Origin of the sequence: Micromonospora hortensis (assembly GCF_022230935.1) — a bacterium.
Lineage (GTDB): Bacteria > Actinomycetota > Actinomycetes > Mycobacteriales > Micromonosporaceae > Micromonospora > Micromonospora hortensis.
Genome location: NZ_JAKKFE010000027.1, coordinates 56724 through 114394, shown reverse-complemented (window position 1 = coordinate 114394; position 57671 = coordinate 56724). Strand labels below are relative to the sequence as shown.

The 57671-nt window shown below is 71.4% G+C and carries 46 protein-coding genes, 1 tRNA gene and 1 pseudogene (2 of these 48 cut by a window edge); 15 read left to right on the top strand and 33 right to left on the bottom strand.

Going from position 1 to position 57671, the window contains the following annotated elements:
- The 10 genes from NIE111_RS21305 to NIE111_RS21260 all read right to left on the bottom strand — a co-directional run.
- Positions 1-260, bottom strand: the start of a protein-coding gene (locus NIE111_RS21305; RefSeq protein ID WP_308193719.1) for an amino acid ABC transporter ATP-binding protein. 547 nt of this gene lie to the left of the window's left edge; only the first 260 of its 807 coding nucleotides appear in the window; the start codon lies at positions 258-260; its stop codon lies off the left edge, out of view.
- Positions 260-1237 (bottom strand): amino acid ABC transporter permease, encoded by a 978-nt coding sequence (locus tag NIE111_RS21300; RefSeq protein WP_112582677.1) that lies wholly within the window; start codon positions 1235-1237, stop codon positions 260-262. Before NIE111_RS21300 ends, NIE111_RS21305 begins: the two co-directional genes overlap by 1 nt.
- Before the next feature lie 3 nt (positions 1238-1240).
- The gene (locus NIE111_RS21295) at positions 1241-2152 is read right to left on the bottom strand and encodes an ABC transporter substrate-binding protein (protein ID WP_238686060.1); all 912 of its coding nucleotides are present in this window, start codon (positions 2150-2152) and stop codon (positions 1241-1243) included.
- Positions 2153-2189: 37 nt separating this feature from the next.
- Positions 2190-2900: an ABC transporter ATP-binding protein gene (locus NIE111_RS21290; protein WP_238686059.1), complete on the bottom strand. Its 711-nt coding sequence runs from the start codon at positions 2898-2900 to the stop codon at positions 2190-2192.
- Complete coding sequence (locus NIE111_RS21285; RefSeq protein ID WP_238686069.1) at positions 2890-3681, bottom strand: ABC transporter ATP-binding protein; 792 nt, start codon at positions 3679-3681, stop codon at positions 2890-2892. Before NIE111_RS21285 ends, NIE111_RS21290 begins: the two co-directional genes overlap by 11 nt.
- A 46-nt stretch (positions 3682-3727) precedes the next feature.
- Positions 3728-4837: a branched-chain amino acid ABC transporter permease gene (locus NIE111_RS21280; RefSeq protein WP_091407909.1), complete on the bottom strand. Its 1110-nt coding sequence runs from the start codon at positions 4835-4837 to the stop codon at positions 3728-3730.
- Positions 4834-5784: a branched-chain amino acid ABC transporter permease gene (locus NIE111_RS21275; RefSeq protein ID WP_124815745.1), complete on the bottom strand. Its 951-nt coding sequence runs from the start codon at positions 5782-5784 to the stop codon at positions 4834-4836. Before NIE111_RS21275 ends, NIE111_RS21280 begins: the two co-directional genes overlap by 4 nt.
- 109 nt (positions 5785-5893) lie before the next feature.
- The gene (locus NIE111_RS21270; RefSeq protein WP_238686058.1) at positions 5894-7054 is read right to left on the bottom strand and encodes a branched-chain amino acid ABC transporter substrate-binding protein; all 1161 of its coding nucleotides are present in this window, start codon (positions 7052-7054) and stop codon (positions 5894-5896) included.
- Between the two features lie 257 nt (positions 7055-7311).
- Positions 7312-8481, bottom strand: a complete 1170-nt coding sequence (locus NIE111_RS21265; protein ID WP_238686057.1) for a hypothetical protein — start codon at positions 8479-8481, stop codon at positions 7312-7314.
- Between the two features lie 13 nt (positions 8482-8494).
- Entirely contained in the window at positions 8495-9115 is a 621-nt protein-coding gene (locus NIE111_RS21260; protein ID WP_112582684.1) for an ANTAR domain-containing response regulator, read from the bottom strand.
- A gap of 83 nt (positions 9116-9198) precedes the next feature.
- Here NIE111_RS21260 and NIE111_RS21255 point away from each other — a divergent pair.
- Positions 9199-9281 (top strand) — tRNA-Leu (locus NIE111_RS21255).
- A gap of 298 nt (positions 9282-9579) precedes the next feature.
- Positions 9580-10062 carry a hypothetical protein gene (locus NIE111_RS21250; protein ID WP_238686056.1) on the top strand — a complete coding sequence of 161 codons (483 nt, stop codon included), beginning with the start codon at positions 9580-9582 and terminating at the stop codon, positions 10060-10062.
- An 8-nt stretch (positions 10063-10070) separates the two neighbouring features.
- Here NIE111_RS21250 and NIE111_RS21245 read toward each other — a convergent pair whose 3' ends face one another.
- Positions 10071-10922 (bottom strand): alpha/beta fold hydrolase, encoded by an 852-nt coding sequence (locus tag NIE111_RS21245; RefSeq protein ID WP_238686055.1) that lies wholly within the window; start codon positions 10920-10922, stop codon positions 10071-10073.
- Positions 10923-11046: 124 nt separating this feature from the next.
- Here NIE111_RS21245 and NIE111_RS21240 point away from each other — a divergent pair, with 124 nt between their 5' ends.
- The gene (locus tag NIE111_RS21240) at positions 11047-11697 is read left to right on the top strand and encodes a Rossmann-fold NAD(P)-binding domain-containing protein (protein WP_238686054.1); all 651 of its coding nucleotides are present in this window, start codon (positions 11047-11049) and stop codon (positions 11695-11697) included.
- Positions 11698-11700: 3 nt separating this feature from the next.
- Here NIE111_RS21240 and NIE111_RS21235 read toward each other — a convergent pair whose 3' ends face one another.
- Positions 11701-12879, bottom strand: a complete 1179-nt coding sequence (locus NIE111_RS21235; RefSeq protein ID WP_238686053.1) for a trans-sulfuration enzyme family protein — start codon at positions 12877-12879, stop codon at positions 11701-11703.
- An 83-nt stretch (positions 12880-12962) separates the two neighbouring features.
- On the opposite strand from NIE111_RS21235, the gene NIE111_RS21230 reads away from it, so the two are divergent.
- Both NIE111_RS21230 and NIE111_RS21225 read left to right on the top strand, forming a co-directional pair.
- Complete coding sequence (locus NIE111_RS21230) at positions 12963-13442, top strand: Lrp/AsnC family transcriptional regulator (RefSeq protein ID WP_238686052.1); 480 nt, start codon at positions 12963-12965, stop codon at positions 13440-13442.
- Positions 13443-13514: 72 nt separating this feature from the next.
- On the top strand, positions 13515-14525 hold the full coding sequence (locus tag NIE111_RS21225; RefSeq protein WP_238686051.1) for an LLM class flavin-dependent oxidoreductase: 1011 nt from the start codon (positions 13515-13517) through the stop codon (positions 14523-14525).
- 200 nt (positions 14526-14725) lie between these two features.
- On the opposite strand, the gene NIE111_RS21220 is transcribed toward NIE111_RS21225, so the two are convergent.
- Positions 14726-16987 (bottom strand): rhamnogalacturonan lyase family protein, encoded by a 2262-nt coding sequence (locus tag NIE111_RS21220; RefSeq protein ID WP_274531441.1) that lies wholly within the window; start codon positions 16985-16987, stop codon positions 14726-14728.
- A 240-nt stretch (positions 16988-17227) separates the two neighbouring features.
- Here NIE111_RS21220 and NIE111_RS21215 point away from each other — a divergent pair, with 240 nt between their 5' ends.
- Positions 17228-18667: a pyridoxal-dependent decarboxylase gene (locus tag NIE111_RS21215; protein WP_238686050.1), complete on the top strand. Its 1440-nt coding sequence runs from the start codon at positions 17228-17230 to the stop codon at positions 18665-18667.
- 674 nt (positions 18668-19341) lie between these two features.
- Here the strand turns inward: NIE111_RS21215 and NIE111_RS21210 are convergent.
- Together NIE111_RS21210 and NIE111_RS21205 are read right to left on the bottom strand one after the other, a co-directional pair.
- A complete protein-coding gene (locus tag NIE111_RS21210) occupies positions 19342-20328 on the bottom strand; it encodes a sulfite exporter TauE/SafE family protein (RefSeq protein WP_238686067.1) in 987 nt (328 codons plus the stop codon).
- A 514-nt stretch (positions 20329-20842) separates the two neighbouring features.
- Complete coding sequence (locus tag NIE111_RS21205) at positions 20843-21307, bottom strand: RrF2 family transcriptional regulator (protein WP_091407884.1); 465 nt, start codon at positions 21305-21307, stop codon at positions 20843-20845.
- A gap of 291 nt (positions 21308-21598) precedes the next feature.
- Here NIE111_RS21205 and NIE111_RS21200 point away from each other — a divergent pair, with 291 nt between their 5' ends.
- Positions 21599-22267, top strand: a complete 669-nt coding sequence (locus NIE111_RS21200) for a YceI family protein (protein WP_238686049.1) — start codon at positions 21599-21601, stop codon at positions 22265-22267.
- 115 nt (positions 22268-22382) lie between these two features.
- On the opposite strand, the gene NIE111_RS21195 is transcribed toward NIE111_RS21200, so the two are convergent.
- From NIE111_RS21195 to NIE111_RS21180, 4 genes are all read right to left on the bottom strand, one after another.
- Positions 22383-23267, bottom strand: coding sequence for an acyl-CoA thioesterase (locus NIE111_RS21195; protein WP_112582692.1), 885 nt, complete (start codon positions 23265-23267; stop codon positions 22383-22385).
- The gene (gene pyk / locus NIE111_RS21190) at positions 23264-24712 is read right to left on the bottom strand and encodes a pyruvate kinase (RefSeq protein ID WP_210786217.1); all 1449 of its coding nucleotides are present in this window, start codon (positions 24710-24712) and stop codon (positions 23264-23266) included. The genes NIE111_RS21195 and pyk overlap by 4 nt, the downstream gene beginning before the upstream one ends.
- A 268-nt stretch (positions 24713-24980) precedes the next feature.
- Complete coding sequence (locus NIE111_RS21185) at positions 24981-26363, bottom strand: FAD-binding oxidoreductase (RefSeq protein ID WP_238686048.1); 1383 nt, start codon at positions 26361-26363, stop codon at positions 24981-24983.
- Between the two features lie 132 nt (positions 26364-26495).
- Positions 26496-26858, bottom strand: a complete 363-nt coding sequence (locus tag NIE111_RS21180) for a YciI family protein (protein WP_091407872.1) — start codon at positions 26856-26858, stop codon at positions 26496-26498.
- 242 nt (positions 26859-27100) lie between these two features.
- Here NIE111_RS21180 and NIE111_RS21175 point away from each other — a divergent pair, with 242 nt between their 5' ends.
- Positions 27101-27973, top strand: coding sequence for an aldo/keto reductase (locus NIE111_RS21175; RefSeq protein ID WP_091407870.1), 873 nt, complete (start codon positions 27101-27103; stop codon positions 27971-27973).
- Positions 27974-28040: 67 nt separating this feature from the next.
- Here the strand turns inward: NIE111_RS21175 and NIE111_RS21170 are convergent, their stop codons facing one another.
- The 3 genes from NIE111_RS21170 to NIE111_RS21160 all read right to left on the bottom strand — a co-directional run bounded on the left by NIE111_RS21170 (position 28041) and on the right by NIE111_RS21160 (position 31621).
- A complete protein-coding gene (locus NIE111_RS21170; protein WP_238686047.1) occupies positions 28041-28433 on the bottom strand; it encodes an effector-associated constant component EACC1 in 393 nt (130 codons plus the stop codon).
- Positions 28434-28447: 14 nt separating this feature from the next.
- Positions 28448-30652: a M48 family metalloprotease gene (locus NIE111_RS21165; RefSeq protein ID WP_238686046.1), complete on the bottom strand. Its 2205-nt coding sequence runs from the start codon at positions 30650-30652 to the stop codon at positions 28448-28450.
- A 174-nt stretch (positions 30653-30826) separates the two neighbouring features.
- The gene (locus NIE111_RS21160; protein ID WP_238686045.1) at positions 30827-31621 is read right to left on the bottom strand and encodes an esterase/lipase family protein; all 795 of its coding nucleotides are present in this window, start codon (positions 31619-31621) and stop codon (positions 30827-30829) included.
- A 204-nt stretch (positions 31622-31825) separates the two neighbouring features.
- On the opposite strand from NIE111_RS21160, the gene NIE111_RS32310 reads away from it, so the two are divergent.
- Positions 31826-33184 carry a pentapeptide repeat-containing protein gene (locus NIE111_RS32310; RefSeq protein ID WP_238686044.1) on the top strand — a complete coding sequence of 453 codons (1359 nt, stop codon included), beginning with the start codon at positions 31826-31828 and terminating at the stop codon, positions 33182-33184.
- 33 nt (positions 33185-33217) lie between these two features.
- Here NIE111_RS32310 and NIE111_RS21150 read toward each other — a convergent pair whose 3' ends face one another.
- A complete protein-coding gene (locus tag NIE111_RS21150) occupies positions 33218-33799 on the bottom strand; it encodes a TetR/AcrR family transcriptional regulator (protein WP_238686043.1) in 582 nt (193 codons plus the stop codon).
- A 221-nt stretch (positions 33800-34020) separates the two neighbouring features.
- Between NIE111_RS21150 and NIE111_RS21145 the strand changes: the two genes are divergently transcribed.
- The 4 genes from NIE111_RS21145 to NIE111_RS21130 all read left to right on the top strand — a co-directional run bounded on the left by NIE111_RS21145 (position 34021) and on the right by NIE111_RS21130 (position 37725).
- Positions 34021-35487 (top strand): MFS transporter, encoded by a 1467-nt coding sequence (locus NIE111_RS21145; protein WP_238686042.1) that lies wholly within the window; start codon positions 34021-34023, stop codon positions 35485-35487.
- A gap of 105 nt (positions 35488-35592) precedes the next feature.
- Positions 35593-36579, top strand: a complete 987-nt coding sequence (locus tag NIE111_RS21140; RefSeq protein WP_238686041.1) for an SEC-C domain-containing protein — start codon at positions 35593-35595, stop codon at positions 36577-36579.
- 202 nt (positions 36580-36781) lie between these two features.
- Entirely contained in the window at positions 36782-37249 is a 468-nt protein-coding gene (locus NIE111_RS21135) for a nitroreductase family deazaflavin-dependent oxidoreductase (protein WP_238686040.1), read from the top strand.
- A 68-nt stretch (positions 37250-37317) separates the two neighbouring features.
- Positions 37318-37725: a hypothetical protein gene (locus NIE111_RS21130; RefSeq protein ID WP_238686039.1), complete on the top strand. Its 408-nt coding sequence runs from the start codon at positions 37318-37320 to the stop codon at positions 37723-37725.
- Between the two features lie 192 nt (positions 37726-37917).
- Here the strand turns inward: NIE111_RS21130 and NIE111_RS21125 are convergent, their stop codons facing one another.
- The 5 genes and pseudogenes from NIE111_RS21125 to NIE111_RS21105 form a co-directional block, all read right to left on the bottom strand.
- Positions 37918-38181, bottom strand: coding sequence for a DUF6244 family protein (locus NIE111_RS21125; protein ID WP_030489032.1), 264 nt, complete (start codon positions 38179-38181; stop codon positions 37918-37920).
- A gap of 209 nt (positions 38182-38390) precedes the next feature.
- Positions 38391-38609, bottom strand: a pseudogene (locus NIE111_RS21120) (GntR family transcriptional regulator); the annotation flags it as partial.
- 517 nt (positions 38610-39126) lie between these two features.
- The gene (locus NIE111_RS21115; RefSeq protein WP_238686038.1) at positions 39127-40113 is read right to left on the bottom strand and encodes a hypothetical protein; all 987 of its coding nucleotides are present in this window, start codon (positions 40111-40113) and stop codon (positions 39127-39129) included.
- Positions 40110-42641, bottom strand: coding sequence for an FtsK/SpoIIIE domain-containing protein (locus tag NIE111_RS21110; protein ID WP_238686037.1), 2532 nt, complete (start codon positions 42639-42641; stop codon positions 40110-40112). Before NIE111_RS21110 ends, NIE111_RS21115 begins: the two co-directional genes overlap by 4 nt.
- 97 nt (positions 42642-42738) lie before the next feature.
- The gene (locus NIE111_RS21105) at positions 42739-45441 is read right to left on the bottom strand and encodes a type 1 periplasmic-binding domain-containing protein (RefSeq protein ID WP_238686036.1); all 2703 of its coding nucleotides are present in this window, start codon (positions 45439-45441) and stop codon (positions 42739-42741) included.
- 145 nt (positions 45442-45586) lie between these two features.
- On the opposite strand from NIE111_RS21105, the gene NIE111_RS21100 reads away from it, so the two are divergent.
- Positions 45587-47119 carry a M1 family metallopeptidase gene (locus tag NIE111_RS21100; protein ID WP_238686035.1) on the top strand — a complete coding sequence of 511 codons (1533 nt, stop codon included), beginning with the start codon at positions 45587-45589 and terminating at the stop codon, positions 47117-47119.
- A 79-nt stretch (positions 47120-47198) separates the two neighbouring features.
- Here the strand turns inward: NIE111_RS21100 and NIE111_RS21095 are convergent, their stop codons facing one another.
- The 4 genes from NIE111_RS21095 to gltB all read right to left on the bottom strand — a co-directional run bounded on the left by NIE111_RS21095 (position 47199) and on the right by gltB (position 55585).
- Positions 47199-47714 (bottom strand): hypothetical protein, encoded by a 516-nt coding sequence (locus NIE111_RS21095; protein ID WP_238686034.1) that lies wholly within the window; start codon positions 47712-47714, stop codon positions 47199-47201.
- Positions 47715-47772: 58 nt separating this feature from the next.
- The gene (locus NIE111_RS21090; protein ID WP_238686033.1) at positions 47773-49170 is read right to left on the bottom strand and encodes an MFS transporter; all 1398 of its coding nucleotides are present in this window, start codon (positions 49168-49170) and stop codon (positions 47773-47775) included.
- 174 nt (positions 49171-49344) lie between these two features.
- Positions 49345-50880: a glutamate synthase subunit beta gene (locus NIE111_RS21085; RefSeq protein ID WP_238686032.1), complete on the bottom strand. Its 1536-nt coding sequence runs from the start codon at positions 50878-50880 to the stop codon at positions 49345-49347.
- On the bottom strand, positions 50873-55585 hold the full coding sequence (gene gltB, locus NIE111_RS21080; protein ID WP_238686031.1) for a glutamate synthase large subunit: 4713 nt from the start codon (positions 55583-55585) through the stop codon (positions 50873-50875). Before gltB ends, NIE111_RS21085 begins: the two co-directional genes overlap by 8 nt.
- A gap of 144 nt (positions 55586-55729) precedes the next feature.
- Here gltB and NIE111_RS21075 point away from each other — a divergent pair, with 144 nt between their 5' ends.
- The gene (locus tag NIE111_RS21075; RefSeq protein WP_238686030.1) at positions 55730-56575 is read left to right on the top strand and encodes a GNAT family N-acetyltransferase; all 846 of its coding nucleotides are present in this window, start codon (positions 55730-55732) and stop codon (positions 56573-56575) included.
- 55 nt (positions 56576-56630) lie between these two features.
- On the opposite strand, the gene NIE111_RS21070 is transcribed toward NIE111_RS21075, so the two are convergent.
- A protein-coding gene (locus NIE111_RS21070) for an FAD-dependent oxidoreductase (RefSeq protein ID WP_238686029.1) crosses the window boundary here: on the bottom strand, positions 56631-57671 show its 3' portion. The gene runs 147 nt beyond the window's last position; 1041 of the gene's 1188 nt are visible here — the last part of the coding sequence; its start codon lies beyond the right edge, outside the window; its stop codon occupies positions 56631-56633.

The following is a 57671-nucleotide window of genomic DNA, read 5'->3' as shown; positions in this document are numbered from 1 at the left end:
TCCCGGTAGCCGATCAGGTCGCCGTCCACCCGGATCCGGCCGGCGTTGATCTTCTCCAGATGGTTGATGCAGCGCAGGAACGTCGACTTGCCCGAGCCGGAGGGCCCGAGCAGACAGCAGACCTCGCCGCTGCGGACCTCCAGGTCGATGCCCTTGAGCACCTCCACCGACCCGAACGACTTGTGCACCTGCTCAGCGCGGACCATCACGCCGTCGCCGGCCGTTCCCGCGGCATCCGCCGGTGTCGTCACCTGCTTCATCACCGACCCGCCTCGCTCGCGCTACCGCCGGCCTCCGCGGTGATCCCGCGCAGTCTGATCTTCGCTTGGGCGCTCTTGCCGAACCCCTTGGAGAAGTGCCGCTCCAGGTAGTACTGCCCGACGAGCAGCACGCTGGTCAGCAGCAAGTACCACAGGCAGGCCGCCACGTACATCGGGAAGACCTGGAAGGTCCGGTTACCCACGGCCTTGAGCTGGAAGAACAGCTCGGTGGAGACCGGTACGAAGGCCACCAGCGAGGTGTCCTTGAGCATCGCGATGGTCTCGTTGCCGGTCGGCGGGATGATCACCCGCATCGCCTGCGGCAGCACGATGCGGCGCAGGATCTGGGTACGGCTCAGGCCCAGCGCCTGTGCCGCCTCGGTCTGCCCCTCGTCCACCGACTGGATCCCGGCCCGAACGATCTCGGCCATGTACGCCGCCTCGGAGAGCCCGAGCGCCAGCATGCCGGCGACGAATCCCGTGAGGATCTCCAGCGCGGAGAAACCGAACAGACGTGCCTCGAAGTCGTCGACGCCGAAGAGCGCGCCGATCTGCCGATCGAACGGGAGCCCGAACTCGATCCGGGCCCAGAGGATGCCGAGGTTGCCGAAGAGGATCGCCAGCACCAGCCGGGGCACCGCTCGGAAGAACCAGGTGTACGCCCAGGAGACGCCCCGCAAGATCGGGTTCTCCGACAACCGCATGATGGCGACGACAACGCCGAGACTGACGCCGATCACCATCGCGAGCACTGTCAGCGCGAGCGTGCCGCGCAGACCCTCCATGATCGGCGGCCGGAACATCTCGTCGACCATGAACGCCCAGTTGAACGCCTTGTTCGTCACCAGCAGGTGGACGAACATGGCCACCAGCACCCCGATCACGGCGACCGCTACCCAACGCCCGGGATGCCGGACGGGCACGGCCTGGATGGGTTCCGGCCGTGCCCGTTCGGTTGTGTCCGTTTCCGACGACATGCGTCAGCTGGCGGGGTTCAGCGCCGAGGAGGTGATGGCGCCGCCCTCGACGCCCCACTTCTTCAACGCGGTCTGGTACGAGCCGTCAGCGATGACCGCCTGGACGGCCTCCTTGAGCACCTCGGCGAAGGCGGTCTGGTCCTTCTTGACGGCGTAGCCGTACGGGGCGGACTCGTAGATCTCGCCGACCAGCTCCAGCGAGCCGTTGCTCTGCTTCACCGCGTACGCCCCGACCGGCGAGTCGGCCAGCATGGCGTCGTTCTTGCCGCTGAACACGGCGGCAGTGGCGTCGCTCTGCGCCTGGTACTGGTCGATGGTGATCGCCGGCTTGCCGCCGGTGGTGCACTTCTTCGACCGGGCGGTGATGTCGTCGAGCTGCACGGTGCCGGTCTGCACGGCGATCTTCTTGCCGCAGGCGTTCTCGGTGTCGATCTTGGCCGCGTTGCCGGCCTTGGTCACCCACTGGGTACCGGCGGAGAAGTAGCTCACCATGTTGACGCTCTTGAGCCGCTCGGCGTTGATCGTGAACGACGACACGCCGATCTCGTACTTGGCGGAGTCGACACCGGGCAGGATCGCGTCGAAGGGCGCCGACTCGTACTCGGCCTTGAGACCGAGCTTCTGCGCCACCGCGTTGAACAGCTCGACGTCGAACCCGACCACCGTCTTGCCGTCCTGGTCCAGGAACTCCGCCGGGGCGTACGTCGAGTCGGTGCCGACCTTGATCACACCGTCGGACTTGATGGCGTCGGGCACCTTCCCGGCCAGCGCCGAGTCCGCCGCCGCCGTGACGGTCGGACCGGCACCGGGCGATCCGCTGTTCTCCTTCTCCCCACACCCCGTCAGCGAGAGGGCGAGCAGCGCCGCACTGGCGGCACCGAACGCCGCCCGGCGGGCACCGTTGGTATTGAACATGTCTGTGCACTCCTTGCGTGAGGGGTGTGACGGCCGCTCAGGCCACGCCGAGGTATGCCTCTTTGACCGCCGGGTCGTGCAGCAGCTCGGCGCCGGTTCCGGTCTTGACGATCTTGCCGGTCTCAAGCACGTACGCCCGGTGCGCGCGGGCCAGCGCCTGCTGCGCGTTCTGCTCCACCAGCAGGACTGTGGTGCCCTGCTCGTTGATCTCCTTGATGATGTCGAAGATCTGTTGGATCAGCATTGGCGCCAACCCCATCGAGGGCTCGTCGAGCAACAGCAGCTTGGGCCGGCTCATCAACGCCCTACCGACCGCCAGCATCTGCTGCTCGCCGCCGGAAAGGGTACCTCCGGCCTGCTTACGTCGCTCCGCGAGCCTGGGGAAGAGGTCGAGCACCCGGGCCAGGTCCTGGGCGATCCCGGCGCGGTCACGCCGGGTGTACGCCCCCATGTCCAGATTCTCGAGCACCGACATGCCGGGGAAGATCCCCCGGCCCTCGGGCGCCTGGCAGAGCCCTCGCCGGACCCGCAGGTCCGCCCGGAGCTTGGAGATGTCCTCGCCCTCGAAACGGATGCTGCCGGTGGCGATCGGCCGAATGCCGGAGATCGCCCGCATGGTGGTCGACTTCCCGGCGCCGTTGGCGCCGATCAGCGCGACGATCTCACCCTCGGCCACGGTCAGGCTGATGCCGTGCAACGCCTGGATCCGCCCGTAGAGCAGGCTCACATCCTCGATCTCAAGCAACATCGTCCGGCACCCCCAGGTACGCCGCGACCACCTTCGGGTTGTCCCGCACCTCGGCGGGCAGCCCTTCGGCGATCTTCTTTCCGAACTCCAGCACGACGATCCGGTCAGTGACGCCCATGACCAGGCGCATGTCGTGCTCGATCAGCAGCACGGTCACGCCGGTGTCCCGGACCTGCCGGATGAGCTGGAGCAGCTCCTCCTTCTCCGCCGGGTTGAAGCCGGCGGCCGGCTCGTCCAGGCAGAGCAGCACCGGATCGGTGGCCAGCGCCCGGGCGATCTCCAACCGCCGCTGCTCCCCGTAGGAGAGGTTGCGGGCGAACTCGTGCAGCCGGTGCCGGATGCCGACGAACTCCAGCAGCCGCTCGGCCTTCTCCCGTCCCTCACGCTCCTCGCGCCGGTGCCGAGGCAACCGGAACAGAGCGGAGAGCACGCTGGTCTTGTGGTGCGCGTCCGCGCCGACCTGGACGTTCTCCAGGGCGGTCATCTCCGGGAACAGGCGGATGTTCTGGAACGTCCGGGCCATACCCATCTGGGTGATCTGGTGGCGCTTCTTCCCACTGATCTTGCCGCCACGGAACCGGATCTCACCCTTGGTGGGCTGGTAGATGCCGGTCATCGCGTTGAAGCAGGTGGTCTTGCCAGCGCCGTTCGGGCCGATCAGCCCGAGGATCTCCCCCTTGTAGAGGGTGAAGTTGACGTTGTCGAGCGCGACCACGCCGCCGAAGCGCAGCGTGACGTTGTCGACCTCCAGCAGCGGCTCCCGGTTGGGGACCGCCTCCATCGCCGGCGCGCCGGCCTGCGCCGGAACAGCCGGCGTCTGATCGGTGTCACTCACCGACGATCACCTCCTTGCGACGGTCTTTGAACTCCGCCGCCCGTCGTCGGTTCGGAATCAGGCCCTCCGGCCGGAAGATCATCATCACCACGAGGACCAGACCGAAGATCAGGAACCGGTACTCGTACAGCTCCACGCCGAACAGCTCGATGCCGCGGAACCGCTCGATCATGTACGCCACCAGGCCACCACCGACGATCGCGCCGACGATGTTGCCCGAACCACCGAAGATCACCGCCGCCAGGATGATGATCGAGTTGAGCAGCTCGAAGTTCTGCGAGTTGACGAAGTTCTGCTTACCCGCGAAGAGCGCGCCGGCCAGACCGGCGATCGCGGCACCCGAGGCGAACGCCCAGAGCTTGAACTTGAACGTCGGCACACCCATCAGCTGCGCGGCGTCCTCGTCCTCCCGGATCGAGATCCAGGCCCGACCGACCCGACTGTGCGTCAGGTTCCGCACACCGATCACCACCAGGATGATCAGCGTGAGCACCAGCCAGTAGTACGGCCGGGCGTCCAGCACGCCGAAGAACGGCTTGCCGTCGGCGTACTTGCCGGGCGGGTGCGGGATCTGGTTGAAACCCCGCTGGCCCTTGAGGAACTCCGAGCTGACCGCGGCGATCCGGATCATCTCGGCGAAGCCGAGCGTCACGATCGCCAGGTAGTCACCGCGCAGACGCAGCGTCGGCGTACCGAGCATCACACCCGAGAGCATGGTCAACCCGATCGCCAGCGGCACCACGAGCAGCCACGGCCAGAGCGTCTTGAGGTTGCTGCTCGGCGAGGTCAGCACCGCGACCGTGTACGCCCCGACGGCGAAGAAGCCGAAGTAGCCCAGGTCGAGCAGGCCGGCGAAACCGACAACGATGTTCAACCCGACGGCCAGCAGCACGTAGATCGAGACGGTGAACAGCACCTGCGTGAAGTTCGCACCAGGGGTCGGGATCGGCCCGAGATACTGGTAGAACTCCCTGTTCGGCAGCGCGTAGAAGAACGCGATCACCGCGACCAGCAACGCCCAACGCACCCAGCGCGGCGCGCCGCGCCACCGTTCTCCGGCCGCCTCGCGGCCAGAGCGCACCCTCTCCAGGACGGTCGTCATGCTCGTGCCCTCCCCAGCGATTCGCCCAGCAGACCCGTCGGCCGGAACATCAGCAGCACCACCAACACCGCGAAGGCGGCGAAGTCCTTCCACTGACTGCCGAACAGACCAGCGGCGTAGTTCTCCACCACGCCCAGCAGCAGGCCACCGATCAGCGCGCCGCGCAGGTTGCCGATACCACCCAGCACCGCGGCGGTGAAGGCCTTGAGCCCCAGCAGGAAGCCGACGCTGTAGGTCAGGGTCTGGATCCGCACGTCGTAGAGCAGACCGGCCACGCCGGCCATCGCACCACCGGTGATGAAGACCATCAGGATGATCCGGTCCTTGTTCACGCCCATCAGCGCGGCGGTGTTGGCGTCCTGGGCCACGGCCCGGATGCCCCGGCCGGTACGGCTGCGGTTGATGAAGAGGTCCAGCAGGACCATCATCAGCAGCGCCGCGCCAATCGTCAGCAGCTGGATCGAGTCGATCGGCACGCCGAAGAGGTGGAACAGCGGTTTGCTGCTCACCAGACTGGGCGCGCCCTCCGGCAGTCGGCGGGTCCAGATGCCGAAGGCCTCGGAGATCGCGATCGAGGCACCGATCGCGGTGATCAGGAAGGCCAGCGGCGGGGCGTTGCGCTTACGCAACGGCCGGTACGCCACCCGCTCGATCACCGTCGCGGTGCCCGCCGAAGCGATGGCGGCGACGATCATCGCCACCAGCAGGTAGAACAGGATCGATCCAATTCCGCTGACCTGCGAGTTCTGGTCGAGTCCAAAGCCGTTCCAGGTCCAGATCGCCGCGAACGCGCCGGCGATGAAGACCTCGGAGTGAGCGAAGTTGATGAGTCTCAGCACGCCGTAGACCAGCGTGTAGCCGAGCGCGACCAGGGCGTAGATCGCGCCCTGGGTCAGGCCGGTCGTGGTGAGTTCCCCGAAGTTGGAGAACAGTCCATTGAAGTCCAAGGGAGGGACGCTCCATCACGTCTGGAGAGAAAATTGGGGTGCGGCCGGGAGCGAGCAGCTCCCGGCCGCACCCGCGATCACAACTCAATCGCCGAAGCAGCGACCAACATCAGGACTTCGGGATCTCCTGGTCCGGGACAACCTTGCCGCCGGTGACCTTGAAGGCCCAGACCTTGACCTGAGCCGGGTCCAGCTCGCCGGTCTCGGTGAACTTGTAGCTCGCCGCGACACCCTCGCCGCTGTAGCCCTTCACGAACTCCAGCAGGCCCTCACGGGTGGTCTTGCCAGCCTTGATACCGGCCAGCAGGATGTTCGCCGCGTCGTAGGCGGTGTCGCTGTAGGTGCCCGGGTCGGTGCCGTTGAGCGCCTTGAACTCCTGCACGAAGGTGCCACGGGCCTCAGCGGCCGGCTGGCACGGGCAGGTGAGGATGGTGCCCTCAGCCGCCGCCTGACCAGCGGAGGTGATGTACGCACCGTCGTTGACGCCGTCGCCGGCGACCAGCGGCGCGGTGACCCCGGCAGCGGTGAGCTGCTTACGGATCAGGCCGGCCTCCTGGTAGTAACCGCCGTAGAAGATCGCCTTCACGTTGGCGGCCTTGACCTTGGTGACCACGCCGGAGAACTCGGTCTGCTTGCCCTCGCCCTGGACCTTGTCCGAGCCGACAACCGCCGGGCCGAGCAGCTTCTTGACCTCGTCGGCCAGGCCGGCGCCGTACGCGGACTGGTCGTCGATGACGTAGACCTTGTCGGCCTTCATCACGTTCTTCATGTAGTTGCCGGCCGCCGGGCCCTGGCTGAAGTCGTTGCCAACCGCGCGGAAGAAGGTCTTCCACTTCTGGTCGGCCAGGCTCGGCCGGGTCGCGGACGGGGTGATGGTCACCAGGCCGGCCTCGTTGAACAGCGGGCCGGCGGCCTCGGACTCACCCGAGTAGGCCGGGCCGACGACGCCAAGGATCTTGGTGTCGTCGATCGCCTTCTGCGCCAGACCAGGTGCCTGGTCGGGGCTGCCCTGCGAGTCCAGGGAGGCCAGCTCGACCTTGCAGTCGGCGTTTTCCTTGTTGTACTTGTCGACGGCGAGCTTGACACCGTTGTTCTCGTTGATGCCGAGCGCGGCCGAGCTGCCGGTCAGCGCGCCGAAGAATGCGATCTTGCTGCCGCAGGCGTCACCGCCCCCGCCTGCCGCATCGTCGCCACTGGAGCATGCGGTTCCGCCGGCGACGAGCGCCACCATGGCGACCCCACCGATAACGCGCGCGAGCTTTTGCCTCAAGGCCCGAACCCTCCTCGTCCCATGGTCCGAACCACCCGCTGGCTATTGGCCCTTGCGGGGGCGGACGAACCAGACCGTCGTCGCCGGTCTGGGGCCGGACGTTATCCCACCGTGGAGCTGTGACGTAAGCCCCAAGCGAGCGGGTTGACCGAACCGTTACACGCCGTGGCGGATTGGAAACGATCCCTGTAAGAACCTTCGGTCGTGAAGCCTTTTCACCTTTGTTTCGTCGGCACCGGCCAGCGGGCTTCCGTCAACTACCGATCGAGGTCTGAAACCCCCGCCCACCAGGCACGCGACGTTTTCCCATCGTCCGCCACCAGCAACAGTCGATCTCCCGTCGAGGTCACCGCGACCGCAGTGTCTCCGCTGTCCGGCACCGGCTGCGGCAAGATCATCGGCCGCCATGACTCGCCCACATCGACCGAGAGCCACAGTGTGTGACGGTCCCCGCCCCTCGTCACCGCCACCAAACTCTGCCCGACGGCCACCAGCCCCGCCGCCGACGCCACACCCGGTCCGGCCGTCCCGAATCCGCCCGCCCGCCGCCAACCCTGTGCGGTCAGCCGCCAACTGCCGAACCCAGCCCGCACCGGCCCGACCGCCACCGGCACGTCGCCAACCACCGCCACCCGTTGCGCCTGCCCCCGCCCGTCCACCACCGGCAGGGCAGCCCGCCGCCAGCTCCGGCCGTCAGTCGAGGACCAGGCCAGCGGCGTCAGCGCGGTACCCCCAGGCGGCAGCAGCGCACCCACCACCAACCAACCCGACGGCACGGCGACCCCGTCGTACGCCGCCGTCCGCCCCCGCTCATCACCGGCCAAGTCTGGTGCGCCCTCCACCAGCGCGAACCCGGCCCCATCCGGGGAGATCCACACCGCCGCACCGTCGATCCGACTACCAGCGATCAACCAGCCCTGCGGCCCCGCCGCCAGCCGGGCCACATTGACAGCGCGCGGCCCGCCGTACCGCTCGAAAGGCGCGTCCACCTCGTGCAGCGTGCCGTCCGACGCCTGCCTCCAGGTGCCAGTACGGGGATTGCCGTGCGCGCCCCCACTCTTCGCCCCGACCGCCACCAGCCGCCCATCCCGGCAGGCCGCCGCGGAGAGCACATGCTGCCGGCCGTAGAACGTCACCGGCGCCGTCGGCAGCGGCACCCAGGAAGTGGCGTCCGGGCTGCTCCAGGCGGCCGGGCGGGTCTCCCCGGCCAGATCGACCACGCCGCCGACCACGTACCACCGGTCGGCACAGGCGGTGGCGTCGCGCAGCACCGATCGACCCGGCACACCCGGCGTGTCCGGCAGAACCACCGACTGCCAGGCCGGCCGGACCGGTAGCGGCCCCGCACAGTCGGAACAGGCCGAGGACTCACAGGCGGCCACCAGCACGGCGAGAACGCCGAGCACTGCCCCCATCCGCCTCGACACGGGTCGATGCCGATCAGGGTGCCGGCAGGGTCACCTCGCCGCCGGCGGTCTCCGCGAGGATCCGCTCGGCAACCTCTTTCATTGTCATCCGGTGGTCCATCGCCGTGCGCTGGATCCACTTGAACGCCTGCGGCTCGGTCATCCCGTACGTGGTCATCAGCGCACCCTTGGCGCGCTCCACCGACTTACGGATCTCCAGGCGGTCGGTGAGGCTCGCGACCTCCGCCTCCAGGGCCGCGACCTCCGAGTACCGCGACAGCGCGATCTCCACCGCCGGGACCAGGTCGCTCTTCTGGAAAGGCTTCACCAGGTACGCCATCGCGCCGGCCGCCCGCGCCCGCTCCACCAGATCACGCTGGCTGAACGCGGTCAGAATGATCACCGGGGCGATCCGGGCACCGGCGATGCGCTCGGCGGCGGCCAACCCATCCATGATCGGCATCTTGATGTCGAGGATGACGAGGTCGGGCTTCAGCTCCTCGGCGAGGCGTACGGCTGTCTCGCCGTCGCCGGCCTCCCCCACCACCTCGTAACCCTCTTCGACCAGCATCTCGGCGAGGTCCAGCCGGATCAGCGCCTCGTCCTCGGCGATCAGTACGCGCCTACGCTCGGCATCCGTCGGCATCTCAGCCACCAGCCCTACCCCCACCATCGATCACTGCACGGCTACCACCCATGCTCCCGCATGAGAGTAGTCGGGTACAGTAGGCGGCACCCGCCGGGATGGTGGAACGGCATACACGGAAGTCTCAAACACTTCTGCCCGAAAGGGCTTGCGGGTTCGAATCCCGCTCCCGGCACCCTGTCATACACCCGTTCGATGATGCGGGTGTGCATCCACCGCAGATGCGGGCACAGGCCCGCGCCCTCCGCGCTCGCGGACACAGCATTCACTCCGTAGCTCGCAGCCTCTTCCTGCCGTACGCGACGGTCTGGCACTGGTGCGTCGATCGGCCCGAACCGGTGAAGCGCGGCACGGAGCTACGGTGCTTCCGATGCCGGCCGGATGTCGAGAATCCGACGGACCCCGCTGCCTATGCCTACCTGCTCGGTCTCTACCTGGGCGATGGTCATTTGGCCGTCTCACCGAAGGTCCCGGTGCTTCGAATCGCTTGCACGGCCACCTATCCGGATCTCGCCGACGCGTGCGAGGCCGCCATGCTCGCGGTGCTCGCCGCGCGTGTGCAGAGGATTCCCAAGCAAGGCTGCTTCTCGATCGAGAGCAGTGGGACGCACTGGCCATGCCTGCTCCCTCAGCACGGCCCGGGTAAGAAGCACGACCGACCGATCGTCCTGGCCGACTGGCAGCGACCGATCCTCGAACGACATCCGGGCGACTTCCTGCGTGGACTGTTCCATTCCGACGGCTGCCGGTTCGCCAACCGGGTGACGGTGCGCGGCAAGGCGTACGTCTACCCGCGCTACATGTTCGTCAACGAGTCGGCCGACATCATGCGGCTCTGCCAGTGGAGCCTCGACCTGCTCGGCGTCGCCTGGCGGATGAACCGACGCAACTCGTTGTCGGTGGCGCGACGCGACGCCGTCGCCACACTGGACCGGCACGTCGGCCCCAAGTCCTGACCTGGCGCTCAGGCACGGGCCATGGCTGGCGCGCCGATGAAGTCCATGATCGCCTTGTTGACCTCGTCGGCGTGCGTCCACGGGATGCCGTGCGGGGCGCCCTTGAGGGTGATGAGCTTGCCGTTGGGCAGCATCGGGGCGAGCCGCTGGCCGGTGACCGGGTAGGGCAGCACCGCGTCTTGGTCGCCTTGGACGATGAGAATCGGCACGTCGATGCGGGGCACGTCGGCCCGGAAGTCGGTGGCGATGGCGTCGATGCACTGGTACATGGCACTGGCGGAGGCGAGTCGCCCGATGGCCCAGTGCGCCTGGAACGCTTCCTCGCTGACCTGTTTGCCCTTGGTCTTGTCGTAGTTGAAGAAGCTGGTGCAGAAGGCGGTGAGGTAGGCGAACCGGTCTGCCGCGACGGCCTGTTTGAAGCCGTCGAAGACGCTTCCGTCGACCCCCTCGGGGTTGTCCGAGGTCTTGCGCAGGAACGGCGCCAGTGGGCTGAGCAGTACGCCTTTGCTGACCCGCTCGGAGCCATACCTGCTGAGGTAGCGGGTCACCTCACCGGTGCCCATGGAGTGACCGGCGAGGATGGTGTCGCGCAGGTCCAACTCCGTCATGAGGGTGTCGAGGTCCGCGGCCAGGGTGTCGTAGTCGTACCCGGTGTCCGGTTGGCTGGAGGCGCCGAAGCCCCGGCGATCGTAGGTGATCACCCGGTGGCCGGCGTTCAGCAGTGGGTTGGTCAGCTTCTCCATGGTGGCGCCGTTGAACGGGAAGCCGTGGATGAGCACGACCGGCTGGCCGGAGCCGTGGTCCTCGTAGTAGATGTCGATGGCGGTGTTGTTCTCGGTGCCCACGGTGATGAACGGCACGTTCGTCCCCCTGCCGGTGTGGTGGATTCGGTCGGCGGGGCTTTCCCCAGCCGTCGCCGGTCATGCCGATCGTGGGAGCCTGCGAGGACGTGAGTGGCGAGGTCGACGACAGGGGTGCGATCTGATGCGGGTGGTTGTCTTCGGTGCGACCGGGATGGTCGGTCAGGGCGTGTTGCGCGAGTGCCTGCTGGCCGATGACGTGCGGGAGGTGCTGACTGTCGGTCGGCGGCCGACTGGTGTGCGGGATCCGAAGCTGCGGGAGCTGGCGGTCGCGGACGTGGGCGAGTTGGGCGCGGTGCGGGCCGAGTTGACCGGTGTGGATGCGTGTTTCTACTGCCTGGGGGTGTCCTCGTTGGGTCTGGACGAGGCCGCGTACACGCGGGTCAGCTACGACTACCCGATGGCGGCGGCGCGGTTGTTCGCGCAGGTGAGTCCGCAGGTCACCTTCGTCTACGTCTCGGGGCAGGGGACCGATTCGTCGGGTCGGGGTCGGGTGATGTGGGCGCGGGTCAAGGGGCGTGCCGAGAACGCGATCATGGATCTGCTGCCCAACGGTTACGCGGCGCGGCCGGGGTTCATCCAGCCGACGTACGGGGCGGTGTCGAAGACGCGGTGGTACCGGTTGGGGTACGCGGTCACCCGTCCGCTGTTTCCGGTGCTGAGTCGGTTGCTGCCGAATCAGGTCACCACTACCGACGGGATCGGCCGGGCGATGCTGCGGGTGGCTCGGCAGGGTTCGCCGGTGCGGGTGTTGGGCAACCGCGAGTTGCGCTGAGGGTCAGGCGATCGTGTCGAGGGCGTGGGCGAGGTCGGCGCGGAGGTCTTCGGGGTCTTCGAGGCCGACCGAGAGGCGCAGTAGGGCGGCGGCGGGTTTGGCGTCGCCCTGGACCGGCCGGTGGGTGAGTGAGGCGGGGTGCTGGATGAGGGTGTCGACGCCGCCGAGGGACACCGCGTGGGTGATGAGGCGGCAGGCGTCGGCGACGGTGGCCGCGGCGGGCGCGCCGCCGTGTACCTCGAAGGCGAGCAGGCTGCCGGGTCCGGACATCTGCCGTCCGACCAGCGCCGCCGGGTCGTGCACCGAGGGGTGGTGCACCCGGTGTACGGCGGGGTGGTCGGCGAGCCAGCCGGCGAGTTTCTCGGCGGTGGCCTGTTGGGCGCGGACCCGCAGCGGCAGGGTTTGCAGGCCGCGGTGCAGGAGGTAGCCGCCGAGGGGGTGCAGGATCGCGCCGGTGACCGCGCGGACCTGGCGTAGCCGTGCGGCCCAGGTGTCGTCGCAGGCGACGACGCCGGCGAGGACGTCGCCGTGTCCGCCGATGCTCTTGGTGGCGCTGTGCAGGACGAGGGTGGCGCCGTGGCGGGCGGGTTGTTGCAGTACGGGGGTGGCGACGGTGTTGTCGACCAGCAGTGGGGTGTCGCCGGCCGCGGCGGCGAGGGCGGCGATGTCGACCAGGTCGAGTGTGGGGTTGGCGGGTGTCTCGACGATGATCAGTGCGGTGTCGGGGCGGATGGCGGCGGCGACCTCGTCGGGGCGCGTCCAGGTGACTGTGGTGCCGAGCAGGCCGGTGGCGAGGATGTGGTCGGTGCCGCCGTAGAGGGGTCGGACGGCGACGACGTGCCGGCGGTCGTCGCGGGCGGCGGCGAGCAGGGTGGCGGTGAGGGCTGCCATTCCGCTGGCGAAGGCGACGGCTTGGGCGGTGCCTTCCAGTTCGGCGAGGGCGGTTTCGAAGCGGGCGACTGTGGGGTTCCAGAGCCGTTGGTAGACGGCGCCGCCGTCGGCGGGGAGGGTGCCGCCGGTGGCGAGTTGCTCGTACGCGGCGCCGCCGTCGTCGACGGAGGGCAGCGGGTTGGTGGTGGACAGGTCGATGGGTGGTACGTGCACGCCGAGGGTGCGCAGGTCGTCGCGGCCGGCGTGGACGGCCCGGGTGTCCATCGTTGTCATGGCGGTAGCGTCGAACATTTGGTGACTGGTGGGCAACGGTTCGGCAGATGATTCTGTTAATCGGGTTGGTGTCCGTCGCGGGTTCGGGCGAGGATGGCGCGATGCCCCCTGAGCCGAATGATCTGCGGCCGTATTCGGCCCTGGATGAGGTGGACCGCGCGATCCTGACCGAGCTGGCGGCGGACGGCCGGCTGCCGAACAACGCCCTCGCCGAGCGGGTGGGGGTGGCGCCGTCGACGTGCCTGACGCGTACGCGGGCGCTGCGTGAGCGTGGTGCGATCCGTGGTTTTCACGCCGAGGTGGATCCGGCGGCGCTCGGTCTGCCGTTGCAGGCGTTGGTGTCGGTGCGGTTGACAGCGCACGAGCGGGCGGCGGTGGACGCGTTCCGGGCCCGGTCGGTGCGGCTGCCGGGGGTGGTGTCGGTGTTCCACGTGGCGGGCGCGGAGGACTACGTGCTGCATGTGCGGGCGGCGTCCGGCGACGCGTTGCGGGACTTCGTGCTGGACCATCTGGCGGTGGACCCGGTGGTGCAGCACACCCAGACCAGTTTGATCTTCGAGCAGGCGCGTGGGATGGGCTGAGCGGCGGGTGAGGTGGCCGACGAAAACCCGCATGCTGGAACAAAGCCGGTCGGTGACGGGTTGGCTGACCGTGTGATCACCGTACCGTTGTCTGTTCTTGATCTTGCCCCGGTCGCCAAGGGCACCACCGCTGGCCAGGCGTTGCAGGCCACCACCGAGTTGGCCCGCCGCACTGAGGAGTTGGGCTACCACCGGTTCTGGGTGGCCGAGCACCACAACATGCCGGCGATCGCCAGTTCCGCCCCCGCGGTGCTGCTGGCGCACCTGGCGGCTAACACCTCGACGATCCGGCTGGGGTCGGGCGGGGTGATGCTGCCCAACCACGCGCCGCTGGTGGTGGCCGAGCAGTTCGGCACCCTGGAGGCGTTGCACCCGGGTCGGATCGACCTGGGCATCGGGCGGGCGCCGGGCACCGACCAGGTGACGGCGCTGGCGTTGCGGCGCACCATGGAGGGCCTGTCGGCGGAGGGTTTCCCGCGCGAGCTGACAGACCTGATGAACTACTTCAGCGGGGAGAAGCCGGGGCAGATCATCGCCACGCCGGGTCGCGGTGAGCAGCCGGCCGTGTGGCTGTTGGGCTCCAGCGGTTTCAGCGCCCAGCTCGCCGGTCTGCTCGGTCTGCCGTTCTCCTTCGCGCACCACTTCAGCTCGCAGAACACCCTGCCGGCGTTGGCGCTGTACCGGCAGAACTTCCGGCCGTCGCAGTGGCTGGACAAGCCGTACGCGATGGTGGCGGTCAACGCGGTGTGCGCGGAGACCGACGAGCGGGCCGAATGGTTGGCCGGGCCGAGCGCCCTGTCGTTCCTGAAGTTGCGCTCCGGGCGGCCGGAGCCGCTGTCGACGCCCGACGAGGCGGCGGCCTACCCGTACTCGGAGGTCGAGCGGGAGTTCGTCGTGGCGCGCCGTGACGGGCAGGCGATGGGCTCGCCGGAGACGGTGCGGCGGCAGCTCACCGAGTTGGTGGAGCGCACTGGCGCGGACGAGCTGATGCTGACCACGCTGGTGTACGACGTGCAGGACCGGGTGCGGTCGTACGAATTGATCGCCGAGCAGGTGGCGGGCGGTCTCCGCCAGAACGCGTGAAACACGATCTTCACGTCAGCGTCACCCTGCCGACCCGGACGGTGCCTAATGTTGGTGCCGGTGGTGGTACGGCATTCCCGGTCGGGACGGGTTGGGAATGCCGCGGTGTGGCGCACCGGGCCGGAGCTGAGCGGATTCCGCGGCTGCGGCCCGGTGCCTGCCACCCTAGGCGACCCCACTCGGGACCGCTAGGGGTTGCATCAACGTAGATAGATGTCTGGCGTGGGTGGGGTGCCCATTCCGTTGCCGATGAAGAACCCTGGGTGCGGCGGTTGGTTGTAGGCGGTGTTCTGCCACGCGATGGCCACCCGATACTGCGGGTCGTGCATGAGGGTGTAGATCCGGGTGCTGGTCGGCGTGGGTGTGCTGTAGATGCGCAGCGCCCGGCTGTCGGTGGTCCGCCAGATCACCTCCTCGCGCCAGTCGCCCAGGATGTCGCCGGAGAGCGCCGGAGTGGACTTGGTGCCGTTGTTGGACGCCACCTGACTGCCGTCGAGCAGCCGGGTCTCGCCGCCGGTGCCGTACTTGTCGATCTTCGTGCCGTCGAGCAGTTCTCGCACCGGGTCGCCGTCCCACCAGGCGAGGAAGTTGGCCGAGGACGGCTTGCGGCCGACGTTCTGCCCTCTGGTGTTTGCCAGTCCGGCGACCGCTGACGACCACGACTCCGCGCCGGGACTGCCCGCCCAGATGTCCGCGGAGACGCCCCGGCCGTTGTCGCCGGACGCCGGCGTGGACCAGAGGACCTGACCGGTACGGGCGTCGGCGAAGTAGGAGCTGGGCTTGCTGGCGTCCTCGTCGACCTTGAACACCTCCAGGCCGGCGCGGCCCGGGTCCAGGTCCCCCACGTGCAGGGCGTCGCCGTGGCCGTTGCCGGTCGAGTGGAGCAGCCGGCCGTTGTCGTCGATGGTGGCGGCCCCGTACACGATCTCCTGGCGACCGTCGGCGTCGACGTCGGCCACGGAGAGCTGGTGGTTGCCCTGGCCGGCGGCGGCGCCGTTGCCGGAGGAGTTCGAGTCGAACGTCCAGCGCTTGGTCAGCGTGCCGTTGCGGAAGTCCCAGGCGGCGATCACCGCCCGGGTGTAGTAACCCCGGGCCATGATCAGCGAGGGGCGCTGCCCGTCCAGGTACGCGGTGCCGGCGAGGAAACGGTCCACCCGGTTGCCGTACGAGTCGCCCCAGGACGACACGGTGCCGCGCGGCGGGTCGTAGGTGACGGTGGAGGCGATCGCGCCGGTCTGCCCGTTGAACATGGTCAGGTACTCCGGGCCGGACAGCACGTAACCGCTGGAGTTGCGGTGGTCCGCCGACGACGAACCGATGAGCTGACCGGTGCCGGAGCGGGTGCCGTCGGCGGTCTTCATTGCCACCTCGGCGCGGCCGTCGCCGTCGTAGTCGTACACCTGGAACTGGGTGTAGTGGGCGCCGGCCCGGATGTTGCGGCCCAGGTCGACCCGCCACAACCGGGTGCCGGTGATTGTGTACGCGTCGACGTAGACGTTGCCGGTGTAGCCGGACTGGGAGTTGTCCTTGGCGTTGGACGGTTCCCACTTGAGCACGATCTCGTAGGTGCCGTCACCGTTGAGGTCACCGACGGAGGCGTCGCTGGCGCTGTACGAGTAGCTCTCGCCGCTGGGGGTGCTGCCCCCGGCCGGGACCTGCAACGGCACGTCCAGGTAGCCCGCGCCGAACTGCAACGCCGGCGCCGACGCCGCCTGCTCGGTGCCGCCCACCACGGCCCGCACCGTGTACGCCGAGCCGGCCGCCGCGCCGTTGTCGAGGTAGTTGGTGGCGCCGGTGATCGGGCTGGCGTTGACCTTTGTGGATCCCCGGTAGAGGTTGAACGCCACCCCGGAGGTCTCGGTGCCGAGCAGCCGCCAGGAGACCAGGTTGCCGCTGCCGGAGCGGACGCTGACCAGCCCCCGGTCCAGCTTCTCCATCTGCACCACCCCGGCCGACGGCGGTGGCGTGGTCGGAGGTGGGGTGGTGGGTGGCGGGGTGGTGGGTGGCGGGGTGGTGGGTGGCGGGGTGGTCGGCTCGTCGGTGGGTGGCGCTCCGGTGCAGGTGGTGCCGTTGAGCGTGAAGCCGCCTGGCACCGGGTTGCTGCCGGTCCACGAACCGTTGAAGCCGAACGAGGCGCTGCCGTTCGTGGCGATGGCGGTGTTGTGGTCGACGTTGCGCGCTGTCACCTGGGCGCCGGACTGGGTGACGGCGGCGTTCCACGCCTGGGTGACCTGCTGGCCCGCGGCGTACGACCAGGTGACGGCCCACCCGGTGACCGGGTCGCCGAGGTTGGTGACTGTGACGTTGGCGCCGAAGCCGCCCTGCCACTGGTTGGTGATCTGATAGTCGACCCGGCAGCCGACGGCGGCGGCCGAGGCGACGACCGCGCCGAGGGTGCCGGCCACGACGGTGGCCGCCGTCGTGGCGGCGAGCAGGATCAGCCGATGTCTGGACGGGTGCATGCACTGCCTCCGGGGATCCGGTGATGATCGCCACGACCCACCGGCCCTGCCCGGGAAGCACAGTGGACCGCACCCACCGCGACGGCGGCGGACGGCGATCTGATCGGGGTGAAACGCCCTGGAACTCACGGATCCGACTCACCGCGCATCGTAAGGCAAGCGCTTTCCGCCCCGCAACATCGATGATTGCTGATCTTTTCGGTCTTGCCCTCGCGATCAATGCCTGATCAACTCGTCCGGGTGAGCGCTCACCACATGGACCCTGACGAGTTTCGTCGAGCCGGCCACGCCGTCGTCGACTGGATCGCCGATTACTGGGCGACAGTGGAGCAACGACCGGTCGCCCCGGCCGACCCTCCGGGCACGGTCGCCGCCGCCCTGCCCAGCGAGCCGCCCACCACCGGCGGCGAACCGGTCGAGGCGATCCTCGCCGACCTGGACTCGATCGTCGTACCGGGGCTGACCCACTGGCAGCACCCCGGCTTCTTCGGCTACTTCCCCGGCAACACCTCCGGCCCGAGCGTGCTCGGCGACCTGGTCAGCTCCGGGCTCGGCGTCCAGGGCATGCTCTGGGCCTCCAGCCCGGCCTGCACCGAGCTGGAGACGGTGATGATGGACTGGCTGGCCCACCTGATGGACCTGCCACAGCGATTCCGCTCCACCGGCACCGGCGGTGGGGTCATCCAGGACTCGGCCTCCTCCGCGACGCTGGTGGCCACCCTGACCGCACTGCACCGGGCCAGCGGAGGCCGCTGGCGGCACACCGGCATCGACCGGCGCTACCGCGCCTACACCTCCATCCACGGGCACTCGTCCATCGAGAAGGCCGTACGGATCGCCGGGCTGGGCAGCGACGGAATCCGGGCGATCGATGTGGACCCGGACACCCAGGCGATGCTGCCGGGCGCGCTGCGCGCCGCCATCGAAGCCGACCTGGCCGCCGGTGACGTGCCGGCCCTCGTGGTGGCGACCATCGGCACCACCTCCACCACCGCCGTCGACCCGCTGCCGGAGATCGGGGCCATCTGCGCCGAGTACGGGATCTGGCTGCACGTGGACGCCGCGTACGCGGGCTCCGCCGCCGTCTGCCCCGAGCTGCGGTGGACACACGCCGGCCTGGAGTACGCCGATTCCTACTGCTTCGACCCGCACAAGTGGCTACTCACCGGCTTCGACTGCGACGCGTTCTGGGTGGCCGACCGGGCCGAACTGATCGAGGCGCTGACCGTACTGCCGGAGTTCCTGCGCAACGCGGCCTCCGAATCCGGCGCCGTGATCGACTACCGGGACTGGCAGGTGCCGCTGGGCCGGCGGTTCCGGTCCCTCAAGCTGTGGTTCGTGCTGCGCTGGTACGGCGCCGAAGGGCTACGGGCGCACATCCGCTCCGGGGTGGCGCTTGCCGAACGGTTCGCCGAGCGGGTCCGCGCCGACGACCGGTTCGAGTTGGCCGCGGCGCACCCGTTCTCACTGGTCTGCTTCCGACTGCGCGCCGACGACGACACCAACGCCGCGTTGCTGGCCTCGGTGAACGCCACCGGGCGGGTGCACCTCACGCACACCCGGGTCACCGACCGCTACACGCTGCGGCTGGCGGTCGGTTCACCCCAGACCACCGAAGCGCACATCGACGAAGCCTGGACCCTGCTCTCCGAGGCAGCCAACACCCTGCCTACCCCCTAACCCGCCGTAGCCCCGCCCACTCCCCCGCAGCCCCGCAGCCCCGCAGCCCCGCAGCCCGCAGCCCGCGGCCCGCACCCCGCACCCCGCGCCCCGCACCCCCGCAGCCCCGCGGCCCGCAGCCCCGCGGCCCGCGCCAAGATCTGCGCAACTTCCCGGATGTTGCTGGCTCCGACGCGCGAGAGACAGCACCATCCCTGATGTTGCGCGGATCTCGACGACGAACACCAGGCCCGACCGACCGGGACAGGGTTCAGGGCGCCCACCACCGCCAAGGTCACGCTCTATCCACGATGTAGTGGCCACGACGGGCCGCGATGCCACTACATCCGGGATGTTGCGCGACCTTGACCGCATCCAGGGCAGGGCCCAGCCGTGCGCGGTGACCGCGGTGGGCACGGCGCGAGGCACCAGGGGACGCGGGACACGGCGGGCCCGGACACGACAGGCCCGGACACGACAGGCCCAGACACGGCAGGCCCGGGACACGGCGGGGCGGGGCGAGGCGCGGAGTGAACGACGCCCGCTGCCATCAAGATCACGCTCGAACCAGGATGTAGTGGCCACGGAACGCCGGGAAGCCACTACATCCGGGATGTTGCGCGATCTTGGTGACTCAAGCTCGGCGATGGCGACGTTTGGCCGGGCATCGGCGGGTGGGTGGGCCTGACGAGGGGTCAGCGTGGGGTGGGCGTACCCGTTGCGGCCAGATCGGCCGGGACCTCGCCGGCGGATGCGGCGTCGGGGGCCTCGGCGGGTGCCCCGGCAGCGGTGGCGAGAGCGGCGGTGGCGGCCTCGGCACGGGCACGGCGGGTACGGCGTAGGGCGCGTACGGCCAACACCAGGGCGGCCAGCCAGCCGACGGCGAGCAGGGCGTACAGGGCGGGGCGGGCCGGGCCGTCCAGTTCGGCGGAGCGGATCAGGGTGCGGGCGTTGGTCAGCACGATCACGCCGCCGACTGCCGCGCCGAGCAGTTGGGCAGGCACGATTCGCACCAGCCAGGCGGCCAGTGGGGCGGCGATGAGCCCGCCGATGAGCAGTGCGGCGACGGTGGGGAGCAGGAATCCCTCCGAGCCCAGCCCGATCAGGAAGCCGATGCTGGCCGCGCCGGCCACGACGAACTCGGCGGTGTCCACCGAGCCGATCACCTTGCGGGGTTCCATGCGGCCGGAGACCAGCAGCGCGGGGGTGGCCACCGGGCCCCATCCGCCGCCGCCGGTCGCGTCGACGAAGCCGGCGACCAGGCCCAGGGGGCCGAGGAAACGGCCTCGGAGCCGTCCGCCGACCCGGTCGGTGCGCAGTGGTCGGGCGAAGCGGATCAGGAGGTACGCGCCGAGCGTGAAGAGGATGCCGGCCATCCATGGTGCGGCGGCCTCGGTGGAGATCGAGCTGAGCAGTGTGGCGCCGGCGAAGGCGCCGATAGCGCCGGGGAGGGCGATGCGGGTCACCACCCGCCAGTCGACGTTGCCGAACCGCCAGTGCGCGAACCCGGCGGCGAGGGTGGTGCCGATCTCGGCCAGGTGCACCGAGGCCGAGGCTGCGGCCGGGGCGACCCCGGCGACCAGCAGCAATGTGGACGAGGTCAAGCCGTATGCCATGCCGAGCGAACCATCGATCAGTTGCGCGACGAGCCCGACCAGAGCGAGGACCAACAGCTTGCGCACGAGCGCCCCCAGACTTTTCGGCATCTCCTATCGACTTGGTCGACAATGCGGGATGGGGCAGCCGGGGTCAAGCCCCCGATCGGTGGATGGGACGCGGCCGGGCGGTGCGCCGGGTCAGTGGCCGGTGACGCAAGGCCGGGAACCGAGCGGCGGCAATCCCGGGCGCGCAGGACGAGGGACGAGGCGACGCCAGGCCGGAAGCCCAGCGGGTACGCAGAGCCGGAGGCCAGGTGACGCGAGGCCGAAAGCCAGCCGGCACGCAGGGCCACCAGCCAGGCGATGCCAGGCCGAAAGCCAGCCGGCACGCAGCGCCACCAGCCAGGCGATGCCAGGCCGAAAGCCAGCCGGCACGCAGCGCCACCAGCCAGGCGATGCCAGGCCGAAAGCCAGCCGGCACGCAGGCCGGCAGGCCGGCAGGGTCAGGTGACGCCAAGCCGGAAGCCTGGCCGGCGTACGGGTCCACGCGAAGCAGGCAACGACCAGGTGACGTAGAGCCGGGGAGGTGAGCCGGAGCTCAGATCCAGGCGCGCGGGTCGGCGGCCAGCTCGGTGACCCGCGCGGGCAGGGTGCCGGCGGCCACGTCGGCGACGCTGACCAGCTCCAGGATCTCCCGCTCGCTCGCCCGTAGCGCGATCCAGACCTCCTGAAGAGCGTGCGCCGGGCCGTGGTAGCCGAGCTGCTCGGGGCGCTGCCCGCGTACGTGGGCGAGGGGCCCGTCGATCACCCGGATGACCTCGGCGAGGGAGATCTCCTCGGCGGGGCGGGCCAGCCAGTAGCCGCCCTCCGGGCCACGCTGGGCGTGCACGATGCCGCCTCGGCGCAGCTGAAGAAGGATGCTCTCCAGGAACTTCGGCGGGATCTCCTGGGCGCGGGCGATCTGGTCGGCCGTCACCGGCCGGCCGCGCCCGGGGCCGCTGGCCGTCGCGGCAAGCTCGGCGGCCGCGCGGAGGGCATAGTCGACCCGAGCGGAGAGGCGCATGTCGGCAAGGTTAGTCGCTGGTCAACCGGGCGGGCGGGCGACCCTCGGCCGATCGGCCACGCATCGATGGGAAGTAGCGCCGCTGGCGCCCGTCCGGACCGCCGGTCGGAACCGATGAACGGCCGCCGGTGGGGACCGGTGAAGTGCGTCATGATCCACCGTACGGTGGCGGCCGAAATGCCGGTCCGGAGCGTCCCTATGCTGGGCGTGAGTACGAATGTCTGGCCGTTTACCCGGCCGCCAGCAACATATTGATAAACACCCGGGCGCTCTCGGGGGGAAGGCAACACGATGACCGATATCGCCACACGTACCTGGGACGGCATGACCATCCCGGTGGCCGGCACCTATCTTCTCGATCAGGCGCACAAGCGGATCGGTTTCCTGTCCCGGCACATGATGGTGAGCCCGGTGCGCGGCGAGTTCGCCGAGGCCACGGCGGAGATTTTCGTGGCGGAGGACCCGTTACTCTCCTCGGTGACGGCCACCATCAGGTCGGCCAGCATCACCACTGGGAGCGTCGACCGGGACACGCATCTGAAGAGTGCCGACTTCCTCGACGTGGAACGTTTCCCCACCCTCGAATATCGAAGCACCGGCATTAAATGGCACGGCAACGAGGACCCCATATTCCAGTGGGCACGTCTGCGCAACCATCGGTTGGGCGGACGAGGCCGAAGTCACATTGTTCCGCCGCAGTCCGACGGTATTCCCGGACGATTCGTCCTCACCGGTGAGTTGACAGTGAAGGGGATCACCCGGGCCGTCGACCTGGAGGTGAATTTTGGTGGTGCTCGCCAGGATCCGTACGGGCAGAACATCTTCGGGTTCAGCGCGACGGCCGAGATGAACCGTGAGGACTACGGCCTGCTCTGGAATGTCGTCCTGGAGAGCGGCGGGGTGCTGGTCGGCAAGACGGTGCAGATCGAGATCGCCGGCGAAGCGATCTACCAGGCCTGAAACCACGTCATCCCCGCCAGCTGCCTGGCGGGGACGAGCGACAACCAGCTGGCGGGACTAACGACACCTGGCTGGCGGGGACAAGACCACTACTCGGCGCAGACGAGCCGGAGCGTCAGGCGCCGACGCGGCGCAGCAGACCCTCCTGGACGGCGCTGGCGATCTGCTGGCCGTCAGTGGTGAACATCCGGCCGGTGGCCAGCCCACGCGCGCCGGACGCCGACGGGCTCAGGCAGTCGTAGAGGAACCACTCGTCGGCCCGGAACGGCCGGTGGAACCACAGCGCGTGGTCCAGGCTCGCGCCGACCAACCCGCCCGGCCCCCACACCTCGCCGTGCGCGGAGAGCACCGAGTCCAGCAGGGTGAGGTCCGAGGCGTAGGTGAGAGCGCAGGCGTGCAGCAGGGGGTCGTCGGGCAGTTTGCCGTCGATACGCATCCAGACGCGCTGGTGCGGGTCGGCGGGCCGGTCGCCGGGGCGGACCCAGCCGGGCTCACCCACGTAGCGCACGTCGATCGGTCGCGGGATCTGGCCCCAGATGCCCAGCCGCTCCGGGTAGCGGGAGAGCCGGTCGGTCATCGTCGGCACGTCCTGCGGCGGGGGTACGTCCAGCGGGGCCGGGGCCTGGTGGTCCAGCCCCTCCTCGGCCCGCTGGAAAGACGCCGACATGAAGAAGATCGGCTTGCCGTGCTGGAGGGCGACCGCGCGGCGGACCGAGAAGGACCGGCCGTCGCGGATGTTCTCCACCTCGTACGCGATCGGTTCGACCGGGTCGCCGGGGCGGACGAAGTAGCCGTGCAGCGAGTGCACGAACCGCTCCGGGTCGACGGTGCGGCCGGCGGCGACCAGGGCCTGACCGGCGACCTGGCCGCCGTACACCCGTTGTGGACCGACCGGGGGGCTCATCCCCCGGAAGGTCATCTCGCCGGTCGGGTCGAGGTCCAGCACTTCCAGCAGCTGGTCCACCGCCGCCTGGCCGACCGCGACCCGACCGTCGCTCACTGCAGGGCCCGCGCCGACGCGGCGTCGACCAGCGAGCCGAGCTGGTGTACGCGCAGCGTGTTGGTCGAGCCGGGGGTGCCGGGCGGGCTACCGGCCACGATCACCACGTAGTCACCGGGGTTGGCCCGGTCGAGGCCGAGCAGCGCCTGGTCGACCTGGCGGAACATGTCGTCGGTGTGCTGCACGAACGGCATCAGGAAGGTCTCCACGCCCCAGGTGAGGGCGAGCTGGTCGCGCACCTCGGGGACCGGCGTGAAGGCCAGCAGCGGCAGGTCGCAGTGCAGGCGGGACAGCCGTCGCACCGTGTCGCCGGTCTGCGAGAAGGCGACGAGGGCCTTGGCGTTGATGGCCCGGGCGATCGACGAGGCGGCGACGGTGAGGGCGCCACCGTGGGTACGCGGGTCGTGCTGCAAGCGCGGCACGCCGATGGATCCGGCCTCGGTGGTCGTCACGATCTTGGCCATGGTGCTGACGGTGAGCACCGGGTACTTGCCGACGCTGGTCTCGCCGGAGAGCATCACCGCGTCCGCGCCGTCGAGCACGGCGTTGGCGACGTCGGAGGCCTCCGCCCGGGTGGGGCGGGAGTTCTCGATCATGGAGTCGAGCATCTGGGTGGCCACGATGACGGGCTTGGCGTTCTCCCGGCACAGCTGCACGGCGCGCTTCTGCACCAGCGGGACCTCGTCCAGCGGCATCTCGACACCGAGGTCACCGCGGGCGACCATGACGCCGTCGAAGGCCAGCACGATGGCCTCCAGGTGCTCCACCGCCTCCGGCTTCTCGACCTTGGCGAGCACCGGGCGGAACACACCCTCCTCGGCCATGATGTTGTGGACGAGCTTGATGTCCTCGGCGGAGCGGACGAAGGAGAGCGCGACCAGGTCGACGCCGAGACCCAGGGAGAAGCGCAGGTCCTCGGCGTCCTTGTCCGACATGGCGGGCACGCTGACCGCCACGTTGGGCAGCGACACGCCCTTGTTGTTGGAGACCGGGCCGCCCTCGGTGACGAGGCAGCGGATGTCGTTGCCGGTGACGTCGGTGACCTCGACGGCGACCCGACCGTCGTCGATCAGCAGCCGGTCGCCGGGCTTCACCTCGTGGGGCAGCTTCGTATAGGTGCAGGAGACCCGCTCCTTGGTGCCGATGACGTCGTCGCCGGTGATCACGACCGAGTCACCGGTGCGCCACTCGTGCGGGCCGTCGGCGAACCGACCGAGCCGGATCTTGGGGCCTTGCAGGTCGGCGAGGACGGCGACCGGCTTACCTGTTGCCTCCGACGCCTCCCGGACCAGTCGGTAGACCGCCTCGTGGTCGGCGTGGCTGCCGTGGCTGAAGTTGAGCCTCGCCACGTTCATGCCGGCCTCGACGAGACCCCGGATGCGCTCCGGGGACGAGGTGGCGGGACCAAGAGTGCAGACGATCTTCGCGCGGCGTGTCACGCCCATCAGGCTAGTCTCTCCTTCAGGTCGGACTCGGGGCCGACCCCTTGCAGGCAGTGGAACAGGTGTCCAACGACGCGCGGTGCGCGTCGGGCCGGCGGGCGGAACCGCACCGGGAACGTTGTGGCGACGGGCATCAGCGACCGCGCGCCGGGAATCGTACGCCTCTGTTGGCGTGCGCTGTCGGGGTGCTCCCGGCGGCGGGTCACTCCGGGTGCCCCGAGGGCGGCAGGCGGCGGCTCGTTTCGGATGCTCCGTGGCCGCGGGCGGCAGCTCACTCCGGGTGCTCCGGGGGTGGCAGGGTGGGCACCGCGTGCAGCAGGTAGCGGGGGTCGTAGCGGCGCTTGGCGTGGCGCAGCCGCGCCCAGTTCGCGCCGTAGGCGAGTCGGACCCGGTCGGTCTCCTCCGGGGCGAGCAGGTTGGGGTAACCACCGGGCAGGGCGTGCGGGGCGAGCGCCGCCGAGGCCCGCTCGGCCCACTCGCGGTGCGGGCCGGCCTGGTCGCCGGGCGCCCACACCGCGATGATCTCGGCCATCAGGTGATCGGTGCGCAGCCCGAACGCCGTGTCGGCGGGTCGGACCCGGGTGGCCGCGCCGTGGAAGTGGTGCACGGCCAGCGCGGAGAACGGCGAGGTGACCTGCCGGGCCGCGTCGACGAGCGTGTCCACCGTGCCGTCGGTGAGCGCTGGCAACCACCGGGTCCGCAGCAGGTAGTGGTTGCCGTCGACCATCCCACCGTCGAACATCCGCAGCGCGTCCGCGTACGGCATCGGGCCGATCTGGTCGACCAGCGGGGTGCCCAGCGCGCGCAGCCGGTCGATCCACGGCGCCCCGGCATCCAGGTCGGAGCCGCTGTAGAACGGGCAGACGAAGATCACCGGCTCGCCGGCCGGGCCGGGCAGGAAGCCGGCCATCACTGTCAGCTCGTCCGGTGCCTCGGCGACCAGCGCGCCGTAGCCGCGCAGCACGGCCGGCGCCTCGGAGAGCGCGAACATGATCATGCCGGCCAGCACGCCGGGCAGCCGGTGCGCGCGGAAGCGCAGCTCGGTGACGATGCCGAGGTTGCCACCGCCGCCACGCAGCGCCCAGTACAGCTCGGCGTCGTGCCGGGCGTCGGCGGTGACCCGGCGGCCGTCGGCGAGAACCACCTCCGCGCCGAGCAGGCTGTCCAGCGCCAGACCGAACCGGCCGCACAGCGGGCCGTACCCGCCGGCGAGGGTGAGCCCGGCCATCCCCACGGCGCCGACCACGCCGGTGGGGACCACCAGGTCGTACGGGCGGGCGGCGGCGAGCAGATCGGCCGCCGTGGTGCCGCCGCCGATGGTCACCGTTGCCGCGTCCGGGTCGACCAGAACGGAGCGCAGCCCGGTCAGATCGAGCGCCAGAGCGCCGTCGCGCAGCGCCCGGCCGGCCCAGTCGTGCCCTCCGGAGCGGACCGAGAGGGGCAGGTGACACCGGTTGGCGATGCGGACCGCCTCGGCCACCTCGTCGGCGTCCTGGCACCTGGCGACCAGCGCGGGCGTGCGCGCCACAGCGCCGTTCCAGAGCCGGGTGGTGGTGGCGTAACCGGGGTCGCCCGGCTCGTGCAGCCGGTCGCCGAGCAGGGCACGCAGTCGGGCGGCGGCCGACGCGACATCGGGGGTGGCGGCGGAGATCATGGCGACTCCTCGACCGGGGCCGACCCACGACACCGGGTACGCCCCGGCGGCGGCCCGCGCTGGGCGCGACCGTAACACCGGCAGGCGGGCGAGCGCCGTCACCATCACGACAGCCACCGATGGAGCCGCGGCTCAGCTGCCCGCCTTGACCAGCGGGAACTCCAGGGAGCCCGCCGGGCACAGGAAGGTCAGCACCTCCACCCGGTAGAGCCCTGCCTGCACCGCCGGGTCGGCCTCCAGCACGCTGCGGACATCGTCGACGCTGCCGGTACGGGCCAGCCCGAAGCCGATCGGCGGATCCGGCTCGCGCGCCGGCCCGTCCACCGAGCCGGCGACAAGGACGATGCCGCGTCGCTGCAACGCCTGCATGTGTTCGGCGTGCTCGGCCTGCAACCGCTGCACGGTTTCCGCGGGCAGGGCCCGCCCGGCCGCGCCGGGATAGATCACGATGCACTCGTACGTGTCGAGCGCGAAGTTGACCTGCGGCACTCCCATGGGTGCTCCCTTCGCCGTCGCGCCGGAACGCACCGGCTCCGGCCAGCGTCGCACGGACACCCCGGTCGTACCGGGCGCTTCCCGGCAACTCGGTTCGGCGCGCTGACGGCGTGTCAGCGCCCACAGTCGGCCGACCGGCGGCATGGCGGCGAGGTTCCGGGGGATGATCCATCGGTGGCGGGTGGGCTCTTCATGCCCACGCTGTCCACGCCCGCCACGACGAGACGATTGGGGATCGGGCAATGGCGACAAACATCAGTGAGCAGCCCGCGAAGGCGTCCGGCACGTACCGGATCGGTGGCGATGTCACAGTCAACCGGCTCGGCTACGGGGCCATGCAGATCACCGGCCCGGGTGTCTGGGGTGACCCGAAGGACCCGGCCGAGGCGGTTCGCGTGCTGCGCCGTGCGGTCGAGCTGGGCGTGACGTTCATCGACACCGCCGACTCGTACGGGCCGTTCGTGTCGGAGTTGCTGATCCGGGAGGCGCTGCACCCGTACGCCGATGACCTGGTGATCGCGACCAAGGCCGGGCTGAGCCGCTCCGGCCCCGGCGACTGGCGTGCGCTGGGCCGCCCGGAGTACCTGCGCCAGCAGTGCGAGCTGAGCCTGCGTCACCTCGGCCTGGACAGCATCCCGCTGTACCAGCTGCACCGGATCGACCCGAAGGTGCCGCTCGCCGACCAGCTCGGTGAGCTGGCCCTGCTGCGCGAGGAAGGCAAGATCCAGCACATCGGGCTGTCCGAGGTGAGCGTCGCGCAGATCGAGGAGTCCCGGGCGATCACCACGATCGCGTCGGTGCAGAACCTGTACAACCTCGCCAACCGCAGCGCCGAGGACGTGCTGGAGTTCTGCGAGCGTAACGACCTCGCGTTCATCCCGTGGTTCCCGATCGCCACCGGTGAGCTGGCCCGCCCGGGTGGCCCGCTGGACGCCATCTCCACCGCGCACGGCGCGTCGCCAGCGCAGCTTGCGCTGGCCTGGCTGCTGCGCCGCTCGCCGGTGATGCTGCCGATCCCGGGCACGTCCTCGGTGGCGCACCTGGAGGAGAACGTGGGCGCGGCCGACGTGCGGCTCACCGACGACGAGTTCGAGGCGCTCGCCAAGGCGAGCTGACCAGCCGCTCCGGACGCCGTCGGGTCAGCCGGCGGTGTCCGGACCCGGGCTCTCGGGAGCCGTCGGGTCAGCCGGCGGCGTTCGGGCCAGGCTCTCGGGCGGCGCGTAGCGCCTCGGTCGCCTGGGCCAGCAGGCGGGCGGAGTCGGTGCGCCCGCTGACCTGTAGCTCCACCTCGGTGTCCCCGGTCTGGATCCGGATGCTGGCCTCGGTGCGCTGCTGGTCCACCCAGGACTGCAACAGGTTGAACAGCCCCGGAAGCAGCCCCTGGGCCAGCACCGCGATGATCACCGCGTCGCTGAAGCCCGGCCGGCCTCCGCCGCCGCCGGCCGGGCGGACTCCCGGCCGGTACTCGGGGCGGCGGTGGATCCACGTCAGCAGGTCGACCGACGGGGGCTGCCGCTGCCGGGGGTTGATGGTCAGCCGGACGGGCAGCCGGGCTGCGGTGTCGCTGTCGGTCACTGTCTGTCTCCCGGTCAGTCGGCGGCGGGTCGGAACGACACGTCGTCGCCGTCGGCGGTGGCGACGCCCGTGACGGCGAACGCGTTGTCGTCCTTGAACGGTGAGCTGCCGCCGAAGTAGGTGGTAGTGCCACTGGCCTCCACCCTGCCCTGGGTCTCGGTCGGGGTGGAGACCTGGGCGCTGGCCGGGCCGGTGAGTTCGACGGCGAGCTTCGGGTACTCCAGGATCTTCCAGGTGATCTTCTGGGTGGCGCCGCCGTAGTAGCGGAACGGGCAGCCCGGCGGGGCGGCGACGGTCTGCTTGGCGCACTCGTCCAACCAGGCGCGTACCTGTGCCTCGACGGCCTCGGTCGCCGCCGGCTTGAGCACCGGCGCCAGTTGCAGGACGGCGGCGGTCTCCCCCGGGCCGACCAGCATTGTCGTGCTCGGCGTCTCGCTGAGCGCACTGGACGGGCCGGTAGCGGTGTAGCCGCCGGGCAACAGCACCAGCGGGGCGCCCTCGGTGGCGACCGGCAGCTCCACCCCGTTGAGCCGTACCCCGGGGTCGGCGATCGCGGCGTTGAGCGGGGTCGGACCGCCGCTCAACCGCCAGCCGTGGAACAGGCCGGCGGTGGTCTCGTCCTCGCGGCGCAGGGTGAGGGTGGTGGCCTCTCTCGCGTCCCCCAGCCGGTACGCCACTGTGGCGGTGGCGCTGTCGCCGTCGCGGTCCAGCTTGCTGATCTCGACGTCGGTCGGTGGTTGGTAGCCCTTGCCGCGCAGCAGTTGAGCGAGCAGCGTGGTGTCGGCGTCGCTGCCCTGGTCGGTCAGGTAGCCGAGCGCGGCGTCGCTGTCCCGGTCGGCGAGCGCATCGAAGTAGCCGTCGATCGCCGCCTGGGGCCGGAAGAACGCCCACTGCACCACGCCGAGTCCGCTGGTGCCGAGGCAGGCGACCACTGTGAGGGCGCCGACCAGCAGCCAGGTGCGGCGGGTGCCGACCGGGCGGGCGGAGTTGAACAGCCCGTCGACTGTCACAGGCTGGCCCGCCCCGGCGGGCGCACCGGTCAGCGACGCGCGCTCCAACGCGTCGAGCCGCAGCTCGTGCGGCGGGTGGGTGGCGCAGACCGCCTCGTCCCAGCCGCTGCGCCCGGTCTCGAAGGACAGCCGCCGTTCCAGGATGCGCCGCAGGCCGTCGACGTGGCCGGTGAGCACGGCGCCGAGGTCGGCCCGGTACTCGGCGGCCCGCACGTCACGAGCGTGCAGTGGCAGCACCACGTACCGCATGGTGAGCAGCACCGGCCAGAAGAACACGAAGACCACGAAGTTGGTGCCCGGGTGCGGGAACGTCCGCATCAGCCAGGTCGGCAGGGCGTGCGCGAGGGTCAGCGGCAGGCCGACACCGCGGACGAAGGCGCTGGTGATCTCGTCGCCGGTGCGCCAGTGCACCAGCTCGTGGCTGAGCAGCGCGGCCACCTCGTCGTCCGGTTCGGTCAGCACGGCGGTGGTGACCACCACGTGTCGGGCGTAGGTGCGGGCGTTGCTCAGGACCGGGTCGTCCTCCATGAGCAGCCGGGGCACGCTGGGCAGGCCGAGCCGTCGGGCGCAGTCGTCGAGGATGGGGCGCAGCCGCGCGTACTCGCGACGGCTGGGCTGGCGCGCGCCCGAAACCACCAGCAGGCGGGGTTCGAGCAGCACCCGGTAGAGCGTGTACAGGACCCCGATCAGCGCCGCTGCGGCGACAGTGCCGATCAGGCCGGTGAGCAGCGCGAAGGGCTCGTCGGCGACGCCCATCCAGGGCAGGGCCAGCACGGCGAGGAAGCCGACCAGGAAGCCGATGGCGAAACCGGCGACGCCGCCGAGCAACCCGCCGGAGCGGGTCAGGAACGCCTCGACCAGGGAGCCGATGAGCGGGGCGTCGCGCAGCACCTGGGGCACCTGGTCGTCGGCGCCGGTCCCGACGGCGAAGAGCCCGACGATGCCGAACGTGAGGCCGCCCCAGAACGCCAGGAGCAGCGCGACGGGCAGGTAGAACCAGGTGGCGAGGAACGCGCCGAGCACGCCGCGCCAGTCCCGCAGGATCCCGGCACGCAGCCAGACCAGCGCGCTGGGGTAGCCCGGTGGGCGGTCGGCGAACCCGCCGGTGGGCGGCGGCGTGTCGGCCGACGGCGGTTGGGCGGCCCGGACGTCGAGCTGCGGCACGGTCGGCGGGGTGTTCTCCGGCGGCACTGCGGGCGGCTCGGCCATGAGACCTGCTCCTTCTCGGAGGATGGCGTCCACTGTCGGGATTGGACAGCCGGAGCAGGCTATCGAGGACATCTGATGTCTGCCACACCGTTTGGAGGGATCGTCGCGCACCCGACACTCACCGTCGCGGGTCCGGTGCGGCGGCCCCCTCCGAGGCCGCCGCACCGGAGCGGATCAGAGCGCGAGGCAGTTGGGTCGCACCGGGCCGTCGACCAGGGCGCCGCGCACGATGGTGTACGCCGTGCCGTCGAGCACCAGACCGAGGTGCCCCACCACCCGCAGCGGGCAGTACGCCTGGATCAGCACGTTCGTCGCGCCGTCGTTGACGGCGGCGTTTCCGGTCGGCCGGACCAACTCGTCCTGCAGAGTGCGGATGGTGGTGTAGCGCACCGCGCCCGGGGTGTCGTCGCCGGCGTTGAGGTCGGCGAGGAACGCCGAGCCGATGGTCATCTGTTGGCAGGCCACGACGCCGGCGCAGCTGCCCAGACCCAGGAACGCCACGATGTTGGCGACGTACGTGCCGTACTGCGGTGTGCCCAGGCTGACGTAGCGGCCGACGGTGGTGGTGCCGCCGAGCCGCTTGAGGTAGTAGCGGCTGACCAGGCCCCCTTCGGAGTGGGCGACGACGTCGACGCTCGTCGCGCCGGTGCTGGCGCGGACCTGGTTGACGTAGCCGGCGAACGCGCGGGCCGAGGTGGGGATGTCACCGAGGCCCAGTCCGGGCAGCTGGTAGATGAAGGTGCGGTAGCCGTCGGCGCGCAGGCGGGCGGCGATCGGCTCGTAGGCGACGGCGACGCCGCTGAGCCCGCCGACCACGATGACGGGGTTGGCCGCCGCGGCGGCGAAGGGTGTGGTGGGGGCGGCGGTGGCCGGGACGGGATCGGCGGGGGCGGCGGTCGCCGTGGCGGTGGACGCGAGCAGCGCGGCGGTGGCGAGGGCCAGGACGAGGGCGGTCTTTCGGAGCAGCATCGCTGCACCTCCGGGGGAGGCACCCGGCGAACCGGGCAGGTGGGTGGGGGTGTCCGGTCGACCGTGCGACGATCATCCCCGCAACAATTCAGAAACGTCAATGACTTGTTACGCGCCGGTAACCCGTTGTTCCGGCGGAGGCGTAAACGGTCATACCGTCACGCTCCATATCGGACGCCCAACGCCGACTGGCATGCTGTGGCCGTGGCTGTCGACGAACCCACCGAGCGCGAGCTGCGGGTGATGCCGTGGTGGCTGGTCCTGGTCGGCCTGCTGGTCGCCATCGCCCTGGGTTGGCTGGTGCTCGACCTGCTGCTCACCGAAGCCGACCGGGCCAGCCAACCCGACACCCGCGCCACACTGCGCATCGACGCGATCCGCACCGGCCTGACCGTCGTCGCCGGCACCGGAGGAGGGCTCGCGCTGCTACTCGCTGCCCGCCGCCAGTGGATCACCGAACGCGCGCAGCGGCACCAGGAGAGCGTCGCCGCACGGGACGAGGTGCACCGGGACCGGGTGCAGGCGCACGCCGAGGCGGTGGCCGAGGCCGCGCAGCGCCACCAGGACCGGCAGTCCGGGGCCGCCGAGCACGACGCGGCGGAGCGCCGACTGACCGAGCTGTACACCCGGGCGGTCGAGCTGCTCGGCAACGACAGCGCTGCGGTACGCCTCGGCGGCCTGCACGCGTTGGAGCGCCTCGGTCAGGACAACCCGGGGCAGCGCCCGACGATCGCGGCGGTGCTCTGCGCGTACCTGCGGATGCCGGCGCCAAACGGCGAGCCGCGCGAGACGGAGGTCCGACGCAGCGCGCAGCGCGTGCTCACCCGGCACCTGCGCGCGGACGACGCGGCGCACTGGCCGGAGCTGAGGCTCGACCTGGCCGGCGCCACGCTCGTCGACTTCGACGCCGCCGGCTGCACGCTCGTCGACGCGACCTTCACCGAGGCGGTGTTCACCGGTACGACCACCTTCGCGGGCGCGACGGCGCGCGGGCGTCTCCTGCTCGGGGCGGCGACCTTCGGTGACGTGGTCTTCGAACGGTTCCTGGCCGAGGACGAGGTCATGCTCGACGGCGTTCGCGTCGGCGGCGAGATCAACGTCGATGACGCCGCGTTTGTCGGCGGCCTGTCCTGCCGGCGAGCCAGCTTCACCGGCCCGACCTCGTTCTGCCGGGTGACCTTCGGCCAGCCGACCAGCTTCGACGCCACCCGCTTCGAGGACGCGGCCACGTTCCGGGACGCCGTCTTCGACGGCGCCCTGTCGATGGAGCACACCGAGTTCGGTCGGTCGGCCACCTTCCACTCGGTCCGTTTCACGAACATGGCGCTGTTCCGCTGGACGGTGTTCGGCGCGGAGGCACTGTTCGACAGGGCCCGCTTCGTCGACGCCGCGAACTTCGGCCGGGCCCGGTTCCACAGCATGGCCAGCTTCCGTGACACGCAGTTCAGCCGGCCACCTCAGGTCGAGCAGGCCCGGGCGGTGGCCGACAGTGGTCACCGCTGGCCGGCGGGCACGACAGTGGAACGCCTCGACGACGAGTGGCTGCTGCTGGTCGACCGCTGACCGGTCGTCAGTGTGGCGTGGCGGGCTGGGCCGTCAGCGTGGCGTGGCTGGCGGGCGCAGGCCGTCCAGGGCCACGCCGAGGACCCTGTCACGCTGCTCGGGCGACGGGAACTGGGCCATGGTGAGACCACTGATCAGCCGCACCACGTCGTCGAAGCCGATGTCGTTCCGGACCACCCCGGCGGCCTGTGCGCGGCGCATCAGCGGCTCACCGGCGGAGAAGATCTCCGCCCGGCAGCTGGTGAAGATCTCGGAGTCGTGCAGCAGTTGCTCGGCGAGCGCCCGCTTGGTGGCGACGTACGCGACGAAGCGGTGCAGCCAGGCGACGAGCGCGTCCCAGGGTGGCAGCTCGGCCAGCCCCTCGGCGGAGTGGCACAGCGCTCGGACCTCCTCGATGTAGACGGCCTCGAACAGGTGCCGGCGGGTCGGGAAGTTGCGGTAGAGCGTGCCGATGCCCACGCCGGCCCGGCGGGCCACGTCCTCCAGGGAGGCGGCGGCGCCGTTCTCGGCGAACGCCTCACGTGCCGCCGCGATCAGGGCGTCGTAGTTACGCCGCGCGTCGGCCCGCTTGGGCCGCTGGGCGAAGACCTCGGGCGCCTGCCCCGCACTGGTCATGACGTGCGTCACCTCACTCTACTTGCATCCGGAGGATGCCCTCCGCTAGCTTAGCGGAGGCACCCCTCCGGAATCCCGGAGGCCTGCCTCCGGTTACTCTACCTCGGGACCCGCCCGATCGCCGCCTGGCCACCCGATCGCCCGGACCCCGACAGACCACCCCGTCGCAGACGACGGGCGACAAGACTTCATTCCCGTACGTAATCAGGGAGCTTTCTCTCGTGGCAGTGACCTCCCGACGCAGCTCGCGTCGGCTCACCTTCACCGTGCTCGCGGCCGGCGCCGGGTTCTTCGCGATGCTCCAGTCGCTGATCACCCCGGTGCTGCCGACCATCCAGCAGGACCTGCACACCTCCCAGAACACAGTGACCTGGGTCCTGACCGCCTACCTGCTCAGCGCGTCGATCTTCACGCCGATCCTCGGACGCGTCGGCGACATGGTCGGCAAGGAGCGGATGCTCGTCGTCTCGCTCGCCGCCCTCGCCCTCGGCTGCCTGCTGGCCGCCATCGCGCCGAACATCGGCATCCTCATCCTCGCCCGGGTCGTGCAGGGCATCGGCGGAGCGGTCTTCCCCCTGTCCTTCGGCATCATCCGCGACGAGTTCCCGGCCGCACGGGTCTCCACCGCCGTGGCCGCCATCTCGGCGATCGTCGCCGTCGGCGGTGGCCTGGGCATCGTGCTGGCCGGTCCGATCGTCAGCACGCTGGACTACCGCTGGCTGTTCTGGATCCCGATGGTCGTGGTCGGGCTGACCGCCGTGGCCGCGCACCTGTTCGTGCCCGAGTCGCCGGTCCGTACACCCGGTCGCATCGACTGGCGCGCCACACTGCTGCTCTCCGGCTGGCTTGTCGCGTTGCTGCTGCCGATCAGCCAGGGCGCCGCCTGGGGCTGGACCTCCACCCGGGTGCTCGGTCTGCTGGCACTGGCAGTGGTGCTGCTGGTCGGCTGGCTGGTCACCGAACTGCGGTCCAACAACCCGCTGATCGACATGCGGATGATGCGCCTGCCCGGCGTCTGGACCACCAACCTGGTCGCCCTGCTCTACGGCGCGTCGATGTTCTCCATGTACGCGTTCCTCCCGCAGTTCCTGCAGACCCCGACCGCCGCCGGTTACGGCTTCGGCGCGAGCATCAGCCAGGCCGGACTGCTCATGCTCCCGATGGTCAGCGCGATGTTCGTCGCCGGGGTCATCGCCGGGCGACTCCAGGCCGTCTTCAGCGCCAAGGCGCAGCTCGCCACCGGTGCCACCTTCAACGTGGCCGCCTCCGCGATGCTCGCCACCGCACACGACACCCGCTGGGAGGTCGCCATCGCCGGTGGCCTGGTCGGCCTCGGCATCGGCCTGGCCTTCGCGTCGATGGCCAACCTGATCGTCGCCAGCGTGCCGGCCAGCCAGACCGGCGTGGCGACCGGTATGAACGCCAACATCCGCACCATCGGCGGCGCGATCGGCGCGGCAGTGGTCAGCGGCGTGATCACCGCCCACCCGCAGGCCAACGGCCTGCCCCGGGAGGCCGGCTTCACCATGGGGTTTCTCGTCCTCACGGCGATCGCCCTGGCCGCCGCGCTCGCGGCCCTCGCCGTCCCGTCCGCCCGGCGGCCGTCGGCCGGTCGCCGGCCGTCCGCCGCGACGATCGTCGAGTCGGAGCTAGCCGGCGAGTTCGCCACCATGCCAGCGACCCGCTGAGGCAACGTGCAGCAGCCCGGGCGGTTCGCCGCCCGGGCTGCTGCCTGTCCGGGAGTACGCTGGCCGCTCCCCCACCCACCGACAGTCGTCTTTCAGGATGCGCCCATGTCCGAGTTGCTGACCGCCGACCGCATCGAAGAGATCGGCGCCCTCGGCTTCGAGAGCCCCGACCCGGCCGCGCTCGTCGCCGAACTGGTGGGCGCCGTCGACGAGGGGCGGGTCGCGGATCCCGCCGACACCGGGTACGCCCTGCTGGTCGCCGCGGACATCCTGGAACAGGCCGGCGACCTGGCCGACGCACTCGCCCTCGCCACCCGCGCCATCGCCGAGCAGCCGGACGACAACGCGTACGCCCGAGCGGTGCGCGGCGGTCTGCTGCTGCGCCTCGACCGGACGGACGAGGGCATGGCCGAGCTGACCGCCCTGCGTCCGCTGCTGGAGACCGACCCCGCGGCCACGTACGTGGTCGACGAACTGGCCGAGTCCGACCGCAGCGACACGGCGTTGGAATGGCTCACCGGGGCACTGGGCGCCATCCTGGAACGGACGCGGACCCAACAGCACGAATCCGAGGACGCCCAGGACGAGGCCGCCGCCATGATCTACGGCCTGGCCCAGCGGCGGCACAACCTGCGCGAGGAAATGGGCCTACCCCACGACGAGTACGACACCCTCGCCGACCGGCTGCGCGCCGCGAGCACCCACGCGCTCGACGCCCTCGACGACGGCCCGGCGACGCTGCTGTTCTGGCCGCAGGCGGAGTTCACCGCGCTGCTGCTGCGCTGGCCCGCCCTCGTCGACAGCTACCCCGCCACCTGGGACGAGCACCGCGCCCAGATCGAACGCGCCCTCGTCGACGCCTCCGGGATGGGCGGCGCCGACCTGGGCGTGGTCGTCGGCACCGTCACCGACCTGGCTGCCTTCGCCGAACGCACCGGCAGCGACCCCACCAGCGAGGAAACCCTCGACGAGTACGCCGACAGCCTCGACGAGTCGGGCGTGACAGCCTGGCCGCCCGGCCGCAACGACACCTGCTGGTGCGGGTCCGGCGCCAAGTACAAGAAGTGCTGCCTGCCGCGCTCACGCGGCTGACCCTTCCCCGCCGGTTCGGTCCCTGCGGTCCCGGGAGGCCATGTCCCTGGAGAGCCTGATGCCTGTGAGTCATCACGATGACTCCCAGGCATCACGTTCCACCACGACCGCCGGCACCCTCTTGAGCGCCGGCCACCGCACAAGCCCCGCGTATGATCGACACCCCGTTCGACCGTCCGGGCTCGACGATGGAGGCGATGGTGTGACCACACACGAGCAGAACGAGACGGTCGAGGACAGCCCGGTCGGCTGGGTCGCCAGCCACATCCGGCGCTACGTGCGGACCGACGGCGCGGATGGGGGCACCTTCCACGGCGTACCCTCGCTGCTGCTCACCACCCGCGGACGCCGATCGGGCACGCTGCGCCGCACGGCCCTGATGTACGGGCGCGACGGCGACAACTACCTGCTGGTGGCGTCCAACGGCGGCGCGGCCACGCACCCCGCCTGGTACCTGAACCTGAGCGCCGACCCGGCGGTGGAGATCCAGGTCGGCGCGGAGCGGATCACGGGCCGGGCCCGGACCGCGACCGGCGAGGAGCGCGTCCGGCTGTGGCCGGTGATGACGAAGGTCTTCCCGACGTACGCCCGCTACGCGAAGGAGACCGACCGCGAGATCCCGGTCGTCGTCATCGAACGGGCACCCCGGAAAGAATCTCCCGCCAATTGATCTCCGTCACTGTCGGAGAGGGCTAGGGTGACTCCAGGTAAGCACCCACTCCGGCAAGGAGAACCGTCGTGCGCCGCATCATCACCACCATCGCACTACTCGGGCTGTCACTGTTCGTGGTGCTGGCGCCCACACCCGCCAGCGCGGCAAGTGACGGCGAGGTCACGTCCGCGACCCTGGTCGCGCGCGGCGTCGCCGTGGACGTCAGCGTCGCCGTGACCTGCCAATCCGGCCTGTCCGGTGGCGTCGAGCTGATCATTCGACAACGGTCGGGCGACAGGGTCGCGTACGCCTCCGGTTGGGGTCCTGTCCACTGCACCGGCCAGCCGCAGATCGCGACCGGGCGGGCGTGGGTGGAGGGTGGCGGCCTCGTCATCAAGCCCGGTGTGGCCCTGATCAGCGGAGGCTTCGACCTGTGCGGCGACGTGGGCTGTGGCGGACCGCGGTTCGAGCAGACGTTCCGCATCACCCGCTGAACCGGCAAGTCGAGGGCTCTAGCCAGGAAAGCGGATGACCGGAAGGTCGCCGCCATCGCCGTACACCTTGACCTCGCTGGTCAACACCCCGTCCGGCTCGCCACCGTCGCAGGTGACCCGCGCAGGCACGCCGGTCACCCCGCCGCCTCAATGGCTGCCTCCACCTTGTCCAGGTAGTTGAACCACCCGCGGTCAGTTTCCCAGCGCTCGAACCTTGGCGATCGTCTCCTGCACATGCTGCTTGGCCGGGTCGCCACCCTGGGAAGCCTGTGCGAGCGCCTGACGGTACGAGTCGATCATGCCGACCAGCGGACCGGCGGCTACGCCTTCCAGCGCACCGGCGACGAGTGCCCGCGCCTCGGCCGCGTCCTGTGCTGCCGCTGCGGTCTTGGCCTTCGCCTCGTCCAGCTTCTGCGACGCCGCCGCCAACCTCGCGATGATCTGTGCTGCGCTCACGCGCACCTCCCCGTGATCCACCATCGCCTCCGCCACCGCACCGGCGGAGACCACATGGGAGCGTACGAGATCCGCGCACCCAGCGCGACCATCCACTCGCTCCCGGGTCACCTCGTGGACAGTGGTCACCCCAGCCAGCGGCTTCGCCAGATTCTGTTCCCTGAACCCTGACTGGGACGCTTGCCGATCGAGATCTTGGACAGTTTCCGTCAGCTCGTAACGGAAACTGTCCAAGATTTGGAGTGACGCCACGAAATCGGGGCGGTCCAGCGCTCGGCGACGAACACGCCGACGCCACCGACGCCCTCGACCAAGCCCTCGATCTTGAGCGCGTTGATGGCCTGACGAACGACGATGGCCGAGACGTCGTGCTGACGGCACAGCTCAGACGTCGACGGCAGTTTGTCGCCCGGCGCAAGTTCACCGGACGTGAATTCCGGAAAGACGAGTGGATCATGACCGGGACCAGCCGAGCCGGGGTCAACGCGTAGGCGCGGCAGAGTTCTCGCCCTACAGCAGGCTCCCGTGGGCAGTGACGACCAGTCGCCACTCCGGTGTTCCGAGGGTTCGCAGATCCGGGGCCACGACAGGTTCGGCGCCGGGCGCGCAGACCCCGTACACCTGCGGCGCGACTGCCTCGGTGAGGAGGTGCTCGAAGTGGAACGAGCCTTTCGAAGCCGAGCCAGACCACTGTGTTACCGGCGGCGCAGGCGACCCGCAGGCAGTGGGCCAGATAGCGGTGCAGGAGCGGTGGTAGCTCGTCGAAGACCAGGTCGTACTCGGTGACGCGGGCATACGGATCGTCCCGCTCAAGGGGATACGTTCGCACGTCGAGCGGCACGGCGCCACCACCGGCGAACTCCGGCACCCGGGCCGGGACGCCCGGCACGAATACGCTGACGACCGGCTGCGCGGCGAAGCGCAGACCGGATGCCAGATCGGCCATCAGCGCAGGCCGCGGACCATCAGCAGGTACGCGCAGTAGGCCATCGGCACCACCAGGAAACAGATCAGGAACCCGAGCGGCAGGTACCGCGGCGGGGTGCCGGCGACCATCGCCGGCCGCCCCCAGCGGCCCAGCACCAGGTAGCCGCCGAAGAACGCCACCGCCGGCAACCCCGCGCAGATCCACGCGCCGAGAGTGAACCCGTCCACCAGACCGACACCGGAGGCGAGCACCAGCATCAGCACGAGCACCCCGGCCGCCGCGCCGCACCCGGCGTAGACGGCAACCGCCCGCGCCAGCGGCGACCACGTCGGCAACAGCGCCGGCCGCTGGGCCAGCAACTCCGCCTGCTGCCCGTGCCGGTCGGCCTCGTCGGCCATCCGCCGGGCCAGCTCCAACTCCACCGCCGGGTCGGCCGCCGCCGCACGCTGCGCGGGCACCCCGCCGCCCGCCGGGCTGACCGCCGTCGGCAGCGCCAGCCGCGCCTCCCCCGCCGGCAACTGGGGGTACGCCCCGACCCCCGCCCGCCCCGGCGCGCCGGCTGCGCCGGCGGGTTCCCCGTCCCCGGTTCCGGGCACTGTGGGAGCGCCGGCAGCGAAGGGCGGGCCGGAGCTGGAAGCGGAGGGCGGGCCGGAGCCGGCAGCGGGAGACGGACCGGAGCCGGGAGCCGAGGGCGATCCGGCGCCGGACGGCGAGCCGGGCCAGGCGGCGGTCTCGCCTGGCGTCCCCGTTCCCTGTCCCGCACCCGGGCCTGGGCCCGCGCCAGGGCCCGCACTGGGGGCAGGGGATGGTTGGTCGATTCCGATGGCTCGGCCGAGATGGTCGAGGCGCTGCCCCTGGGCGTTCAGCCGCTGCTGGAGGTAGTCGACGGCGGCGTGCAGGTCGCGGCGGCGCGCGGACTCGGCGGCGGCGTGCTGTTCCCCGGCGCGGTGCTGGGCGGAAAGTTGCCGGGCCAGCGCCGCGTACTCCTCGAAGGACACTGTCACCGCTCCCCGTCGGGGTCGTGCCCGTCGCCGACGAACGGGACGATCAGCCGGGTGCGCTGGTCGTGCCGGTCGATCAGCAGCGCCCGGTCGGGGCGGGGCGTGTAGGTCAGGTCGTGCGCTCCGAGGTGTAGGGCCAGTTCGGCGCCGGGCACGTTGAGCGCGACCAGGCAGGCGACGTCGTCGCGATTCTGGGTGCCGCCGAGGTCGTCGGCGAGCCGGCGCAGCCCCCGCCACCAGCCGAGCAGGTGCACCCCGTGCGCGGGGCCCTGACGCAGGACGGTACGCAGGTCGTCCAGGCCGGAGCGGAACGTGCCGGGGTCGGTGGCAGCGAGGACGGGCGCGGCGGCGTCCATGCCGAACACCACAAGGTATTCGCGGCCGGTGGGTTCGGCGGCGAGCGCGGCGATCCGGTCGCGTAGCCCGGCCGCGTCGAGGCGCCGCACGGGGTGACCGGCGGCCCGCAGCAGCGTCTCGGTGTCGTCGGCGACCGGATCGGCGACGTCGACCAGGCAGGCCAGGTGGAAGCGCGCGTCGCCGGGGGTGTGCTGGCGGGCCAGGCTGAGCGTCGCGGCGCGCAGCACATCCGCGCCGGTCGGTGCGGTGCCGACCACGGCGAGGTGCCGGCCGGGTGTGGTGTCCATCAGGAACAGTGCTGTGGTGCCGTGCACGTCGACGGTTCGGCCGACCAGGGCCATCGGGCGTCTACCACCGGGCCGCAGCCCGGCGAACGTGCTGTCGTCCTCGATCCGCGCCGCTTCGTACCCCTTGAAGACCGCTGGGGCCCGCGAGCCCTGCGGGCGGGCCTGCCACAGGTCGTGGCGCAGGGCGGCGAGGTCCGCAGTGGCGGCGTGCGCGTCGGGGAAGCGCAGCACTGTGTCGGCGCCGACCGCGCCGGCGGCGGTGTTGACGACGGCGGAGCCGATCGGCAGGGCCGCGGCGGCGTCGTTGAGCTGGTCGAGCACCCCGCCGCCGCCGGGCAGCGCCACCCGCAACGCGAACTGCCCGAAGATCGCCTCGGCCCGCCCGTAGAGGGCTTCGATGCCGGTCATGCTCTGGCTGGCCAGCACCAGGTGGATGCCGTACGAGCGGCCCTTGCGGGCCAACTCCTCCAGCAGGTCGACCGACTCGCGGGCCAGCGCGTCGTTGCCGGCGAGCAGCACGTGGAACTCGTCGATGACCGTCACGATGCGCGGCAGCGGATTGTCCGGGGGCAGGTCGGCGAGCTTGGTGACACCGTGCCGTTTGAGTGCGGTGGCCCGGCGCTGCGCCTCCCGGCGCAGCTCGCGCAGCACGGCGAGACCGTACTCTCGGTCGGACTCGATGCCGACGGCGCGGGCGTGCGGCAGCCAGGACGGGTCCCGGCCGGTGGGCACGAACTCGGTGAAGCTGACGCCCTCCTTGAAGTCGAGCAGGTAGAGCTGCAACTCGGCCGGCGAGTAGCGGGCGGCCAACCCGTAGAGGACGTCGAGCAGGAAGACCGTCTTGCCGGCGCCGGTGCGCCCGCCCACCAGCCAGTGCGGGGTGGCGTCGTCGAAGGCGAGCGTCAGCGCGGTGCCGCCGGCCCGGCCGATCACCGTCCGCAGGCCGTTGCCGGCGGACTCGGCCCAGCGCTGCTCGGGCAGCAGGTCGGTGAAGGGCAACGCGTCGGCGCGACGGGTGGCGGTGCCGAGGTGCTCGGCGAGGGCGCGTACCGAGGCCGGCGGCGGGTCGCCGTCGAGCAGGACGGGTGCGGCGAGCCCGCTGCCGTCGGCGCTGAACGGCGTGCCGGGCGGGTCGCCGACGTGCGCGTACCCCTGGTTGAGCCGCACCGCTGTGGTGCCGCCCAGCGGCGGCGCGGTCTCGCCGGGCAGCCGGGACGGGTGGCCGGCGAGCAGCACACACACGGCGGCGGCCGGGCCGGCGTGAGTGAGCGCGGCGAGGCGGGCCAGCTCGCGCGGCGGCGGCGCGGCGGTGGCGACCACCACCAACAGGCGACGGCCGGTGGGCTGGTCGTGCTGCGCGGCGCGGGCGTGCTGCTCGGCGGCGTCCACCAGCGCGGCCACCTCGGCCTCGCTGGTGGCCGGCGGGTCGAGCACCCCGGCGTCGAGCAGTGGTCGCAGCGGGCCGAAGGTGGCCCCGAGCGCGGCGGTGTCGATGCCGGCGACGCGGACCTGACCGGGCGGCGCGGTGGCGACCAGCCGGAGCACCAACGCCCGCAGCAGCCCGGCGACCTGCGGGTCCCGGGCGTCGGTGTCCACTGCGAGGTGGTGGCCGCCGCCGAGCGGGACCAGCACCGGAAAGGCGCCGTCCGCTGTGGACGCCTCGCCGATCCGTACCGCTGCCGGCTCGTCGGTCAGCGGGGTGACGCCCGGGGCGGGGGTGGCCAGGGCAGCACCGAGGCGGGCGAGGCGGGTCACCAGGTCGTCCCCGCCGGCCGGCGTGACGGTGGTCGGTGCCGCCCCCAGGGCGCTGCGGGCGGTGTCCAGATGCGCGCGAGCCGCCCGGTGGGAGTTGACCGCCTGCCCGTACGCCGACGCGAGCCTGCCCACCCTCTGCCCCCAACGCCACGGCCGCCTGGTCCCAGGAACCCTAACGGACACCGGCGGCACCCGGACAGTCCTGCGAGGACGTGTCACGCCGGACCGGTCAGGCGGGGCCGCACGCCGCCGGGCCGGACGCGTCGGCCGCCCCGCAGCGGAACACCTCCACCGGCGCCCTCGCCACGTCGGGCACCTGCTCCACCCGCATCAGGGCCAGCCGCTTGTCGACCGGCTCCCCCGAGTCGGGCGTGAACCGGATCAGCCCGGCCACCCCCGGGTAGCCCTGCCCGGCGTTCTGCCGGAGCACCTCCGCGTGCACGCCCACCGGGTTGACCGAATCCGGTTCCCACCGTTGCCGGGGGTCGGCGTGGTGCAGCCGGGCGGCGAGGCTCTCCACCGCCCGGACCAGCATCATCGACGCGTCGTAGGCGAGGCTGACCCGCTCGCCGACCTGCTCCTCCTCGGCACCCGGCCGGCAGCGTGGCGGGTCGAGCAGGTCGTCGGCCTGGATCCAGGCCAGGAAACTGGCCCGCGCGTCGTCGTCGCGCCGGTCCTGGGCGGCCCGCAGCGCCGCGCAGGTGGCCAGGGACGCCTTGGAGACGTACGTGACGGGCAGGTTGCCGGGCGCGGCGGCGCGTAGCCCCGGGTTGGCCATGTACCGGTTGGCCGAGTCGTCGGCGACGAGGTGTCGGGGCGGGTTGCCGCCGCACTCGCGCAGCGCCCGCAGGAAACCGTCGAACTCCGACCATCGGCCCGCGTAGAAGAGCATCCCGGTGTAGCCGCACTCGTCGGTCAGCCGCTGCCCGGTGCGCCACTCGTCGAGGCGGGTGATCCGGGGGCCGAACTGTTGTCGGAGCCCGTCGACGAGGGTGCCCACGTAGAGGTCCTCGGTGAGTGTGCTGCCCTCCAGTGTGGTGTAGAAGACGTGCGCCTCGTTGACCTTCAGCACCTGCTTGGCGTACGCGTCGACAAGCTTCACCTGGTCCTTGTTCGGCGCGGAGATCTGGAGGTAGAGGCGCGAGTTGGCGTCCATCTTGTCGGCGGAGAGGGTGGGCGCCAGCACCGGCAACCCGACCTGGTTCAGTTCGCGCAGCGCGCGGGCGGTGCTGGTGCGGCTCTCCACCAGCCCGACCACCCCGAGCAGCGTGGGGTCGTCCCGGGCCAGCTCGGCCAGCATCGCCACCGCCCGGTCGGCGTAGATCATCTGGCGGCCACCGTTGGCCACCACGATCCGCAGCAGCGCGGCGCCGTCGGCGCCGGCCGACTCCTTCAGCAACGCGTACTGGGCGGTGGCCATCCCTTCCAGCTCCTCCCGCTCGGAGACGTACGACTCCTCGTCCGCGCGGGTCAGATTGCCGGTCAGGGTGCCCAGGTAGACCAGGGTGAGGAAGGGACGGCGCTGGTCGCTGCGCTGCCAGACCTCCTCGGCGGCGCGGTTCTGCGCGAAGATGCGCCGCTGGACGGTCCGCAGCCCCTCCTGGCCGGGGTCGTTGTTGAACACCTGCGCGGCGCTGTCGCTGTAGCCGACACACTCGCCCTTGCCGACCACCTCGACTGAGATCCGGCCGCCGGTGAGCGACGGGTGGCAGCCCGGCCCCCACCGGCTGCCCACCCACACGCCCAGCGCCGCCACCAACAGCAGGCAGAGAGCCGCCGGCAGGAAGCGCCGTGACCACCAGGGCGGGTCGGGTGCGGAGAAGGGCCGCACTCCGGCGCGGGAGGGTGGGCCGGTGTCGGTGTCGTCGGGGCGCAGCGCCACGAGCCAGGCGGCCGGGCGGCGCAGGCGGCGCATCTCCGGCAGCGCGTCGACCCACTCGTCGAACGCCTCGTCGGCCTCGGTCAACGGGTGCGGCTCGGGCAGTTCCGGTGGGGGCTGCCCGCCGGACGCGATGACGAGCAGTGGGTCGTTGCGGCCGGTCTCGGTACGGACGTCGCCGATCAGGCGGACCAGCTCCCCGCCGACGTTGCCGGGGGCGACGTTGTCGATCAGCAGAGCCGGGTACGCGGTGCGCCGCCAGTCCGACGGGCGCCACGGCCGACGCCGGTACGCCTGCCGCAGGTCCTCCAGAAACGCGTGCAGCAGCAGTTTGTTGACCTGATCGGGTTGCTCCCCGTCGCGCCAGCCCGCGGTGAGGCGCTCGGCGAAGCCGAGGAAGGTGACCGACTGCCGGGGCGCCAGGTACTGCTGGCGCATGAACCAGTTGTAGTGCCGCCCGAGCACCGGCACCCGACCGGAGACGGCAGCCCGGAAGACCACCCCCGGCACGGCCCGACGGACCAGCCAGAGCAGCACCTGGGAGACGATGCTGACCGCGTCGCCGCCGGAGGGCAACGCCTCCGGCGTGCGCGGGCCCCTGCGGTCGCGCAGGCGGCGGACCAGGGCGGCGCGGCTGTCGTCGGCGTCGATGCCCAGGCTGAGGCTCTGCTGCATCAGCCATTCGGCGAGCGGATAGTGCCGGAAGCGCAGCCGGGCGGCGCCGAAGGCCTCCAGGGAGAGCTGCCGGTGCAGCTCGCGCAGCAGCGCCGGCACGTCCCCGGCGCCGGGTGGCGCGTCGGCGTCCAGCACGGCGTGCGGGACCCGCCGCCGGGGGCCCTGGCCGAGGAACCGGCGCAGCGGCACCATCAGATCCGCTGTGTCGGAGCGGACCAGCCACAGCAGCGGCAGCCGACGGTCACCGCGACGGGGTCGCCGCAGCAGCCGGGCGAGCAGCGCGAACAACTCCAAGCCGCCGGCCGGCAGCCGTTCCCGGCCCGCCGTCGACTGCCGTTGGCCGATCAACTCTCGCTTGGGCAACTCCGAGCGCCGCACGTGTCACCTCCGATCAACACAGTGTGACCTTGCGGTGCAAGGCACGCCAGAGCGCGACGACCGCCGATGGGTGTGGCGGGCCGGCGACGTTCACAGTTGTCGATTAGGTTGACCTGGCGAACACCCGATGGAGGGAGTCCACCCCGTGCGACGAGTCCTCACGGCGGCCACCACCGCCCTGACCCTCACCACCGCCGGCACCATGCTCGCCGGCACCCCCGGCCAGGCCGCCCCGACGGGCTGGGGCCGTCCCGTCGTCTCGGCAGCGCCGCAACCCGGCGCGCCCGGACTGGGCGACAGTTACTTCCCCGACTACGGCAACGGCGGCTACGACGTCGAGCACTACGACGTCCGGCTGCGCTACGAACCGGCCACCGACCTGCTCACCGGCACCACCACCATCCTCGCCACCGCCACTGCGGACCTGTCGACGTTCAACCTGGACTTCCTGCTCGACGTCGAGTCGGTCCGGGTCAACGGTTGGGCGGCGAGCACCAGCACCGCTGGTGCGCACGAGTTGGTGGTCACCCCGGCCCGCACCGTTACCCGGGGCCAGCAGCTCACCATCGTCGTGCGCTACTCCGGTATCCCGTCGGAGGCCCTGGTCAACGGCTACACCGGCTGGACGCGCACCGACGACGGCGCCCTCGCCGTCAACGAGCCCGAGTCGGCATGGTGGTGGTTCCCGAGCAACGACCACCCGCTGGACAAGGCCACCTACGACATCTCGGTGTCGGTGCCCACCGGCGTCGAGGTGATCAGCAACGGCGTGCAGCCGAGGCCGCCGCTGGCCGAGGCCGGCAACCGCACCCGGTGGATCTGGCGGACCACCTCCCCCACCGCCACCTACCTGGCGTTCATGGCCATCGGGCAGTACGACATCGTCACCGACACCGCCCCGAGCGGCCAGCCGGTGATCAACGCGTACAGCACCTCGCTGGGCGCCCTCGGGCCGGCCGCGCGGGCCAGCATCGAGCGGACCGCCGAGATCGTCGACTGGGAGAGCGGGATCTTCGGCCCGTACCCGTTCGAGGCGCAGGGCGGCGTGGCCGGGCCGGTCGACGGCATCAGCTTCGCGCTGGAGACGCAGACCCGCCCGGTGTACGGACCGGGCTTCTGGCGACGCGGCGCCAACACCTACGTGGTGACGCACGAGCTGGCCCACCAGTGGTTCGGCGACTCGGTCTCGGTGGCCGACTGGCGCAACATCTGGCTCAACGAGGGCTTCGCCTCGTACGCCGAGTGGCTCTGGTCGGAGGAGCAGGGCGAGGGCACCGCCCAGGAGGTCTTCGACTTCACCTACGCCAGCTACCCGGCCGACGACGAGTTCTGGCAGGTGCTGCCCGGCGACCCGGGCGCCGCCCGGGTCTTCGACAACGCCGTCTACGACCGGGGCGCGATGACCCTGCACCAGCTGCGGCTGGCCGTCGGCGACGACGCGTTCTTCGAGATCCTGCCGACCTGGACCGCCGAGCGCCGCTACGGCAACGGCACCATCGAGCAGTTCCAGGCCCTGGCCGAGCGGATCTCCGGGCTCGACCTGGACGACCTGTTCACCACCTGGCTGTTCACCGCCGGCCGACCCGATGTGGCCAGCGCCGCCCGCAAGGCCGCCCCGCCGGCGGAGCCCAAGTCCTGGGCCAAGATCCGCGAGTCGCACCACCTGATGTCGCACTAGTATCCCACGTCGGTCGGAGGCGCCCGCCCTGCAGGCGGGGGTCTCCGGCCGCGAGGTGCAGCCGCCTACCGGGACGCGCTCACTGCACCGCTGGGGCGCCTGTCGCCGCCGCCGTGCTCGCCTCGATGGCGCGGATGTGCCGGTACGCGAACCAGAGCGGCGGGAACGCCCCGACCGCGAAGGACAGGTCGATGAGCGTCCAGAACCAGGGGATGTCCCGGATCGGGCCGCAGATCAGCGCCAGCGGGATGATGCCCGCGCAGGCGATCATGCCGACCTGCACCACCCAGACGTTGCGCACCGGGTCGCGCAGCGGCCCCCAGAAGGCCACCGTCAACACCAGGTGGGCGAAGGCCAACCAGTCGGTGCCGTAGAGCAGGAACGGGTAGTCCTCGCCGGCCGTCACGAGCCCGGTGTGCACCCGCTCGATCCAGGCGACCAGCGCGGGCAGTTGGCCGGCGAGCGGATCCAGTACGCGCAGCAGCCAGCGCACCTCGATCTCCAGCGGAAACGCGGTGACACCACTCAGGAAGAGCCCGATCAGCACGATCCACAGCCATCGGCGGGTTCGCCGTAGCCGCTCCTCAATGTCCATGATCGCAGCGTAACGATGATCTTCAGGTCGCCCTGGCCGCCGGGGGGTGACCGCCGTCTCAGCGGTTCGCCACCGGCCCGGCGGTGACCAACTCCCGGAGCCGGACCCCGCCCGACCGCACCGCCGCGGCTTCGGCGGGCCCGATGACGCAGACCGCACCGGCGGGTCGGACGATTCGGGCGGCCCGGAACGCCGCTCGTCGTACCGGGTGGCGGGGTCGCGGGACGACAAGCGCGAGGGTCGCCGTGCGGCCGCGCTGCCGGTCCAGGGCGACGCCCGCCGCCGTCGTGGCGATCGCCGCCGCAGCTCCGGCGAGGACGAGCGTCTGCCGAGGCCCGGCGTGTTCGGCGAGCCAGCCGAGTAGCGGGGCGCCGACCGCGGCGGAGACCGAGCCGGTGACCGCCAGGGCGGCGAGCACCCGGCCCCGCATCGCGCCGTCGGTGTCGAGCTGGGCGCGGGTGCCGACGGTGGTGTCGATGACCACCGCGGCGGCGGCGATCGGCAGGATCACCGCGGCGAAGCTCCAGGTGCCCGGTGCGAGGCCGGCGACGATCTGCAACCCGCTGGCGAACAGGCCCGCGACGACGAGCGTCCGGTAGCCCAGGGAACGTCGCCGGGCCGCGACGAGCGCGCCCACCACAGTGCCGACCGCGAACACCGTCGACAGCAGGCCGTACCCGGAGGCGCCGGCGTTCAGCGGCCCGTCGCTCATCGCGGCCATTGTCACCTGGTAGTTGCGGCCCAGGCTGCCGAGCACGAACGACAGGGCGAGCGCGAGGAGCAGCACCGGCTGCCCACGCAGGTAGGCGAACCCGGCCCGGACACCGCCCCGGGCCCGGCCGGCGTCCGGGACCGGAAGGCCGGGCACGGCTCCCGGGCGTACGGCGAACAGCGCCACCACCACGGCGGCGAAGCTGGCCGCGTTGATGCCGAACAGCAGGGCGGGTCCGATGGCGGCCACCACCACGGCGCCGAGGCTCATGCCGAGGATGCGGCCGGCGGAGTTGGTGAGCGAGCCGAGCGCCAGCGCGTTGCCCAGCGTCTCCCGGTCGACGAGGCTGGCGGCCCAGCGCCCCATCACCGGCCCTTCGATGGCCGAGACGGCACCGGTGGCCAGCGAGATCGCGAAGATCAGCGGCAGGCCGCCGACCCCGGTCAGGGCGACCGCCGCCAGTCCGGCGGCGAGCACCGCGTGGGCGCCCTGCGCGGCGATCAGCAACGGGCGGGCGGGCAGCCGGTCGGCCAGCACGCCACCCCAGACGCTGAGCAGCAGCGTGGGCGCCGCCTGGAGCAGCACGGCGAAGCCCATGGACGTCGCCGAGCCGGTTTCCTTCAGGACGTACCAGTTGACCCCGAGGACCTGCATCCAGGTGCCGATGACGGAGACGAAGCCGGCGAGCGCCCAGATCCGGTAGTTGCGGTGGCGCAACGCGGCGAAGGTGGCACCTCTGGCCACGACGAACCTCCAGCGATCGGCAGCATGATCATTCACACCGATCGCGGCGCGGTTCGGCAGCCGGCAAGTCTTGCCGACTTAAACCCTTTTGCCCACATTTGTGAGCGGCTTCACCACCGGGAATGTCCGGCCGGTGCGGCGGCGGACCTACCGCACCGACCGGACGCCCGCACCTCAGCGAGCGGCGAGAGCCTGCGTTGCCGGGCCCACCGGAGCCGGCAACGCACCAACACCGCCCAGATAGCCGTGGATGGCGGCGGCGACCGCCCGCCCCTCGGCGATAGCCCAGACGATCAACGAGGCGCCCCGGTGCATGTCACCGGCCACGAACACCCCGTCGGCGTCGGTCTGCCAGTCGTCGCGGGCATCGATGGCGCCCCGAGGGTTGCGCTCCACGCCGAACTGGGCCAACAACGGCTGCTGCTCCGTGCCCTCGAAACCGATCGCCAGCAGCACCAGATCGGCAGGCAACTCCCGCTCCGACCCCGGCACCACTGTGACGACCCGCCGGCCGTCGCGCTTCTCCACTGTCACCTCGGCGATCCGCACCGCCCGCACCTGGCCGGTGCCGTCGTCCACGAACTCCTGCACCGCCACGGCGAAGACCCGCTCGCCACCCTCCTCGTGCGCCGGGTAGCTGCGCAGCACCCACGGCCAGGTCGGCCACGGATCCCGTGCCTCGTCACGCTCCTGCGGCGGCTGCGGGTACAGGTCGAGCTGGTGCACGCCCGCGGCGCCCTGGCGGTGCGCGACGCCGAGACAGTCGGCCGCCGTGTCACCGCCACCGATGATCACCACGTGCTTGCCGGCCGCGTCGATCGGGGTGCCGTCCGGCAGCACCGCCCGCGCCAGCCGACGCTCGGCGGTGGCCACCACGCCGGCCTGGTCGGTGGCCGCCGTGGCGACCGCGTGATTCGCCGCGACCAGGTGCGCCATCGCCTGGTGTACGCCCCGAAGCGCCCGCCCCGGGGTCTCCGGCGTGTCCCGGCCCTGCAACGCCCCACAGGCCAGCAGCACCGCGTCGTGCTCGGCGCGCAACTGCTCGGCGGTCACGTCCACCCCGACGTTCACGCCGGTGCGGAAGCGCACCCCCTCGGCGGTGAGCTGGGCCAGCCGCGCATCGATGTGCCGCTTCTCCAACTTGAAGTCGGGAATGCCGTACCGGAGCAGGCCACCGATCGCGTCGTCGCGTTCGTACACCGTCACCGCGTGACCGGCGCGGGCCAACTGCTGGGCGGCGGCGAGGCCGGCGGGCCCGGAGCCGACGACGGCGACCGACCGGCCCGACGGCGCCGGCACCGGACGGGGGGTGAACCCGCGCGCCGCGGCGGCGTCGGCGATCTCCACCTCGACCTGCTTGATGGTCACCGGTTGACCGCCGGAGATGCCGAGCACGCAGGCCGCCTCGCAGGGCGCCGGGCAGAGCCGGCCGGTGAACTCCGGGAAGTTGTTCGTGGCGTGCAGCGACTCCACGGCAGCGTCCCAGTTGCCGGTACGCACCAGGTCGTTCCAGTCCGGGATGCGGTTGCCCAGCGGGCAGCCGTCGTGGCAGAACGGGATGCCGCAGTCCATGCATCGGGTGGCCTGCTCACGGACCAACTCCTCGCCGGCCGGCGGGTACACCTCCCGCCAGTCGCTGATCCGCACCGGCACCGGGCGGCGGGCCGGCAGCCGCCGGTCGTAGCGCAGGAAACCGTTCGGGTCAGGCACGTGCCACCTCCTGGGCAGCCACCCGCGGGGCGGGCGGCACCGGCATCGCCGGCACAGCGGGCGCGGTCAGTTCTGTCATGACCGCATCGTCGACGTCGCGGCCGGCTGCTTCGGCGGCCCGCATGATCTCCAGCACCCGGCGATAGTCGCGGGGCACCACAGCTGTGAACTCGGCCACCGCCTCCGGCCACCGCTTGAGCAGCTCCTCAGCGACCGCCGACCCGGTCTCGGCCACGTGCCGTTGGATCAGCTCGTGCAGCAGCGACTGCTCCTGTTCGCCGAGCGGCAACAGGTCGACCAGCTCCGCGTTGACCCGGGCCCGATCCAGGTGGTGCACGAACGCCGTGCCGCCGGACATGCCCGCCGCGAAGTTCCGGCCGGTCGCGCCCAGCACCACCACGGTGCCGCCGGTCATGTACTCGCAGCCGTGGTCTCCGACGCCCTCGACCACCGCGATAGCGCCGGAGTTGCGCACCGCGAACCGCTCCCCCACCCGGCCGCGCAGGAAGACCTCGCCCGCCGTGGCCCCGTACAGGATGGTGTTGCCGGCGATGATCTGATCCTCGGCCCGCTGCCCTGGCTCGGCGTCCGGGTCGAGGAACGGCGCGGCGGCGTCCGGACGGACGACGAGCCGACCCCCGGAGAGGCCCTTGCCCACGTAGTCGTTGGCGTCGCCGTGCAGGCGCAGGGTCACCCCGCGCGGCAGGAACGCGCCGAAGGACTGCCCAGCCGTGCCGTGCAGCACGAACTCGATGGTGTCCTCGGGCAGGCCGGCACCGCCGAAGCGACGGGTCACCTCACCGCCGAGCATCGCGCCGACGCTGCGGTGCTCGTTGCGCACCGCCACCTCGACGCGCACCGGCGCCCCGTCCGTCAGAGCCGGACGGGCCAGCGCGATCAGCTCGTTGTCGAGCGCCTGATCCAGGCCGTGATCCTGCGCGCGGACCCCGCGTCGGGCCGCGCCGGCCGGCAGCTCCGGCAGGTGCAGGACGGGCGCCAGGTCCAAACCGTGCGCCTTCCAGTGCGTCAGCGCCGGGGCCACGTCGAGCACCTCGGACTGCCCGATCGCCTCCTCGATCGACCGGAAACCCAGCTCGGCCAGGTACCCCCGGACCTCCTCGGCGAGGAAGAGGAAGAAGTTCTCCACGAACTCCGGCTTGCCGGTGAAGCGCTCCCGCAGCACCGGATTCTGCGTGGCGATGCCGACCGGGCAGGTATCCAGGTGGCAGACCCGCATCATCACGCAGCCCTCGACGATCAGCGGCGCGGTCGCGAAGCCGAACTCCTCCGCGCCGAGCAGCGCCGCGATCAGCACGTCCCGGCCGGTCTTGAGCTGGCCGTCGACCTGCACGGTGACCCGGTCGCGCAGCTTGTTGAGCAACAGCGTCTGCTGCGCCTCGGCCAACCCCAGCTCCCACGGGGTGCCGGCGTGCTTGAGCGAGTTCATCGGAGAGGCGCCCGTGCCGCCGTCGTGCCCGGAGATCAGGATGACGTCCGCCTTGAGCTTCGCCACCCCGGCGGCGACGGTGCCGACGCCGACCTCACTGACCAGCTTGACGTGCACCCGGGCCGCCGGGTTGACGCACTTCAGGTCGTGCACGAGCTGGGCGAGGTCCTCGATGGAGTAGATGTCGTGGTGCGGCGGCGGCGAGATCAGACCCACGCCGGGGGTGGCGTGCCGGGTCCTGGCGATCCACGGCCACACCTTGTTGCCGGGCAGCTGACCGCCCTCGCCCGGCTTGGCGCCCTGGGCCATCTTGATCTGGAGGTCGTCGGCGTTGACCAGGTATTCGCTAGTCACACCGAAGCGGCCGCTGGCGATCTGCTTGACCGCCGAACGCCGGGCCGGGTCGTGCAGCCGCTCGACGTCCTCCCCGCCCTCGCCGGTGTTGGACTTGCCGCCGAGCCGGTTCATGGCGATGGCGAGCGTCTCGTGCGCCTCCGCCGAGATCGACCCGTACGACATGGCGCCGGTGGCGAACCGCTTGACGATCTCGGTGGCCGGCTCGACCTCCTCGATCGGCACCGCCGGACGGACCCCGGTGCGCAGTGTGAACAACCCGCGCAGCGAGCCGGCCTGCGCGGCGAGCGCGTCGACCTTCGCGGTGTACTGCCGGAAGACGTCGTACTGCCGGCTGCGAGTGGCGTGCTGCAGCAGGAAGACCGTCTCCGGGTTGAACAGGTGCAGCTCACCCTCGCGGCGCCACTGGTACTCGCCACCGACCTCCAACCGGTCGGAGGTGGCGGTGCCGGCCGGCGGCCAGGCCAACGCGTGCCGCGCGGCCACCTCGGTGTGCACGCCCGCGAGACCCACCCCGCCGATGCGGCTGGGGGTGCCCCGGAAGTAGCGCTCGACCAGCCGGCTGTCCAGGCCGACCGCCTCGAAGACCTGCGCACCGCAGTACGAGGAGACCGTCGAGATGCCCATCTTGGACATGATCTTCAGGACGCCCTTGCCGAGCGCCTTCGCGTAGTTGCGCACCGCGGCGGCGGGCTCCACCCCGGCCAGCGTGCCGGTGGCGATCATGTCCTCGACCGACTCGAACGCCAGGTACGGGTTGACCGCCGCAGCGCCGTAGCCGATCAGCACCGCCGCGTGGTGCACCTCCCGGCAGTCCCCGGACTCGACGATCAGCGCCGCCCGCGTACGGGTCTGCTCGCGGACCAGGTGCTGGTGCACGGCGGCGGTGAGCAGCAGCGACGGGATCGGCGCCAGGTCGGCGTTGGAGTCCCGGTCGGAGAGCACCAGGATGCGCACGCCGTCCTCGATCGCCTCGGAGACGTGCCGGCAGATCTCGGTCAGCCGCGCCTTGATCCCGGCGGCGCCCTCCCGGATCCGGTACAGCCCGGAGACCCGGACCGCCTTGAAGCCGGGCAGGTCGCCGTCCTCGTCGATGGAGAGGATCTTCGCCAGCTCGTCGTTGTCGATGATCGGGTGCGGGAGCACGATCTGCCGGCAGCTCGCGGCGCCCGGGTCGAGCAGGTTGCCCTCCGGCCCGATCGTCGACGCCAGGCTGGTCACCAGCTCCTCGCGGATGGCGTCCAGCGGCGGGTTCGTGACCTGGGCGAAGAGCTGGTGAAAGTAGTCGTAGAGCAGCCGCGGCCGGGTGGACAGCGGCGCGATCGGGGTGTCCGTACCCATCGAACCGAGCGGTTCGGCGCCGGTGCGGGCCATCGGCCCGAGCAGGATCTTCAGCTCTTCCACCGTGTAGCCGAAGGTCTGCTGCCGGCGGCGTACCGAGTCGTGGGTATAGACGGTGTGCTCGCGGGCCGGCAGGTCGTCCAGCTCGATCAGCCCGGCGTGCAGCCACTCGCCGTACGGCTGGGCGGCGGCCAACTCGGACTTGATCTCCTCGTCGTGCACGATCCGCCCGGCCACTGTGTCGACCAGGAACATCCGGCCTGGCTGGAGGCGCCCCTTGGCGACCACGTGGGCCGGGTCGAGGTCGAGGACGCCCGCCTCGGAGCCGAGCACCACGAGCCCGTCGTCGGTCTGCCACCAGCGCCCGGGGCGCAACCCGTTGCGGTCCAGCACCGCGCCGACGATCTCGCCGTCGGTGAAGGCCACCGACGCCGGACCGTCCCACGGCTCCATCAGGCTGGCGTGGAAGCGGTAGAACGCGCGCTTGGCCGGGTCCATCCCCGGGTCGTTCTCCCAGGCCTCGGGGATCATCATGAGCACCGCGTGCGGCAGGCTCCGCCCGGCCAGGTGCAGCAACTCCAGGACCTCGTCGAAGTTCGCCGAGTCGGAGGCGGCCGGGGTGCAGACCGGGAAGACCCGCCGGATGTTGCCCGGCACGTTCGGCGAGCGCAGGAGCGCCTCGCGGGCCTGCATCCAGTTGCGGTTGCCCCGGATCGTGTTGATCTCGCCGTTGTGGGCGATGAACCGGTACGGGTGCGCCAGCGGCCAGGACGGGAAGGTGTTCGTGGAGAAGCGGGAGTGCACCAGCGCGATCGCGCTGTCCACCCGCTCGTCGCGCAGGTCCGGGTAGAACGCCGGCAACTGGTCAGGCGTGAGCATGCCCTTGTAGACCATGGTGCGGCTGGACAGCGACGGGAAGTACGCCGGAACGCCGCGCTCGGCGGTCTCCCGTTCGGCCTGCTTGCGCAGGCAGAACGCCACCCGGTCCAGCTCGACGCCGCGCAGCGGGGAGCCGGCCGGCCCGTCGGGCGTGTCGGTGAGGCGGTGCGCGGCCAGGAAGAGCTGCCGAACCCGGGGCATCGCCGCCAGGGCCGTCTCGCCCAGGTCACTCGGGTCGATCGGCACGTCCCGCCAACCCAGCAGGTCGGCGCCCTCGACCACCGCGTACTTCTCCACCACCCGGCGGGCACGCGCCTCGGCGGCATCGTCGTCGGGAAGGAAGACCAGCCCCGTGGCGTACTCGCCGGCCGGGGGAAGCGCGACGTCAGCCACCGCGCGCAGGAACGCGTCGGGCACCTGGATCATGATGCCGGCGCCGTCGCCGGTGTTCGGCTCCGCGCCACGGGCGCCCCGGTGGTCCAGCCGACAGAGCGCGCCGAGCCCGTTGGCGACGACCGAGTGTGAACGCCGGCCGTGCAGGTCCGCCACGAAGGCCACGCCGCAGGCGTCGTGCTCCTGCGCTGGGTCGTAGAGGCCCTGGGCGGACGGACGGGGGTGGGGCGTCGGGGACGCCTGCGGGCTGTGCGGATGCGGCTGTTCTGTGTCCGCGTACGGCTGAGCCACCGGGCCTCCTGTCGTCACTCAGGTTGGATCATGGTGGGGACGACGTCGGCCCGTGGGTCTATTGAGTCTACGTTAGGGCCGGGGCCGCACGGCCACCCGAGATTGATCACACCGTCCACTGGCTGGGACGTGTAGTCTCGCGCGGTGGATCCGCGACACAAGAACGTATTCGACCGGTTGGAACGCTTCTACGACGCGGTGCCCCGCGACGTCTCCGGTTCGGAGGATCATGGCGGGCTGGTGCTGTTCGTCCGCGAAGGCGCCGGCTGGCCGTTCTACGCCCGCCCCCGGATCGACGCCACCGAGCCGCCGTCGCTGGCCGACGTGACCTCGGTCCGCGAGCGCCAGCGGAAGCTGGGCCTGCCAGAAGCCTTCGAATGGGTGCACGAGACGGCCCCCGAACTGCTGGCGGTGGCCCGCTCGGCGGGGCTCAGCGTGCTGGAGGCGCCGCTGATGGTGCTCGACCCGAGCGCGCTGCCCGACCCGGCGACGCTGTCCGACGCGGCGGTGCGGGTGCTGGCTGCCGACTCCCCCGGCTTCGCCGCTGACGTCGCCGCACGGCGTGCGGTGGCAGCGGTCGCGTTCGCCGCCGCCGGCACCGCCCCCGGTGACGCCGGCCCGGCCGAACGCGACGCGGCCGTCACCGAACTCGAACTGGCCGCGCTCGACGAGGAGCGCGTCCGGATCGCCGACGGCCGACGGATCTCCGCACTGGCCGGCACGCCGACCGAGGGCGCGCTGGCCAGCGGCATGGCGATGCGGGTGGACGACGTCGCGGAGATCGCCGGGGTGGCCACCCTGCCGTCCGCCCGACGACGCGGGCTGGGCGCCGCGCTCACCGCCACCCTGGCCCGGGAACTGCTGGCGGCCGGCACCGAGCTGGTCTTCCTCTCCGCGGGCAGCGAGGAGATCGCGCGGGTCTACCTGCGGGTCGGCTTCCGCCGGATCGGCACCGCCTGCATCGCCGAACCCGCCGCCCTCATCCCCTGACCTGGCTCGCTCCCCCTGGCCGGCCTCGCTCCGCTGACCTGCCGCACGGCCGAGGTCAGGTCGGTGGGCGCCACTGGGCGGCGGAGGCGGCGGCGCTGGAGAGCAGTCGGGAGTTGATCGTGCCCAGTGCGGCGTCCCGGGCGCGCAGCGCCAACCGGCCCCGGGTCTGAAGCACCGCCGACATCCGTCGGGTCTGCCGGACCACCGTCGCGGCCCGGGGGCGGCGCACCCGGTCGTACGCCTGCACGGCGTCGGGCAGCCGGGCCTCCCGCAGCAGCGACGCGAGCGTGGCGGCGTCCTCGAACGCGAGGCAGGCGCCCTGCCCGAGGTGCGGCGGCATGGCGTGCGCCGCGTCGCCGAGCAGCACCACCCCACCGGGCCCGACCGGATAGCCGTATGCCCGGGGCAGCGGGCGCAGCTCGCGAACCTCCTGTTGGACCAGGTCGGCCGGGTCGGTGGCGTCGAGCAGCGCGCCGACCGGCGCGGGCCAGCCCGCGTACCAGCGGCGCAGCAGGGCGAGCTGGGTCTCCGGTGGTTCCGGGCGGGGTGCGCCAGCGGCGGTGGCCACCCAGTAGATGCCGCCCCGGCTGGACCCGCCCGAGGAGCCCCGCTCGCCCAGTGACGCGGCCACGAACCGGTAGCCCGCGCCGAGAATCTCACCGGCCAGCGGCTGATCGTCGGGCAGTCGAGGTGCCTGGTACCAGGGGATGACGGCCCGCCAGGCGGCGCACCCGGAGCTGACCACCCGGGACTCGGGCGCGAGTTGGCGGCGGATGCCGCTGTCCGTGCCGTCGGCGGCCACCACCAGATCGGCCTCGATGGTGTGCCGCCCGTCGCTGACTCCCGGCCGCTCGCCCGGCTCGACGCGAACGTGGCGCACTGTCACCCCGGTCCGCAACTCGACCCGCTCGCCGAGGCCGGCGATCAGCGCGTCGTGCAGATCCTCCCGGTGCACCACCACCGGCATCCGGTCGGCCGGGATGGGCCGGGGCTGCACGAGCCAGTGCCCATCTGGACGACGGACCCCGCCGTCGCGCAACGGGGTGGCGATGGCGGCCAGGCCGGCGCCGAGGCCGAGGGCCTGGAGCGCGCGGAC

Excerpts from the sequence above, each read along its gene's own strand:
- NIE111_RS21300 (WP_112582677.1), bottom strand. The coding sequence starts at position 1,237 with ATGTCGTCGGAAACGGACACAACCGAACGGGCACGGCCGGAACCCATC.
- NIE111_RS21295 (WP_238686060.1), bottom strand. The coding sequence starts at position 2,152 with ATGTTCAATACCAACGGTGCCCGCCGGGCGGCGTTCGGTGCCGCCAGT.
- NIE111_RS21290 (WP_238686059.1), bottom strand. The coding sequence starts at position 2,900 with ATGTTGCTTGAGATCGAGGATGTGAGCCTGCTCTACGGGCGGATCCAG.
- NIE111_RS21285 (WP_238686069.1), bottom strand. The coding sequence starts at position 3,681 with ATGGAGGCGGTCCCCAACCGGGAGCCGCTGCTGGAGGTCGACAACGTC.
- NIE111_RS21280 (WP_091407909.1), bottom strand. The coding sequence starts at position 4,837 with ATGACGACCGTCCTGGAGAGGGTGCGCTCTGGCCGCGAGGCGGCCGGA.
- NIE111_RS21240 (WP_238686054.1), top strand. The coding sequence starts at position 11,047 with ATGCGGGTGGTTGTCTTCGGTGCGACCGGGATGGTCGGTCAGGGCGTG.
- NIE111_RS21235 (WP_238686053.1), bottom strand. The coding sequence starts at position 12,879 with ATGTTCGACGCTACCGCCATGACAACGATGGACACCCGGGCCGTCCAC.
- NIE111_RS21230 (WP_238686052.1), top strand. The coding sequence starts at position 12,963 with ATGCCCCCTGAGCCGAATGATCTGCGGCCGTATTCGGCCCTGGATGAG.
- NIE111_RS21220 (WP_274531441.1), bottom strand. The coding sequence starts at position 16,987 with ATGCACCCGTCCAGACATCGGCTGATCCTGCTCGCCGCCACGACGGCG.
- NIE111_RS21205 (WP_091407884.1), bottom strand. The coding sequence starts at position 21,307 with ATGCGCCTCTCCGCTCGGGTCGACTATGCCCTCCGCGCGGCCGCCGAG.
- NIE111_RS21200 (WP_238686049.1), top strand. The coding sequence starts at position 21,599 with ATGACCGATATCGCCACACGTACCTGGGACGGCATGACCATCCCGGTG.
- pyk (WP_210786217.1), bottom strand. The coding sequence starts at position 24,712 with ATGGGCGTGACACGCCGCGCGAAGATCGTCTGCACTCTTGGTCCCGCC.
- NIE111_RS21185 (WP_238686048.1), bottom strand. The coding sequence starts at position 26,363 with ATGATCTCCGCCGCCACCCCCGATGTCGCGTCGGCCGCCGCCCGACTG.
- NIE111_RS21180 (WP_091407872.1), bottom strand. The coding sequence starts at position 26,858 with ATGGGAGTGCCGCAGGTCAACTTCGCGCTCGACACGTACGAGTGCATC.
- NIE111_RS21175 (WP_091407870.1), top strand. The coding sequence starts at position 27,101 with ATGGCGACAAACATCAGTGAGCAGCCCGCGAAGGCGTCCGGCACGTAC.
- NIE111_RS21165 (WP_238686046.1), bottom strand. The coding sequence starts at position 30,652 with ATGGCCGAGCCGCCCGCAGTGCCGCCGGAGAACACCCCGCCGACCGTG.
- NIE111_RS21160 (WP_238686045.1), bottom strand. The coding sequence starts at position 31,621 with ATGCTGCTCCGAAAGACCGCCCTCGTCCTGGCCCTCGCCACCGCCGCG.
- NIE111_RS21150 (WP_238686043.1), bottom strand. The coding sequence starts at position 33,799 with ATGACCAGTGCGGGGCAGGCGCCCGAGGTCTTCGCCCAGCGGCCCAAG.
- NIE111_RS21140 (WP_238686041.1), top strand. The coding sequence starts at position 35,593 with ATGTCCGAGTTGCTGACCGCCGACCGCATCGAAGAGATCGGCGCCCTC.
- NIE111_RS21095 (WP_238686034.1), bottom strand. The coding sequence starts at position 47,714 with ATGGACATTGAGGAGCGGCTACGGCGAACCCGCCGATGGCTGTGGATC.